The sequence below is a fragment of the Pseudescherichia sp. genome, assembly GCF_031987975.1.
In the GTDB taxonomy this organism is placed as follows: domain Bacteria; phylum Pseudomonadota; class Gammaproteobacteria; order Enterobacterales; family Enterobacteriaceae; genus Pseudescherichia.
Genome location: NZ_DALZYX010000013.1, coordinates 1 through 57,671, shown reverse-complemented (window position 1 = coordinate 57,671; position 57,671 = coordinate 1). Strand labels below are relative to the sequence as shown.

General features: G+C 58.4%; 49 protein-coding genes and 1 pseudogene (1 of these 50 running past the window's edge). 34 read left to right on the top strand and 16 right to left on the bottom strand.

The genetic code is table 11. From position 1 onward, the window contains the following. The 6 genes from hrpB to fhuB all read left to right on the top strand — a co-directional run. Positions 1–2,209 carry the 3' portion of an ATP-dependent helicase HrpB gene (gene hrpB, locus RTN40_RS19135; protein ID WP_312229839.1) on the top strand. Its footprint begins 221 nt before the window's first position, so 2,209 of the gene's 2,430 nt are visible here — the last part of the coding sequence; the start codon falls outside the window, past its left edge; the stop codon is at positions 2,207–2,209. Between the two features lie 100 nt (positions 2,210–2,309). Next, positions 2,310–4,859: a bifunctional glycosyl transferase/transpeptidase gene (mrcB, locus tag RTN40_RS19130; RefSeq protein ID WP_312212193.1), complete on the top strand. Its 2,550-nt coding sequence runs from the start codon at positions 2,310–2,312 to the stop codon at positions 4,857–4,859. Between the two features lie 223 nt (positions 4,860–5,082). Next, complete coding sequence (fhuA, locus tag RTN40_RS19125) at positions 5,083–7,272, top strand: ferrichrome porin FhuA (protein ID WP_312229838.1); 2,190 nt, start codon at positions 5,083–5,085, stop codon at positions 7,270–7,272. Positions 7,273–7,328: 56 nt separating this feature from the next. Then, positions 7,329–8,126 carry a Fe3+-hydroxamate ABC transporter ATP-binding protein FhuC gene (gene fhuC, locus RTN40_RS19120; protein ID WP_312229837.1) on the top strand — a complete coding sequence of 266 codons (798 nt, stop codon included), beginning with the start codon at positions 7,329–7,331 and terminating at the stop codon, positions 8,124–8,126. Then, on the top strand, positions 8,126–9,016 hold the full coding sequence (gene fhuD / locus RTN40_RS19115; RefSeq protein ID WP_312229836.1) for a Fe(3+)-hydroxamate ABC transporter substrate-binding protein FhuD: 891 nt from the start codon (positions 8,126–8,128) through the stop codon (positions 9,014–9,016). The genes fhuC and fhuD overlap by 1 nt, the downstream gene beginning before the upstream one ends. Next, a complete protein-coding gene (gene fhuB, locus RTN40_RS19110; protein ID WP_312229835.1) occupies positions 9,013–10,995 on the top strand; it encodes a Fe(3+)-hydroxamate ABC transporter permease FhuB in 1,983 nt (660 codons plus the stop codon). Before fhuD ends, fhuB begins: the two co-directional genes overlap by 4 nt. A 41-nt stretch (positions 10,996–11,036) precedes the next feature. On the opposite strand, the gene hemL is transcribed toward fhuB, so the two are convergent. Beyond that, on the bottom strand, positions 11,037–12,317 hold the full coding sequence (hemL, locus tag RTN40_RS19105) for a glutamate-1-semialdehyde 2,1-aminomutase (protein WP_312229834.1): 1,281 nt from the start codon (positions 12,315–12,317) through the stop codon (positions 11,037–11,039). A 100-nt stretch (positions 12,318–12,417) separates the two neighbouring features. Between hemL and clcA the strand changes: the two genes are divergently transcribed. Both clcA and erpA read left to right on the top strand, forming a co-directional pair. Then, positions 12,418–13,824: a H(+)/Cl(-) exchange transporter ClcA gene (gene clcA, locus RTN40_RS19100; RefSeq protein ID WP_409418542.1), complete on the top strand. Its 1,407-nt coding sequence runs from the start codon at positions 12,418–12,420 to the stop codon at positions 13,822–13,824. 81 nt (positions 13,825–13,905) lie between these two features. Then, on the top strand, positions 13,906–14,250 hold the full coding sequence (erpA, locus tag RTN40_RS19095) for an iron-sulfur cluster insertion protein ErpA (RefSeq protein WP_042390590.1): 345 nt from the start codon (positions 13,906–13,908) through the stop codon (positions 14,248–14,250). A 41-nt stretch (positions 14,251–14,291) separates the two neighbouring features. Here the strand turns inward: erpA and RTN40_RS19090 are convergent, their stop codons facing one another. From RTN40_RS19090 to mtnN, 3 genes are read right to left on the bottom strand one after another with little or no spacing between them, the layout of a single operon-like run. Beyond that, entirely contained in the window at positions 14,292–14,915 is a 624-nt protein-coding gene (locus RTN40_RS19090; RefSeq protein WP_312229832.1) for a TRIC cation channel family protein, read from the bottom strand. 13 nt (positions 14,916–14,928) lie between these two features. Beyond that, complete coding sequence (gene btuF / locus RTN40_RS19085; RefSeq protein WP_312229831.1) at positions 14,929–15,729, bottom strand: vitamin B12 ABC transporter substrate-binding protein BtuF; 801 nt, start codon at positions 15,727–15,729, stop codon at positions 14,929–14,931. After that, the gene (gene mtnN, locus RTN40_RS19080; protein WP_312229830.1) at positions 15,722–16,420 is read right to left on the bottom strand and encodes a 5'-methylthioadenosine/S-adenosylhomocysteine nucleosidase; all 699 of its coding nucleotides are present in this window, start codon (positions 16,418–16,420) and stop codon (positions 15,722–15,724) included. The genes btuF and mtnN overlap by 8 nt, the downstream gene beginning before the upstream one ends. Before the next feature lie 83 nt (positions 16,421–16,503). On the opposite strand from mtnN, the gene dgt reads away from it, so the two are divergent. The 3 genes from dgt (at position 16,504) to cdaR (ending at position 20,900) form a co-directional block, all read left to right on the top strand. Beyond that, positions 16,504–18,018 (top strand): dGTPase, encoded by a 1,515-nt coding sequence (dgt, locus tag RTN40_RS19075; protein ID WP_312229829.1) that lies wholly within the window; start codon positions 16,504–16,506, stop codon positions 18,016–18,018. Between the two features lie 136 nt (positions 18,019–18,154). After that, a complete protein-coding gene (gene degP, locus RTN40_RS19070; RefSeq protein WP_312229828.1) occupies positions 18,155–19,585 on the top strand; it encodes a serine endoprotease DegP in 1,431 nt (476 codons plus the stop codon). Between the two features lie 157 nt (positions 19,586–19,742). Further along, positions 19,743–20,900 carry a DNA-binding transcriptional regulator CdaR gene (gene cdaR, locus RTN40_RS19065; protein WP_042390603.1) on the top strand — a complete coding sequence of 386 codons (1,158 nt, stop codon included), beginning with the start codon at positions 19,743–19,745 and terminating at the stop codon, positions 20,898–20,900. 42 nt (positions 20,901–20,942) lie between these two features. Here the strand turns inward: cdaR and RTN40_RS19060 are convergent, their stop codons facing one another. The 4 genes from RTN40_RS19060 to map all read right to left on the bottom strand — a co-directional run bounded on the left by RTN40_RS19060 (position 20,943) and on the right by map (position 25,838). Beyond that, a complete protein-coding gene (locus RTN40_RS19060; protein WP_103820651.1) occupies positions 20,943–21,332 on the bottom strand; it encodes a DUF3461 family protein in 390 nt (129 codons plus the stop codon). Positions 21,333–21,443: 111 nt separating this feature from the next. Then, positions 21,444–22,268 carry a 2,3,4,5-tetrahydropyridine-2,6-dicarboxylate N-succinyltransferase gene (dapD, locus tag RTN40_RS19055; protein ID WP_042390607.1) on the bottom strand — a complete coding sequence of 275 codons (825 nt, stop codon included), beginning with the start codon at positions 22,266–22,268 and terminating at the stop codon, positions 21,444–21,446. A 30-nt stretch (positions 22,269–22,298) separates the two neighbouring features. Next, positions 22,299–24,971: a bifunctional uridylyltransferase/uridylyl-removing protein GlnD gene (gene glnD, locus RTN40_RS19050; protein ID WP_312229827.1), complete on the bottom strand. Its 2,673-nt coding sequence runs from the start codon at positions 24,969–24,971 to the stop codon at positions 22,299–22,301. Between the two features lie 72 nt (positions 24,972–25,043). Further along, positions 25,044–25,838 (bottom strand): type I methionyl aminopeptidase, encoded by a 795-nt coding sequence (gene map, locus RTN40_RS19045; RefSeq protein ID WP_222889636.1) that lies wholly within the window; start codon positions 25,836–25,838, stop codon positions 25,044–25,046. Positions 25,839–26,161: 323 nt separating this feature from the next. Here map and rpsB point away from each other — a divergent pair, with 323 nt between their 5' ends. The 20 genes and pseudogenes from rpsB to tilS all read left to right on the top strand — a co-directional run bounded on the left by rpsB (position 26,162) and on the right by tilS (position 49,577). After that, a complete protein-coding gene (gene rpsB, locus RTN40_RS19040) occupies positions 26,162–26,887 on the top strand; it encodes a 30S ribosomal protein S2 (protein ID WP_312212207.1) in 726 nt (241 codons plus the stop codon). A 137-nt stretch (positions 26,888–27,024) separates the two neighbouring features. Continuing rightward, the gene (gene tsf / locus RTN40_RS19035) at positions 27,025–27,876 is read left to right on the top strand and encodes a translation elongation factor Ts (protein WP_312212208.1); all 852 of its coding nucleotides are present in this window, start codon (positions 27,025–27,027) and stop codon (positions 27,874–27,876) included. A 119-nt stretch (positions 27,877–27,995) separates the two neighbouring features. Continuing rightward, positions 27,996–28,721: a UMP kinase gene (pyrH, locus tag RTN40_RS19030; RefSeq protein WP_042390616.1), complete on the top strand. Its 726-nt coding sequence runs from the start codon at positions 27,996–27,998 to the stop codon at positions 28,719–28,721. A 163-nt stretch (positions 28,722–28,884) separates the two neighbouring features. Further along, complete coding sequence (gene frr / locus RTN40_RS19025; protein WP_312212209.1) at positions 28,885–29,442, top strand: ribosome recycling factor; 558 nt, start codon at positions 28,885–28,887, stop codon at positions 29,440–29,442. Between the two features lie 111 nt (positions 29,443–29,553). Beyond that, a complete protein-coding gene (gene ispC, locus RTN40_RS19020) occupies positions 29,554–30,753 on the top strand; it encodes a 1-deoxy-D-xylulose-5-phosphate reductoisomerase (RefSeq protein ID WP_312229826.1) in 1,200 nt (399 codons plus the stop codon). 186 nt (positions 30,754–30,939) lie between these two features. Beyond that, complete coding sequence (gene ispU / locus RTN40_RS19015) at positions 30,940–31,698, top strand: (2E,6E)-farnesyl-diphosphate-specific ditrans,polycis-undecaprenyl-diphosphate synthase (protein WP_312229825.1); 759 nt, start codon at positions 30,940–30,942, stop codon at positions 31,696–31,698. Between the two features lie 12 nt (positions 31,699–31,710). Beyond that, the gene (cdsA, locus tag RTN40_RS19010) at positions 31,711–32,568 is read left to right on the top strand and encodes a phosphatidate cytidylyltransferase (protein ID WP_103820644.1); all 858 of its coding nucleotides are present in this window, start codon (positions 31,711–31,713) and stop codon (positions 32,566–32,568) included. An 11-nt stretch (positions 32,569–32,579) separates the two neighbouring features. Continuing rightward, positions 32,580–33,932 (top strand): sigma E protease regulator RseP, encoded by a 1,353-nt coding sequence (gene rseP, locus RTN40_RS19005; RefSeq protein ID WP_312229824.1) that lies wholly within the window; start codon positions 32,580–32,582, stop codon positions 33,930–33,932. Between the two features lie 29 nt (positions 33,933–33,961). Further along, entirely contained in the window at positions 33,962–36,379 is a 2,418-nt protein-coding gene (gene bamA, locus RTN40_RS19000) for an outer membrane protein assembly factor BamA (protein WP_312229823.1), read from the top strand. Between the two features lie 116 nt (positions 36,380–36,495). After that, positions 36,496–36,990 (top strand): molecular chaperone Skp, encoded by a 495-nt coding sequence (gene skp, locus RTN40_RS18995; protein WP_312214350.1) that lies wholly within the window; start codon positions 36,496–36,498, stop codon positions 36,988–36,990. A 3-nt stretch (positions 36,991–36,993) separates the two neighbouring features. Then, on the top strand, positions 36,994–38,022 hold the full coding sequence (gene lpxD, locus RTN40_RS18990) for a UDP-3-O-(3-hydroxymyristoyl)glucosamine N-acyltransferase (RefSeq protein WP_312229822.1): 1,029 nt from the start codon (positions 36,994–36,996) through the stop codon (positions 38,020–38,022). 99 nt (positions 38,023–38,121) lie between these two features. Next, positions 38,122–38,577: a 3-hydroxyacyl-ACP dehydratase FabZ gene (gene fabZ, locus RTN40_RS18985; protein ID WP_006173598.1), complete on the top strand. Its 456-nt coding sequence runs from the start codon at positions 38,122–38,124 to the stop codon at positions 38,575–38,577. A gap of 3 nt (positions 38,578–38,580) precedes the next feature. Then, the gene (lpxA, locus tag RTN40_RS18980) at positions 38,581–39,369 is read left to right on the top strand and encodes an acyl-ACP--UDP-N-acetylglucosamine O-acyltransferase (RefSeq protein ID WP_312229821.1); all 789 of its coding nucleotides are present in this window, start codon (positions 38,581–38,583) and stop codon (positions 39,367–39,369) included. Further along, a complete protein-coding gene (gene lpxB / locus RTN40_RS18975) occupies positions 39,369–40,517 on the top strand; it encodes a lipid-A-disaccharide synthase (protein WP_312229820.1) in 1,149 nt (382 codons plus the stop codon). Before lpxA ends, lpxB begins: the two co-directional genes overlap by 1 nt. Then, positions 40,514–41,110 carry a ribonuclease HII gene (gene rnhB, locus RTN40_RS18970; RefSeq protein ID WP_103820637.1) on the top strand — a complete coding sequence of 199 codons (597 nt, stop codon included), beginning with the start codon at positions 40,514–40,516 and terminating at the stop codon, positions 41,108–41,110. Before lpxB ends, rnhB begins: the two co-directional genes overlap by 4 nt. A 40-nt stretch (positions 41,111–41,150) precedes the next feature. Beyond that, on the top strand, positions 41,151–44,633 hold the full coding sequence (dnaE, locus tag RTN40_RS18965; RefSeq protein WP_312229819.1) for a DNA polymerase III subunit alpha: 3,483 nt from the start codon (positions 41,151–41,153) through the stop codon (positions 44,631–44,633). Between the two features lie 12 nt (positions 44,634–44,645). Continuing rightward, positions 44,646–45,605, top strand: coding sequence for an acetyl-CoA carboxylase carboxyl transferase subunit alpha (gene accA, locus RTN40_RS18960; protein WP_312229818.1), 960 nt, complete (start codon positions 44,646–44,648; stop codon positions 45,603–45,605). Positions 45,606–45,700: 95 nt separating this feature from the next. Further along, positions 45,701–47,839, top strand: a pseudogene (locus tag RTN40_RS18955) (lysine decarboxylase LdcC). Positions 47,840–47,895: 56 nt separating this feature from the next. Further along, entirely contained in the window at positions 47,896–48,285 is a 390-nt protein-coding gene (locus RTN40_RS18950; RefSeq protein ID WP_312229817.1) for a VOC family protein, read from the top strand. Then, positions 48,285–49,577, top strand: coding sequence for a tRNA lysidine(34) synthetase TilS (gene tilS, locus RTN40_RS18945; RefSeq protein ID WP_312229816.1), 1,293 nt, complete (start codon positions 48,285–48,287; stop codon positions 49,575–49,577). The genes RTN40_RS18950 and tilS overlap by 1 nt, the downstream gene beginning before the upstream one ends. Positions 49,578–49,606: 29 nt before the next feature. Here tilS and rof read toward each other — a convergent pair whose 3' ends face one another. Then, complete coding sequence (gene rof, locus RTN40_RS18940) at positions 49,607–49,867, bottom strand: Rho-binding antiterminator (RefSeq protein WP_312214369.1); 261 nt, start codon at positions 49,865–49,867, stop codon at positions 49,607–49,609. Further along, complete coding sequence (locus RTN40_RS18935) at positions 49,854–50,054, bottom strand: YaeP family protein (RefSeq protein ID WP_312214371.1); 201 nt, start codon at positions 50,052–50,054, stop codon at positions 49,854–49,856. Before RTN40_RS18935 ends, rof begins: the two co-directional genes overlap by 14 nt. Before the next feature lie 159 nt (positions 50,055–50,213). On the opposite strand from RTN40_RS18935, the gene RTN40_RS18930 reads away from it, so the two are divergent. Then, positions 50,214–50,759 (top strand): YaeQ family protein, encoded by a 546-nt coding sequence (locus tag RTN40_RS18930; RefSeq protein ID WP_312214373.1) that lies wholly within the window; start codon positions 50,214–50,216, stop codon positions 50,757–50,759. Next, entirely contained in the window at positions 50,756–51,175 is a 420-nt protein-coding gene (arfB, locus tag RTN40_RS18925; protein WP_042390657.1) for an alternative ribosome rescue aminoacyl-tRNA hydrolase ArfB, read from the top strand. Before RTN40_RS18930 ends, arfB begins: the two co-directional genes overlap by 4 nt. Positions 51,176–51,210: 35 nt before the next feature. Here the strand turns inward: arfB and proS are convergent, their stop codons facing one another. The 6 genes from proS to metN all read right to left on the bottom strand — a co-directional run bounded on the left by proS (position 51,211) and on the right by metN (position 56,796). Then, positions 51,211–52,929 carry a proline--tRNA ligase gene (proS, locus tag RTN40_RS18920; RefSeq protein ID WP_312229815.1) on the bottom strand — a complete coding sequence of 573 codons (1,719 nt, stop codon included), beginning with the start codon at positions 52,927–52,929 and terminating at the stop codon, positions 51,211–51,213. 111 nt (positions 52,930–53,040) lie between these two features. Continuing rightward, positions 53,041–53,748, bottom strand: coding sequence for a tRNA (N6-threonylcarbamoyladenosine(37)-N6)-methyltransferase TrmO (gene tsaA, locus RTN40_RS18915; RefSeq protein WP_312229814.1), 708 nt, complete (start codon positions 53,746–53,748; stop codon positions 53,041–53,043). After that, positions 53,745–54,152 (bottom strand): Rcs stress response system protein RcsF, encoded by a 408-nt coding sequence (gene rcsF, locus RTN40_RS18910; protein ID WP_312229813.1) that lies wholly within the window; start codon positions 54,150–54,152, stop codon positions 53,745–53,747. Before rcsF ends, tsaA begins: the two co-directional genes overlap by 4 nt. Before the next feature lie 107 nt (positions 54,153–54,259). Continuing rightward, complete coding sequence (locus RTN40_RS18905) at positions 54,260–55,075, bottom strand: MetQ/NlpA family lipoprotein (RefSeq protein WP_312229812.1); 816 nt, start codon at positions 55,073–55,075, stop codon at positions 54,260–54,262. Positions 55,076–55,118: 43 nt separating this feature from the next. Next, the gene (locus tag RTN40_RS18900) at positions 55,119–55,772 is read right to left on the bottom strand and encodes a methionine ABC transporter permease MetI (protein WP_042390667.1); all 654 of its coding nucleotides are present in this window, start codon (positions 55,770–55,772) and stop codon (positions 55,119–55,121) included. Continuing rightward, positions 55,765–56,796 (bottom strand): methionine ABC transporter ATP-binding protein MetN, encoded by a 1,032-nt coding sequence (metN, locus tag RTN40_RS18895; RefSeq protein WP_312229811.1) that lies wholly within the window; start codon positions 56,794–56,796, stop codon positions 55,765–55,767. Before metN ends, RTN40_RS18900 begins: the two co-directional genes overlap by 8 nt. Positions 56,797–56,982: 186 nt before the next feature. Here metN and gmhB point away from each other — a divergent pair, with 186 nt between their 5' ends. After that, the gene (gene gmhB, locus RTN40_RS18890) at positions 56,983–57,549 is read left to right on the top strand and encodes a D-glycero-beta-D-manno-heptose 1,7-bisphosphate 7-phosphatase (RefSeq protein ID WP_312229810.1); all 567 of its coding nucleotides are present in this window, start codon (positions 56,983–56,985) and stop codon (positions 57,547–57,549) included. The last annotated feature ends 122 nt before the right edge of the window (positions 57,550–57,671 follow it).

Here is a 57,671-nt window from a genome sequence, read left to right as displayed (position 1 = left end):
GAAGCCCGGTGAGACGGTGGGCTACCGGATGCGCGGTGAAACCTGCATCGGCACGGCGACGCGCCTGGAGGTGGTCACCGAGGGGATCCTGACCCGCATGATCCAGCGCGATCCCGAGCTGACCGGTGTTGGGCTGGTGATCCTCGATGAGTTCCACGAGCGCAGCCTGGAGGCCGATCTGGCCCTGGCCCTGCTGCTGGACGTGCAGCAGGGGCTGCGCGACGATCTCAGGCTCCTTATTATGTCGGCGACGCTCGATAACGATCGTCTCCAGCGCCTGCTGCCGGACGCGCCGGTTATCGCCTCGGAGGGGCGCGCGTTCCCTGTCGATCGCCGCTACCAGCCGTTAGCCAACCACGTTCGTTTTGACGAGGCCATGGCCGCGGCAACCGCCGAGCTGCTGCGCACCGAGCGCGGCTCGCTGCTGCTGTTTCTGCCCGGCGTCGGTGAGATCCAGCGCGTGCAGGAGCAGCTGGCCCAGCGCGTCGGCAGCGACGTGCTGCTCTGTCCGCTCTATGGTGCGCTCCCCCTGAGCGAGCAGCGCAAGGCCATCCTGCCCGCACCGGAGGGGCTGCGCAAAGTGGTGCTGGCGACCAACATCGCCGAAACCAGCTTAACTATCGAGGGGATCCGGCTGGTGGTCGATAGCGCCCAGGAGCGGGTAGCCCGCTTCGACGCCCGCACCGGGCTGACGCGGCTGGTGACCCAGCGGGTGAGCCAGGCCTCGATGACCCAGCGTGCCGGACGCGCCGGACGGCTGGAGCCAGGCATCTGCCTGCACCTGCTGGCGAAAGAGCAGGCGGAACGGGCGGCGGCCCAGAGCGAGCCGGAGATCCTGCAAAGCGATCTCAGCGCCATGCTGCTGGAGCTGGTGCAGTGGGGCTGTCGCGATCCGGCCCAGCTCTGCTGGCTGGACATGCCCCCGGCGGTGAACCTGGCGGCGGCAGAAACCCTGCTGGGGCAGCTCGGTGCGCTGGAAAACCAGCAGCTGACGGCGCGCGGGCAGAAGATGGCGAGGCTGGGCGTGACGCCGCGACTCTCGGCTATGCTAGTCAGTGCGCAGAATAGTGACGAGGCGGCAACCGCGGCGAAGCTTGCCGCCATTCTGGAGGAGCCTCTGCGTGGCGGCAGCACCGATCTCGGCGCGGCCTTCTCCCGTAGCCAGCCGCACTGGCAGCGACGCAGCCGCCAGCTGCTCAAGCGGCTCAACAGTACAGAGGGCAGGGAAGATAGCGATCTGATCCCCATTCTGCTGGCGCGTGGCTTTGCCGATCGCATTGCCCGTCGGCGCGGTCAGGAGGGGCGTTACCAGCTGGCGAACGGCATGGGGGCGATGCTCGACGTAGACGACGCGATGGGCCGCCACGAGTGGCTGATTGCCCCCCTGCTGTTGCAGGGCAGCCAGCAGCCGGACGCGCGCATTTTACAGGCGGTGCCAGTCAACATTGAGACGCTTATCGCCGCCGCGCCGTGGCTGGTGCGTCACTCCGATACCGTTGAGTGGGACGATGCCCAGGGCACGCTGAAAGCGCTGCGCCGCAGCCAGATCGGCCAGCTGACGGTAAGCGTCAGGCCGTTGGCGAAGCCATCGGAGACGGAGCTGCACCGGGCGATGCTGAACGGCATTCGCGATAAGGGACTACAGGTGCTGAACTGGACCCCGGCGGCGGAGCAGCTGCGCCTGCGCCTGCACTGTGCGGCGAAGTGGCTACCAGAATATGATTGGCCTGCGGTGGATGACGCCTCGCTTTTAGCCTCGCTTGAGCTATGGTTACTTCCCGACATGCAGGGAGTACACTCTCTGCGGGCGCTAAAAGCGCTGGATTTGATCCATGCGCTCAACCATTTACTGGCCTGGCCGCTGCGTCAACGGCTGGATAGTGCGTTGCCTGGGCATTACACTGTGCCGACGGGAAGTCAGATCGCGATCCGCTATCATGATGAAAATCCGCCGGTGCTGGCGGTGCGGATGCAGGAGATGTTTGGCGAGGCTGCTACGCCGGTTATTGCCGAGGGGCGGGTGCCGCTGGTGCTGGAGCTGCTTTCGCCGGCACAGCGCCCGCTACAGATTACGCGCGATCTCAGCGCGTTCTGGGCAGGTGCCTACCGCGAGGTGCAAAAAGAGATGAAGGGACGCTACCCGAAGCATGTCTGGCCGGACGATCCGGCTAATACCGCGCCAACAAGGCGGGTTAAAAAATATTCGTAAGATTAGCGAAAGCGAAATTGAGAGATTTCTTCTTCTGCCCTTCGGTAGAAGAAAAGAGAATCGGGCCCTTGCGCCTGAAATAATGTAGCGGAGAGTAAGCATGGCGGGGAATGACCGCGAACCTATTGGACGTAAAGGCAGACCTGCGCGTCCGGTAAAAGAGAAGGTAAGCCGTCGTCGTCTCAGAGATGAAGAGATCGACGATGAGTATGAAGACGATGCACCCGCACCGCGCCGCAGTAAAGGCAACGGCGGCGGCAGTGGCAAAGGAAAAGGCGGCAAGCGCAAGCGCGGCTGGTTCTGGCTGCTGCTGAAGATCTTTATCGTTCTGGTGGTGCTGTTTGCGATTTACGGTCTCTATCTCGATCAGAAGATCCGCAGCCGCATCGACGGCAAAGTCTGGCAGCTGCCGGCAGCGGTGTATGGCCGGATGGTTAACCTCGAACCCGAGATGCCGATCAGCAAAAACGAGATGGTGAAGCTGCTGGAGGCTACCCAGTACCGCAAGGTGACGGCGATGACCCGTCCCGGCGAGTTTACCGTGCAGGCCAACAGCATCGAGATGATCCGCCGTCCGTTTGACTTCCCCGACAGTAAAGAGGGGCAGGTCCGCGCCCGGCTGACGTTCAGCGATAACCACTTGGATACCATCGAGAACATGGAGAACAACCGCCAGTTCGGTTTCTTCCGTCTCGATCCGCGCCTGATCACCATGCTCTCCTCGCCGAACGGCGAGCAGCGTCTGTTCGTCGCGCGTAACGGCTTCCCGGATCTGCTGGTGGATACCCTGCTGGCGACCGAGGACCGTCACTTCTATGAGCATGACGGGATCAGCTTCTTCTCTATCGGGCGTGCGGTGCTGGCGAACCTGACGGCGGGCCGCACGGTGCAGGGGGCGAGTACCCTGACCCAGCAGCTGGTGAAGAACCTGTTCCTCTCCAGCGAGCGCTCCTACTGGCGTAAAGCGAACGAAGCCTATATGGCGCTGATCGTCGACGCGCGCTACAGCAAGGATCGTATTCTTGAGCTGTATATGAACGAGGTCTACCTCGGTCAGAGCGGCGATAATGAAATCCGCGGCTTCCCGCTGGCGAGCCTCTACTACTTTGGCCGTCCGGTCGAGGAGCTGAGCCTTGACCAGCAGGCGCTGCTGGTGGGCATGGTGAAAGGCGCTTCCATCTATAACCCGTGGCGCAATCCGAAGCTGGCGCTGGAGCGACGTAACCTGGTGCTGCGACTGCTGCAGGAGCAGAAGGTTATCGACCAGGAGCTGTACGATATGCTCAGCGCCCGGCCGCTCGGGGTGCAGAAGCGCGGCGGGGTGATCTCACCGCAGCCGGCGTTTATGCAGATGGTACGTCAGGAGCTGCAGGCGAAGCTGGGGGATAAGGTCAAAGATCTCTCCGGCGTGAAGATCTTTACCACCTTTGACTCGGTGGCGCAGGACGCAGCAGAGAAGGCCGCCGTGGAAGGTATTCCGGCCCTGATCAAACAGCGCAAGCTGAGCGATCTGGAGACGGCGATGGTGGTCGTTGACCGCTTCAGCGGCGAAGTCCGCGCGATGGTCGGCGGAGCGACGCCGCAGTTTGCGGGCTATAACCGAGCCATGCAGGCGCGACGCTCTATCGGCTCGCTGGCAAAACCGGCCACCTACCTGACCGCGTTGAGCCAGCCGAACCAGTATCGTCTGAACACGTGGATTGCCGATGCGCCGATATCTCTGCCTCAGCCTAACGGCAAGGTATGGTCTCCGCAGAACGATGACCACCGCTTTAGCGGCCAGGTGATGCTGGCGGATGCGCTGACCCGCTCAATGAACGTGCCGACCGTGAACCTCGGGATGGCGCTGGGTCTGCCAGCGGTAACCGATACCTGGACCAAACTGGGCGTGCCGAAGGATCAGCTGCATCCGGTTCCGGCGATGCTGCTGGGTGCGCTGAACCTGACCCCGGTTGAGGTGGCGCAGGCGTTCCAGACTATCGCCAGCGGCGGTAACCGAGCAACGCTTTCGGCGCTGCGTTCGGTGATTGCCGAAGACGGGACGGTGCTCTACCAGAGCTTCCCGCAGGCAGAGCGTGCGGTGCCTGCTCAGGCGGCGTACATGACCCTGTGGACCATGCAGCAGGTTATCCAGCGCGGCACCGGCCGTCAGCTGGGGGCGAAGTATCCGGGCCTGCATCTGGCGGGTAAAACCGGGACCACCAACAACAACGTTGATACCTGGTTCGCCGGGATCGACGGTCGTGAGGTGACCATTACCTGGGTAGGACGCGATAACAACCAGCCGACCAAGCTCTACGGGGCCAGCGGGGCGATGGCAATCTACCAGCGCTATCTGGCGAACCAGTCGCCGATCCCGCTGGATCTGACCCCGCCGGAGGATATCGTTAACATGGGCGTGGACGAAGGCGGTAACTTCCTCTGCGGCGGTGGGGTGCGCTCGCTGCCGGTGTGGACATCCAATCCGGATGCCCTGTGCCAGCAGAGCGAGATGCTGCTCCAGCAGCAACAGCAGCAGCAGAGCGGTAACCCGTTTGAGCAGTCGTCACCGCAGCCGCAACAGCAGCCTCAGCAGCAGCAACAACAGCCGCAGCAGCAGGAGAAGAGCGACGGCGTCGCGGGCTGGATCAAAGACATGTTCGGCAACTAAGCCGTAATTAAACGCCGGGCGGCGCGATGCTCGCCCGGCGTCTGGTTTTAACGCTATTTAACCCTCCTGTAACACCCTGTTATCCGTCTGGTTATTCCTTAATCCCTTAATTGTCGTAGGGGCGCATACTTCTTGCTATCTCTGACAGGCCTGGCATATTATGCTGCGGTCATAATAATAATTATCGTTTACGTTATCATTCCATTATCCAGAGAGAAGCACCATGGCGCGTTCTGAAACTGCTCAGCCGGTCAACCTTTCGCTGCGTAAAATTGCCGTGGTGGTTGCCACTGCGGTAGGCAGCATCTCCTTTGCCGCACATGCAGCCCCTGAAGATACCATCACCGTTACCACCGCTGCCGCTGAGCAGGAGAGTGCCTGGGGCCCGGCACCGACCATCGCCGCCAAACGCACGGCGACGGCGACCAAAACCGATACCCCAATCGAGAAAACGCCGCAGTCTATCTCCGTGGTCACCCGCGAAGAGATGGATATGAAAGATCCCTCCACGGTGAAAGAGGCCCTGAACTATACGCCGGGCGTATTCGCCACCCGCGGCAGCTCTGAAACCCTCGACGTGATCTCCATCCGCGGCTTTACCGCCTCGACCGGCGCGAACACCAACCAGTATCTCGACGGTTTAAAGCTTCAGGGTGATAACTACTCTGAATCCTCAATGGATCCCTATTTCCTTGAGCGCATCGAGCTGATGCGTGGCCCGACCTCGGTGCTCTATGGTAAGAGCAACCCTGGCGGCATCGTCTCGATGGTCAGCAAGCGTCCGACCACCGAGCCGCTGAAAGAGGTGCAGTTCCAGATGGGGACCGATAACCTCTACCAGACCGGCTTCGACTTCAGCGATGCCATCGACGACGACGGCGTGTTCTCCTACCGCCTCACCGGCCTCGGCCGCAGTGAAGACGCCCAGCAGACCATGGTTAAATCGACCCGCTACGCCATCGCGCCCGCCTTTAGCTGGCGTCCGGATGACAAAACCGATTTCACCTTCCTGAGCAATTTCCAGAGCGACCCGGATGCAGGCTACTACGGCTGGCTGCCGCGCGTGGGCACCGTGGTGCCGTATACCGACGCCAACGGTAACTCTCATAAACTGGATACCGACTTCAACGAAGGCGAGCAGGACAACCGCATGTCCCGCCGCCAGCAGCAGATTGGCTACAGCTTCGCGCACGCCTTCGATGACACCTTCACGGTGCGCCAGAACCTGCGCTATACCCGTCTGCACACGCTCTACACCTCGGTCTACGGCAATGGCTTCACTGCCCCGACGCAGATTAACCGCGCCTTTGTGCGCTCCGATGAAGATCTGAACTCCTTCACCGTGGACACCCAACTGCAATCTACCTTTGCGACCGGCGCGGTGGATCACACCCTGTTGACCGGCGTTGACTACCTGCGCATGCGCAACGACATCAACGCAGACTACGGCTCGGCCAATCCGCTGGACATGGTCAATCCGCAGTACGGCAACGCCAACGTCAACGTTAACTTCCCGTATGCGGTGATCAACCGTCAGGAGCAGACCGGGCTGTACGCGCAGGACCAGGCCGAGTGGAACCACTGGGTGCTGACCCTTGGCGGTCGCTACGACTTTGCGAAGACCTCAACCTACACCCGCTCTACCAGCTCGCTGAGCGAGATCAACGACCAGCAGTTCACCTGGCGCGGCGGGTTAAACTATGTGTTTGATAACGGCATCGCCCCGTACTTCAGCTATAGCGAATCCTTCGAGCCGGTCTCCGGTTCAACCAAGCCGGGCAAACCGTTCGATCCGTCACGGGGCAAGCAGTATGAAGCGGGCGTGAAGTATGTGCCGAAGGATCTGCCGGTTACCGTCACGGCGGCAGTATTCCAGCTGACCAAAGACAAAAACCTGACGGCGGATCCGTCTGATAGCGCCTTCAGCGTGCAGGGCGGGGAGATCCGCTCCCGCGGCCTTGAGCTGGAAGCGAAAGCGGCCCTGACCAGCAATATCAACCTGACCGCGGCCTACAGCTACACCGACGCCGAGTACACCGACGATACTCTGTACGAGGGGAAACGTCCGGTTGAGGTGCCACGTAATATGGCCTCCCTGTGGGCGGACTACACCTTCCACGAGACGGCGCTGAGCGGCCTGACGCTGGGCGCGGGCGCACGCTACGTGGGCGACACCTCCAGCTTCTACACCACCGGGGATAACGTCAACGGCACCTTCAACGTCGGCAGCTACACGCTGGTGGATGCTACGGTGAAATACGATCTGGCGCGCGTCGGCATGGCTGGCTCCTCCATTGGCGTGAAGGTTAATAACCTGTTCAATCGTGAATATGTCTCCAGCTGCTATCGCGATTACGCGTGCTACTGGGGCGCGGATCGCCAGGTGGTTGCCACCGCGAACTTCAGCTTCTAATTTCCTCCTTTTCAGGGCACGGCTTACCGTGCCCTTTTTATTGATAAGTTGGTCCCATGCAGGAAAACAATACGCTTCCCGATACCACCTTTCAGCTTTCTGACGTCTCCTTTCATGTGCCCGGACGCACGCTGCTGCATCCGCTGTCGCTCACCTTCCCGGTTGGTAAGGTCACCGGTCTTATCGGCCACAACGGCTCGGGTAAATCCACGCTGCTGAAGATGCTGGGCCGTCACCAGCCGCCGTCTGAAGGCGATATCCTGCTAGACGGCCAGCCGCTGGCGAGCTGGAACAGCAAAGCTTTTGCCCGCCGGGTCGCCTATCTGCCGCAGCAGCTGCCGCAGGCGGAGGGAATGACGGTGCGCGAGCTGGTGGCGATTGGGCGCTACCCGTGGCACGGGGCGCTAGGGCGTTTTGGCGTGGCCGACCGGGAGAAAGTGGAGGAGGCGATTAGTCTTGTGGGACTGAAACCGCTGGCGCACCGGCTGGTAGACAGCCTCTCCGGCGGCGAGCGGCAGCGGGCGTGGATCGCCATGCTGGTGGCGCAGGATAGCCGCTGCCTGCTGCTGGATGAGCCAACCTCGGCGCTGGACATCGCCCATCAGGTTGACGTCCTGGCGCTGATCCATCGCCTGAGCCAGCAGCGCGGGCTGACGGTGATCGCCGTTCTGCACGACATCAATATGGCGGCGCGCTACTGCGACTATCTGGTGGCGCTGCGCGGCGGCGAGAAAATTGCAGAAGGAACGCCGGAGTCGCTGATGCAGGCCCAGACCCTGGAGCAGATCTACGGTATCCCGATGGGCATCTTGCCCCACCCGGCAGGGGCGGCACCGGTGAGCTTTGTCTACTGATGGCGGGCTTACCTATGATTAGCCGCCGCCGCTTGCTGACCGCGATGGCCCTCTCGCCGCTGCTGTGGCAGGCGGGAACCGCGCGGGCGGCGGCCCTCGATATCAACCGCATCGTGGCGCTGGAGTGGCTGCCGGTGGAGCTGCTGCTGGCGATGGGCGTGGCCCCTTACGGCGTTGCCGACGTGAATAGTTACAACACCTGGGTCAACGAACCCAAGCTGCCAGCCTCGACAATCGACGTCGGGCTGCGGACCGAACCTAATCTTGAGCTGCTCACCCAGATGCAGCCTTCGTATCTGGTCTGGTCGGCAGGCTACGGTCCCTCGGCAGAAGTGCTGGCGCGAATTGCCCCTGGCCGTGGCTTTAACTTCAGCGACGGCAAGAAGCCGCTGACCATGGCGCGCAACTCGATGAATGAGATGGCCCAGCTGCTCAATCTGGAGTCGGCGGCCCGGACACACCTCGATAGCTTCGATGCCTTTATCGCTGCGATGAAACCTCGCTTTGCCCGGCGCGGCGACAGGCCGCTGCTGATGGTCACCCTGCTTGATGCTCAGCATATGCTGGTCTTTGCCTCGAACTGCTTGTTCCAGGAGACGCTGGATGAGTTTGGTATTCGCAATGCCTGGCAGGGGGAGACGACCTTTTGGGGCAGTACGACGGTGAGCATTGACCGGCTGGCGGTCTATAAGGACGCGGATGTGATCTGCTTCGATCATGGCAACGAACAGGATATGCAGCGCCTGATGGCGACCCCGCTGTGGCAGGCGATGCCGTTTGTGCGGGCGGGGCGCTTCCAGCGCGTACCGGCGGTGTGGTTCTACGGCGCAACGCTGTCGGTGATGCACTTTGTCCGCGTTCTGGATAACGCCCTGGGAGGGAAAGCATGAGCAAGCGTATCGCGCCGCTGCCCGCCCTGTTGCTGCTGATCCTGTTTATCGCCGCCGCCTGGCTGACCTGGGGAAACCTCTCCCAGGCGCTGCCGCGTGACCAGTGGTCGCAGGCGATCTGGCACCCGGACGTGGATGCCATCAGCCAGATGATTTTCCACTACAGCCTGCTTCCCCGGCTGGCAATCTCCCTGCTGGTGGGAGCCGGACTGGGACTGGTGGGCGTTCTGTTCCAGCAGGTGCTGCGTAACCCGCTGGCGGAACCGACCACCCTGGGCGTCTCCACCGGCGCGCAACTGGGCATTACCGTCACCACCCTGTGGGCGATCCCCGGCGTGGCGGCCTCGCAGTTTGCCGCCCTGATCGGAGCCTGCGTCGTTGGGGCGCTGGTCTTTGGCGTCGCCTGGGGTAAACGTCTTTCGCCGGTGACGCTGATCCTCGCTGGACTGGTGGTGAGCCTCTACTGCGGGGCGGTGAACCAGCTGCTGGTGCTGTTCCATCACGAGCAGCTGCAAAGCATGTTTATGTGGAGCACCGGCACTCTGACTCAGACCGACTGGAGCGGGGTAGAGCGTCTCTGGCCCCAGCTGCTGGGTGGGGCGATGCTGACTCTCTTGCTGCTGCGCCCGCTGACCCTGATGGGGCTGGACGACGGCGTAGCGCGTAACCTGGGCCTGGCGCTGTCGCTGGCCCGGCTGGGGGCGCTGCTGCTGGCGATTGTCCTCAGCGCGCTGCTGGTCAACGCGGTGGGGATCATCGGCTTTATCGGCCTGTTCGCGCCCCTGCTGGCGAAGATGCTGGGGGCGCGTCGGCTGCTCTCCCGCCTGCTGCTGGCTCCGCTGATCGGGGCGCTGATCCTCTGGCTGTCGGACCAGGTGATCCTCTGGCTGACCCGCGTCTGGATGGAGGTCTCTACCGGCTCGGTGACGGCGCTGATTGGCGCGCCGCTGCTACTGTGGCTGCTGCCGCGTCTGAAAAGCATGAGCGCTCCGGAGATGAACGCCGGGGACAATGTTCCCACTGAGCGTCAGCACCTGCCGCGCTGGGCGCTGGGCGGCCTCGTCGTGCTGCTGCTGGTAACAATTGCTGCCCTGGCGCTGGGCCGTGATGCCCAGGGCTGGCACTGGGCTAGCGGCGAGATGCTGGACGCCCTGGCGCAGTGGCGCTGGCCGCGCATCACGGCGGCGCTGGTCGCAGGCGTGATGCTGGCGGTGGCGGGCTGCATTATTCAGCGCCTGACCGGTAACCCGATGGCCAGCCCGGAAGTGCTGGGGATCAGCTCTGGCGCGGCCTTTGGCATCGTGCTGATGCTCTTCTTTGTGCCGGGGAACGCCTTTGGCTGGCTGCTGCCTGCCGGAAGCCTCGGGGCGGCGGTGACCCTGCTGATTATCCTGATCGCGGCAGGGCGGGGCGGCTTCTCCCCGCACCGGATGCTGCTGGCCGGGATGGCGCTCAGCACCGCGTTTACCATGCTGCTGATGATGTTGCAGGCAAGCGGCGATCCGCGCATGGCGCAGATCCTCACCTGGATCTCCGGCTCGACCTATAACGCTACCGGCGAGCAGGTGGTTCGCTCGGCCATTGTGATGGTGCTGCTGCTGGCTCTCGTGCCGCTCTGCCGCCGCTGGCTGACTATTCTGCCGCTGGGAGGCGATACCGCCCGTTCGGTGGGGATGGCCCTGACGCCGTCGCGCATCGGGCTGCTGCTGCTGGCTGCCTGCCTGACCGCTACTGCCACGATGACCATTGGTCCGCTGAGCTTTATCGGCCTGATGGCCCCGCACATTGCGCGGATGATGGGCTTCCGGCGGACGGTGCCGCACATGGTGATCTCGGGGTTAATCGGTGGGGTGATGCTGGTGTTTGCCGACTGGTGCGGACGGATGGTGATGTTCCCTTATCAGATCCCCGCCGGACTGCTGTCGACCTTTATCGGTGCGCCGTACTTTATCTATCTGTTGAGAAAACAGAGCCGATAAAAAAATGCCGGGTGAGCACAGATCCACCCGGCAATCAACAACTACAGCTGAGCAAACGCCTTGCGCGCGGCGTCGAGGGTCTTATTGATATCCTCGTCGCTGTGGGCAATGGACATAAAGCCCGCTTCGAACGCCGACGGGGCCAGATAGACGCCCTCGTCCAACATCAGGTGGAAGAAGCGCTTGAAGCGTTCCACGTCGCACTTCACCACGTCCTGGTAGCAGGTTACGCTCTCGGCATCAGTAAAGAAGATCCCGAACATGCCGCCGACGTGGTTCACTACCAGCGGGATCCCGGCTTCCTGGGCCGCGTCCAGCAGGCCGTTGGCCAGGCGCGTGGTCAGATCGGTCAGGGTCTCATGCACGCCCGGCTGGGATACTTCAGTTAAGCAGGCGTAGCCCGCTGCCATCGCAATCGGGTTGCCGGAAAGGGTACCCGCCTGGTAGACCGGACCGGTAGGAGCCAGCGCGTCCATCACCTCGCGACGGCCACCGAACGCGCCGACCGGCATCCCGCCGCCGATGATTTTGCCAAGGCAGGTCAGGTCCGGGACCACGTTGTAATGAGCCTGGGCACCTGCCAGCGCGACGCGGAAGCCGGTCATGACCTCATCGATAATCAGCAGTGCGCCAAACTCATCGCACAGCGTACGCAGACCCGGCAGGAAATCCGGCTCAGGCGGAATGCAGTTCATGTTGCCCGCCACCGGCTCGACGATGATGCAGGCGATCTCTTCTGGATACAGCTCAAAGGCTTCACGCACCGAGGCGAGATCGTTATAGGTACAGGTCAGGGTATGTTTAGCGAAATCTGCCGGGACGCCCGGCGAGTTTGGCTGGCCAAGGGTGAGTGCACCGGAACCCGCTTTCACCAGCAGGCAGTCGGCGTGGCCGTGGTAGCAGCCCTCGAACTTAATGATTTTGTCACGGCCGGTAAAGCCACGCGCCAGGCGAATGGCGCTCATGGTCGCCTCGGTACCGGAGTTCACCATCCGCACCATATCCATGGTCGGGACCAGTTCGGTCACCAGCGCCGCCATCTTCACTTCCATCTCGGTGGGCGCGCCGAAGCTCAGGCCGCGCTCCGCCGCTTCGATCACCGCGTTGCGGATCGCCGGGTGGTTGTGGCCCAACACCATCGGACCCCAGGAGCCAACGTAGTCAACATAGGCTTTACCGTCCGCATCGTAGAGGTAAGCTCCGTCAGCGCGCTCGATAAACAGCGGCGTGCCGCCGACGCCGCTAAAGGCGCGGACCGGCGAGTTGACACCGCCGGGGATAAGCTTGCGTGCCGCGCTGTAGAGGTTTTCTGACTTACTCATGGATTCGTTCCTGGTTGGTAGAGAAGGTAAGAGGACTATTCTAAGGTATTCCACGTTTGTTATAAAAGGATCCCCCAGGTAAACTGTCGCTCCTAATTGTATGATTAATTCATTTTCGGCTATGAAAATAAAAACCAATGCGATGCGAACGCGGCGGATACTCCGTTTGCTACAGCGAGATAAAACACCGCTGGCGATTTTGCTGATGGCTGCGCTGGTGGGCACCCTCGCAGGCGGGGTCGGAGTCGCCTTTGAAAAAGCGGTTAACGCGGTCAGCCTCTGGCGGATCGGCACGGTGGCGCAGTTCGCTGATGATGCCGCGTGGCTGATGTGGCCCCTGGTCTTTGTGTTGTCGGCGCTGCTGGCGATGGTGGGCTACTTCCTGGTGCGCCGTTTTGCGCCAGAGGCGGGCGGTTCAGGAATACCCGAGATCGAGGGCGCGCTGGAGGAGCTGCGCCCGGTACGCTGGTGGCGCGTCCTGCCCGTAAAGTTTATTGGCGGGATGGGCACGCTGGGGGCGGGCATGGTGCTCGGGCGCGAAGGGCCGACGGTGCAGCTCGGCGGCAACGTGGGCCGCATGGTGCTGGATATCTTCCGCATGCGCGGCACCGAGGCGCGGCACACCCTGCTGGCTACCGGCGCGGCGGCGGGGCTGTCGGCGGCCTTTAACGCGCCGCTGGCCGGGATCCTGTTTATCATTGAGGAGATGCGCCCGCAGTTTCGCTACAATCTCATCTCGATCAAGGCAGTTTTTACCGGGGTGATCATGTCGAGCATCGTGTTTCGCTACTTTAACGGCGAGGCGGCGGTGATCGACGTGGGTAAACTCACTAATGCACCTATCAACACGCTCTGGCTCTACCTGGTGCTGGGGATGATCTTCGGCTGCGTCGGCCCGCTGTTTAACACGTTAATCCTGCGCACTCAGGATCTCTTTGGGCGCCTGCACGGCGGGCAGATTGGCAAATGGGTGCTGATTGGCGGAGCTATTGGCGGCCTGTGCGGCGTGCTGGGGCTGATGGTGCCGGAGATCTCCGGCGGCGGCTTTACGCTGATCCCCATTGCAGCAGCGGGCAACTACACCGCCGGAATGCTGCTGTTTATCTTCGTGGCGCGGGTGATCACCACGCTGCTCTGCTTCTCATCCGGCGCGCCGGGGGGCATCTTCGCCCCGATGCTGGCGCTGGGCACGCTGCTGGGCACGGCGTTTGGCATGGCCTGTGCAGAGATTTTTCCACTCTATCATCTTGAGGCAGGCACCTTTGCCATTGCCGGGATGGGGGCGCTGCTGGCCGCCTCGGTGCGTGCACCGTTGACCGGTATCGTGCTGGTTTTGGAAATGACTGACAATTATCAGCTCATTTTGCCAATGATTATTACCTGCCTGGGTGCCACGCTACTGGCACAGTTTTTAGGCGGTAAGCCGCTCTACTCCACGATCCTGGCCCGCACGCTGGCGAGGCAGGGAGGCGATCCTGACGGCAAGCCTCCCCAGGAGAATACTTGAACGATTTACCAGGGTAATGGATAATATTCATAAAGATCGGGCGGTTTAACGTCCGTATCGCCGTATCAATGGGAGTTTAAAATGAGTGATGACGTAGCGCTGCCACTGCAATTTACTGAAGCAGCAGCGATTAAAGTAAAAAGCCTGATTGCGGATGAAGAGAATCCGAACCTGAAACTGCGCGTCTACATTACCGGCGGCGGCTGCAGCGGCTTCCAGTACGGTTTTACCTTTGACGATCAGATCAACGATGGTGACATGACCATTGAGAAGCAGGGCGTTGGGCTGGTGGTTGACCCGATGAGCCTGCAGTATCTGGTTGGCGGCGCGGTGGACTACACCGAAGGGCTGGAAGGATCCCGCTTTGTGGTAACCAACCCGAACGCCAAAAGCACCTGCGGGTGTGGCTCCTCGTTCAGCATCTAATGCTAAGCCCGGTAAGCGCAGCGCCACCGGGCAAAACCCCTCTACCGTCCCGGCTCATCCAGCGCAAAGGTGGGTAGCTTCAGGTGCCAGCGGATCGCCGCCAGGCGAATGGCGAGCGTGACCACCATCCCCAGCATACTGGCGCTCTCCAGCGGTACGCCAAAGGTATAGAACGCCGTAGCGTGGACGATGCCGCCGATAATACAGGCGGTGGCATAGATTTCAGTCCGCAGGATCATGGGTATCTCTCGCGCCAGCACGTCGCGAATAATTCCGCCGCCGACGCCGGTCAGCACGCCCATACAGATCGCTACCATCGGCCCGGTCTCTGCCAAAAATGCCTTGTTAACGCCGATGCCGACAAACACCGCCAGTCCGACGGCATCCAGCACCGGCAGAACCCATTTCGGCAGCCTGCGCGGCTGACGCACCAGCAGGATGGTAAGCAGACAGGTGACCATCGCCACCACCAGATCGGTGGGATCTTTAACCCAGAACACTGGGCCGTGGGCAAGCGCCATGTCGCGGATGGTACCGCCGCCGATGGCGGTCACTACCCCTAGTACCAGCACGCCGAAGGGATCCATCCGTAGCTTTCCGGCCAGCAGAACGCCAGAGATGGCGAAAACGGCCGTGCCGATGATATCCAGCCAGTAGACGAGCATCGCTTATCCTCGATTATTTCACCGCCGCCAGCGCGGTACAGAGTTGTTTTGCGGCGAGGATAATACGCGGGCTTGCGCGTTCAAACCAGTCGCTATTGAGGGGAATAAGCGGAATTTTGAGCTGTTTATCCCAGAAATGCGTAACCTCTGCAGCCTGAAGCGCATTTCCTGCAAAAACAATCGCCTCGGGATGGCGGGCCAGCACCTGCTCACGGCTTACCTGCGGCCAGGGTACGCGGCTGTCGGCGAAGATATTTTCACCGCCACACAGCTCCAGCACCTCGTTCTGAATCGAGCCTTTGGCGCTGGTAAAGAGCGGGGTGCCGCCAAACTGCATAAACACCCGCTTTGGTGTGGTGCTGGCGTAGCGGGCCTTTAGCTCAGCGTAGTTGGTCAGCAGCGTGTCGGCAGCCTGGTTGGCCTGCTCAGGAGCAGGGCTGTAAGGGGCCAGCTGGCGCAGCGCCGCCGCGATCTGCTCCACGGTCTGGGCGTCGATCCACAGCACCTTAATGCCGAGGCCCGTCAGCTGATTAACCTGCCGCTCGGCGTTGCCGCCACGCCACGCCAGCACCAGATCCGGCTTGAGCGCGACGATGCGCTCAAGGTTGATCCCCTGCCAGCTGGCAACCTGCTCAATTTTTTCCGCTGCGGGCGGATAGTCCGAGAAGCTGCTCACCCCTACCGGCGTGATGCCTGCCGCGAAGGCAAGCTCGGTATTGGCAGGGGAGAGGGTGACTATGCGGGGAGCGGCAAGCGCTGACCCCGCCGCCAGCAGCAGGAGGGCGGCCAGCGCCCTTAAGCGGACCTTAGCCACGCGCCAGCTTCTGTACAAGGGTTTCGACCATTAGGCTGGACTGCTTCGCCGCCACCGTCAGGAACTCGTCGAAGCTCAGGTGCGATTCGCGGTCGGCTACGTCGGAGATGGCGCGAACCACGACGAATGGCACGCCGAAGCTATGGCAGACATGGGCGATAGCGGTGGCTTCCATCTCCACGGCCACGGCCTGCGGGAAGTGGCTGCGGATCTTCTCCAGACCGGCTGCGCCGTTGATAAAGGCGTCGCCGCTGACGATCAGTCCGCTGGCGGCGTTAAGGTTATGTTCTGCAATACAGGCTTTGGCGACGGCAATCAGCTTCTCATCGGCCTTGAAGCCCGCCGGGCAACCGGGTAGCTGACCGTACTCGTAGCCGAACGCGGTGACGTCGGCGTCGTGATAGCGCGCTTCGTCGGAGACCACGATGTCGCCCACGTTCAGCGTCGGGGCCAGGCCGCCGGCAGAGCCGGTATTAATGATGGCATCCGGCTGGCAGCGCTCCAGCAGCAGGGCCGCGCCCATCGCCGCCGCCACTTTACCAATGCCCGACTTCAGCAGCGCAACCTCAACGCCGTGCAGCTGGCCGGTGTAAATTTCGCTGCCGCCCACGCTATGGGTCTGACGGTTTTCGATTTTGTCGCGCAGGAGCGCAACTTCTTCTTCCATTGCACCAATGATGCCGATTTTCATAGATTTACTCGCGATAAGCCAGATTTGAGGGCATAGTCTATCATGCGCTTAAGGGGAAGCGCATTGCTCAGGGGAGAGAGGATATGGCACAGATCGATTTCCGCAATAAGATTAACTGGCATCGCCGCTACCGTTCACCCCAGGGCGTGAAAACCGAGCGCGAAATTTTGCGTATCTTCGAGAGCGATCGCGGGCGGATCGTCAACTCCGCCGCCATCCGTCGTCTGCAGCAGAAAACCCAGGTCTTTCCGCTGGAGCGCAACGCGGCGGTACGCACCCGTCTGACCCACTCCCTGGAGGTGCAGCAGGTAGGGCGCTATATTGCCAGGGAGATCCTCAGCCGCCTGAAAGAGATGCGCCTGCTGGAGAGTTACGGCTTGGATGAGCTGACCGGCCCGTTTGAGAGCATCGTTGAGATGGCCTGCCTGATGCACGACATCGGCAACCCACCGTTCGGCCACTTTGGCGAGGCGGCTATTAACGACTGGTTCCGCCAGCGCCTGCACCCGCAGGACGCCGCCAGCCAGCCGCTGACCAGCGATCGCTGCGAGGTGGTCTCCCTGCGCCTGCGCGATGGCGAGGAGGCAGCCAACGCGCTACGGCGTAAGGTGCGCCAGGATCTCTGTCACTTTGAGGGCAACGCCCAGGGGATCCGCCTGGTCCACTCCCTGATGCGCATGAACCTTACCTGGGCGCAGGTAGGCTGCATTCTGAAGTATACCCGCCCGGCATGGTGGCGGGGCGAGCCGCCCGCCAGCCACAGCTACTTAATGAAAAAGCCCGGCTATTACCTCTCCGAGGAGGAGTATGTAGCCCGGCTGCGTAAAGAGCTGGACCTCGATACCTGGAGCCGTTTTCCGCTGACGTGGGTGATGGAGGCGGCGGACGATATCTCCTACTGCGTCGCCGACCTGGAGGACGCGGTAGAGAAAAATATCTTTACCGTCGAGCAGCTCTACCAGCATCTCTATAACGCCTGGGGCACGCATGAGAAAGGGTCGCTATTCTCCCAGGTGGTAGAGAACGCCTGGGATAAATCCCGCGCTAATTCCCTCAGCCGCAGCGCAGAAGATCAGTTCTTTATGTACCTGCGAGTCAATACCTTAAATAAGCTGGTGCCCTATGCTGCCCAGCGTTTTATCGACAATTTACCGCAGATTTTCTCTGGCGAGTTTAACCATGCCCTGTTGGAAGATGAGAGCAGCTACAGTCAACTGCTTGAATTGTATAAGAGCGTGGCGGTTGAAAATGTCTTCTGCCACCCCGATGTTGAACAGCTGGAGCTGCAAGGCTATCGCGTGATCAGCGGGCTGCTGGATATTTATCGCCCGCTGCTGCAGATGACGCTGGCAGACTTTACCGAGCTGGTGGAAAAAGATCGGATCAAGCGTTTCCCGATTGAGACCCGTCTGTTTCACAAGCTCTCTGAACGCCATCGTCTGGCCTATGTTGAAGCTGTAGGTAAATTAGCGCGCGACGAAGTGGACTTTCCGGTGCTGGAATATTATTACCGCTGTCGCCTGATTCAGGACTATATCAGCGGGATGACCGATCTCTATGCCTGGGATGAGTACCGGCGGCTGATGGCCGTTGAGTAATATCTGAGCGTTTGTAAAGGCGATCAATAAATTTTTACTTTTAACAACACGTTATGCCGGAACTTCGCGCTATAAATTGACTCTTATCGATACTTACACCGCTGTTTTGCGTTATCAGTAAATGAGATTAAGCGACATGAAAAAAACCACGTTAGCAATGAGTGCACTGGCTCTGAGTTTAGGTTTGGCCCTGTCCCCGCTGTCGGTATCAGCGGCCGAGACTGCCTCAGCGACACCTCCATCACAGCAGATGCCAAGCTTGGCCCCGATGCTGGAAAAGGTGATGCCGTCGGTGGTGAGCATTAACGTTGAAGGCAGTACCACGGTAAACACCCCGCGTATGGGGCGTAACTTCCAGCAATTCTTTGGTGAAAACTCGCCGTTCTGCCAGGAGGGTTCACCGTTCCAGAGTTCCCCATTCTGCCAGGGTGGACAGGGTGGCGCTGACGACGGCGGGCAGCAGCAGAAATTTATGGCGCTCGGCTCCGGCGTCATTATTGATGCAGCGAAAGGCTATGTGGTGACCAACAACCACGTGGTTGATAACGCCAGTACCATCAAGGTCCAGCTGGGCGACGGGCGTAAGTTCGACGCCAAAGTAGTAGGCAAAGATCCGCGCTCCGATCTGGCGCTGATCCAGATTCAGGATCCGAAAAACCTGACCGCTATTGCGCTGGCGGACTCTGACGCCCTGCGCGTGGGTGACTACACGGTGGCGATCGGTAACCCGTTTGGCCTGGGCGAGACGGTCACCTCGGGCATCGTCTCGGCGCTGGGCCGCAGCGGCCTGAATGCCGAGAACTACGAGAACTTTATCCAGACCGATGCGGCGATCAACCGTGGTAACTCCGGCGGCGCGCTGGTGAACCTCAACGGTGAGCTGATCGGTATCAATACCGCGATCCTTGCGCCGGACGGCGGCAACATCGGTATCGGCTTTGCCATCCCGAGCAATATGGTGAAAAACCTCACCGCGCAGATGGTGCAGTATGGCCAGGTGCGCCGCGGCGAATTGGGCATTCTCGGTACCGAGCTGAACTCTGAGCTGGCGAAAGCGATGAAGGTTGACGCCCAGCGCGGAGCCTTTGTTAGCCAGGTAATGCCGAACTCGTCAGCCGCCAAAGCCGGTATCAAGGCCGGGGATGTGATCACCTCCCTGAACGGTAAACCAGTCAGCAGCTTTGCCGCTCTCCGGGCACAGGTAGGTTCAATGCCGATCGGCAGCAAGGTCTCGCTGGGGCTGCTGCGCGAAGGCAAACCGGTGACCGTAAGCCTTGAACTGCAGCAGAGTAGCCAGAATCAGGTTGACTCCAGCACCATCTTCAGCGGCATTGAAGGCGCAGAGATGAGCAACAAGGGTAACAACCAGGGCGTTACCGTCAGCAACGTGAAGGCGAACAGCCCGGCGGCACGTATCGGCCTGAAAAAAGGCGATGTGATTATCGGCGCGAACCAGCAGCCGGTGAAGAACATTGCCGAACTGCGTAAAATTCTCGACAGCAAGCCGTCAGTGCTGGCGCTGAACATCCAGCGTGGTGATACCTCCCTTTATCTGCTGATGCAGTAACCGCATTACCCCCTTCTCCGCCTGGGGAAGGGGTCTCTTCACAGAATCTGTGAGGCCTTCCACAACTCCACACTTCCGTATGCTGCTTTGTGCTTTTGCACAATGCAGAGCGCTGCCAACTCCCTTATTCTTGTGATCTGCTCAGGGGAGGGATTACATGGCTGGCTGGCATCTTGATACCAAAATGGCGCAGGATATCGTTGCGCGTACCATGCGCATTATCGATACCAACATCAACGTGATGGATGCGCGCGGGCGCATTATTGGCAGCGGCGATCGGGAGCGTATTGGGGAATTGCACGAAGGTGCGCTGCTGGTGCTCTCTCAGGGACGCGTAGTGGATATCGACGACGCGGTTGCCCGCCACCTGCACGGCGTACGTCAGGGCATCAACCTGCCGCTGCGTCTGGAGGGGGAGATTGTCGGGGTCATCGGCCTGACCGGCGAGCCGGAGACGCTGCGTAAGTATGGCGAGCTGGTGTGCATGACCGCCGAAATGATGCTGGAGCAGTCCCGGCTGATGCATCTCCTGGCTCAGGACAGCCGTCTGCGCGAGGAGCTGGTGATGAACCTCATCCAGGCCGAGGAGCACACGCCCGCCCTGACCGAGTGGGCGCAGCGTCTGGGGATTGATTTGAATCAGCCGCGCGTGGTGGCGGTGGTGGAGGTCGACAGCGGCCAGCTGGGAGTAGACAGCGCCATGGCCGAGCTACAGCAGCTGCAAAACGCCCTCACGACGCCGGAGCGCAACAACCTGATTGCCATCGTCTCCCTAACTGAGATGGTGGTGCTGAAACCCGCCCTGAACCCGTTTGGCCGTTGGGACGCCGAAGATCACCGCAAGCGCGTCGAGCAGTTGATCGCCCGCATGAAAGAGAATGGCCAGCTGCGCTTTCGCGTCGCACTGGGTAACTATTTCACCGGACCGGGCAGCATTGCGCGCTCCTACCGCACGGCGCGCACCACCATGATGGTGGGCAAGCAGCGTATGCCGGAGAGCCGCAGCTACTTTTATCAGGATCTGATGCTGCCGGTGCTGCTGGACAGCCTGCGCGGCGGCTGGCAGGCCAACGAGCTGGCACGTCCACTCACTCGCCTGAAGGCAATGGATAACAACGGCCTGCTTCGGCGGACGTTGGCGGCATGGTTTCGTCACAACGTGCAGCCGCTGGCGACCTCGAAGGCGCTCTTTATTCACCGTAATACGCTGGAGTACCGCCTGAACCGTATTTCGGAGCTGACCGGGCTGGATCTGGGGAATTTCGACGACAGGCTGCTGCTTTATGTGGCGTTGCAGCTGGATGAGCAGCGATGATTTTTTTGCCCGGTAAGCGAAGCGCCACCGGGCGTAATGCACTTACTTATTGCGAGTCAGTTTCTCAAGGTCGGATTCGATCTCGTTGATCTTGTTGGTCACCACGCTCTCGAGGTGGCGCAGGTCATCGAGGATCTTGCGCTTCAGGTCGATCTCACTGCGATCGCGCTGGCAGATCTGATCCAGCTCGTCGATCACGTAGCGCAGGTTCGGACTGATCTCCTGCACCTCTTTATAGCCCTGGCCGACGCCGTCGGCGACGACAGTTTTACGCTGGCGTGGGTACTTAAACTTCACGCTTTTGGCAAAAAACTCGCCCTTGTCCTTATGAAAATAGATTTTCAGAATATCGTTATTGGCCTCCTGGCGAAGACTATAGCGATCGATTTCATCCGGATTGGTGATGCCTAAACTTTTCAGATTATCGTACATGGCGGTACCCTTAAGCTTAACATAACCTATGAATAATTAACGAAAAATCCTGTTTTGGCTACTTGCCAATATAAAAAAAGCGGGGTAGCCCCCGCTTTTTGTTATCGCTTATTAGTCGATGGTACGCAACAGTTCATTGATGCCAACTTTGCCGCGGGTCTTGGCATCGACCTTCTTCACGATAACCGCACAGTAAAGGCTGTACTTGCCATCTTTTGACGGCAGGTTGCCGGAAACCACTACCGAGCCAGCCGGTACGCGACCGTAGTGCACTTCACCGGTTTCACGATCGTAGATGCGGGTGCTCTGGCCAATGTAGACGCCCATGGAGATCACGGAACCCTCTTCAACGATCACACCCTCAACGACTTCAGAGCGCGCGCCGATGAAGCAGTTGTCTTCGATGATGGTTGGGTTAGCCTGCAGCGGCTCAAGAACGCCGCCGATGCCCACGCCGCCGGAGAGGTGAACGTTTTTACCGATCTGCGCACAGGAGCCAACGGTGGCCCAGGTATCAACCATGGTGCCTTCGTCAACGTAGGCACCGATGTTAACGTAGGAGGGCATCAGCACGGTGTTGCGGGCGATAAACGCGCCCTGACGCACGGCTGCCGGTGGCACCACGCGGAAGCCCTCTTTCTGGAAGCGCGCTTCGTCATAGTTAGCGAACTTCATGGGCACCTTATCGAAGTAGCGGCTCTCGGCTCCGTCGATAACCTGGTTATCGTTGATACGGAAAGAGAGCAGCACCGCTTTCTTCAGCCATTGATGAGTAACCCACTGACCGTCGATCTTCTCTGCGACGCGCAGTGCGCCGGAATCCAGCAGGGAAATCACCTGGTTTACCGCTTCACGGGTCACGGTATCCACATTCGCCGGGGTGATCTCGGCGCGACGCTCAAAAGCGGACTCAATAACGTTCTGTAACTGCTGCATTGTTAAACTCTTTCCATATAAATAAACACACTACCCTTTATCGTTTGGATTGAGGGCCTCTGTCAACCGTTGTTGCACTTCCTTCTGCAGCACATTATTAAGACCACGCCGGTCGGCAGTAGCGATTATAAATAAATCTTCTACTCGCTCACCAATTGTCGAAATTCTCGCCCCGTGAAGCGAGATCCCCAGGTCGGCAAAGACCTGGCCGACGCGGGCAAGCAGGCCCGGCTGATCGAGAGCGATAAGCTCGAGAAAACTCTTTCTGTCGGTGTGGGTCGGCAGGAAGTTGACCTCAGTATCAACGGTAAAATGGCGCAGCTTTGCCGGCTGGCGGCGCGGCTGCGGTGGCTGCCAGCTCCGCTGGGTGATGGCCTGGATTAGCCCCTGCTGAATTGCTGCGTGGCGATCCGGGGAGAGCGGGCTGCCGTCCGGCTCCAGTACGATAAAGGTATCCATCGCCATGCCGTCACGGGTGGTAAAGATCTGCGCGTCGTGAACGCTCAGGTTACGCCGATCCAGCTCGGCGCAGACGGCGGCGAAGAGGTAAGGGCGATCCGGACTCCAGATGAAGATCTCGGTGCCGCCGCGCGTCGCCTGCGGGCTAAGCAGGATCATCGGCTGGCTGAGATCGTGCCGCAGCAGATGCCGGGCGTGCCAGGCCAGCTGGTTTGGACTGTGGCGGACAAAGTAGTTCGCCCGACACCGCGCCCAGATATGGTGTAATGCCTCTTCGTTGATATTGTCCATCCGCAGCAGAGCCAGGGCCTGCAGCTGATGGTGACGCACGCGCTCGCGCATATCCGGCGTGCTCTGCACGCCACGGCGCAGCTGTTTTTCAGTGGCAAAGTACAGCTCGCGCAGCAGGCTCTGCTTCCAGCTGTTCCACAGGGTTTCGTTGGTGGCACAGATATCCGCCACCGTCAGGCAGACCAGGAAGCGCAGGCGGTTTTCGGTCTGCACCTCTTCAGCAAACTGCTTAATCACCTCGGGATCCTGAATATCGCGGCGCTGGGCAGTGACGGACATCAGCAGGTGCTGACGCACCAGCCAGGCGACCAGCTGCGTCTCCCGTGAGTTGAGACCATGTAGCTCGGCAAATTTCAGCACGTCCTGCGCGCCAAGCACCGAGTGATCGCCTCCGCGCCCCTTGGCAATATCATGGAACAGGGCGGCAATCAAAATCAGTTCCGGATGAGTGAGACGCGGCCAGAGATCGACGCAGAGAGGATGCTTCTGCCGCGTCTCCTCAAGGGCGAAGCTCTCCAGCTTCAGCAGCACGCGAATGGTGTGCTCATCCACCGTGTAGGCATGGAAGAGGTCAAACTGCATCTGGCCGACAATATGCGACCACTGGGGCATATAGGCCCACAGCACGCTGTGCCGGTGCATCGGCAGCAGGCCACGGCTCACCGCGCCGGGGTGGCGCAGCATGCTGAGGAACAGCGTTCGCGCCTCCGGGATGTAGCACAGCGGCTGGGTCAAATGGCGGCGGGCATGGCGCAGGTGGCGCAGGGTGGTGGAGTAGATCCCGGTGATGTTGCTGTTACGCACCATCATATAGAACATGCGCAGGATCGCCTGCGGCTCGCGGATAAACAGCGTCTCGTCGCGCAGATCGATCAGCGTGCCGCGTAGCTGAAACTCATCGTCAATAGGCCGGGGCTTCTCGTCGGTGGTCAAGGCAAGGATCGCCTCATCAAAGAGCTGGAGCAGCATCTGGTTCAGCTCAGAGACGCGACGGGTGACGCGATAGAAATCCTTCATCATCTGCTCAACCGGCTCGTTGCCTTCGCCGACGTAGTTGAGCCGCTGGGCCACGCTAAGCTGACGGTCGAACAGCAGACGGTTGTCGTAGCGGTTGATCTCCAGATGCAGGGCAAAGCGGATGCGCCACAGCAGGTGCAGACACTCGTTAAGCTCGTTACGCTCGGCCTGGGTTAAGAAGCCGAAGCCCACCATCTCGCTCAGGGAGGTGGCCCCGAAATGGCGGCGTGCCACCCACTGTAGGGTATGGATATCGCGCAGGCCGCCGGGGCTGCTCTTAATGTCCGGCTCGAGATTATAGCTGGTGCCGTGGTAGCGCTGGTGGCGCTCGCTCTGCTCGGCCACCTTGGCGGCAAAAAAGGTCTCAGACGGCCAGAACCCGTCGCTAAAGATGTGCTTCTGTAGCTCAAGAAAGAGGGCGACGTCGCCAATCAGCAGGCGGGACTCAATCAGGTTAGTGGCCACGGTGAGATCCGCCAGCCCCTCCAGCAGGCACTCCTCCAGAGTGCGCACGCTGTGGCCCACCTCCAGCTTTACGTCCCACAGCAGGGTCAGCAGCTGGCCGATCTTCTGTGCCTGCTCGTCGGGGAGCTTTTTACGGCTGAGGATCAGCAGGTCAACATCCGAGAGCGGATGCAGCTCGCCGCGACCGTAGCCGCCCACCGCCACCAGCGCCGCGTCGCTGTAGTCGGCGAAACCGTACTCCACCCACAGGCGCTGCAGAAGCTGGTCGATAAATTCGGTTCGGGCTTCAATAAGCTGCTCTGCGGAGAGACCCTGATCAAAGACGTGCCCCAACCACTGCTGGAAGGTATCGATATTGGCTTTGATATCCGCACAGTTGAGGCTGCTCTGCGGCCAGGAGGAGGGATTCGCGGGCTGGCCGGGGAGAGAGGGCGCCGTGTGGCTAAACTGTTCTGAAAGGGTGTGGCTCATATCGCGTTACGCTGCCCCCGTTATAAGTAAAAGCTATTGCCATAAAAAAAGCCGGCAATCGCCGGCTTCTTATCATTCGTTGTGCGAGAGTATCGCCGGGATGGTGTCATCCTTGCGGAGCGTCATAATTTCGCAGCCGTTCTCCGTCACCACAATAGTATGCTCATACTGCGCCGACAAGCTCCGGTCTTTGGTTTTTACCGTCCAGCCATCTTTCATGGTGCGGATACGGTAGTCGCCCGCGTTGACCATCGGCTCGATGGTGAAGGCCATACCGGCCTGCAGCACCACGCCGCCATCGTCCGCATCATAGTGCAGCACCTGCGGCTCTTCGTGGAAGCCACGACCGATGCCGTGCCCGCAGTACTCGCGCACCACGGAGAAGCCTTCCGCTTCGACAAACTTCTGGATCGCTGCGCCGAGGGTGCGCAGGCGGATGCCCGGCTTCACCATCTTCAGCGCCAGGTAGAGGCTCTCCTGGGTCACACGGCAGAGGCGCTCGCCCAGAATGGTCGGCTTGCCAACGATAAACATTTTTGAGGTATCGCCGTGGAAGCCATCTTTAATCACGGTCACGTCGATGTTGACGATGTCGCCATCTTTCAGGCGTTTCTCGTCGTCCGGAATACCGTGGCACACCACTTCGTTAATGGAGATGCAGACGGATTTCGGGAAGCCGTGATAGCCAAGGCTGGCGGAGACCGCGTGCTGTTCATTAACGATGTGGTCGTTGCAGATGCGGTCCAGCTCGCCGGTGCTTACGCCCGGTTTAATGTGCGCTTCGATCATCTCCAGCACTTCCGCCGCGAGGCGGCCGGCCACGCGCATTTTTTCGATATCTTCCGGGGTCTTAATTGGGATAGCCATGAATTCTGTCCATCAGCGTCGATGTCATTGACAATAAACGTCATCAACAATAATTGTGTAAGTGCTGTCAATGTTACCAGTCCGGGACATAACCTGCCAAATTGAGAATTGCGGGCAGCACGCTTCACTAACAACTATTGGAGTCCGCGCCGTTTTTATGGTATAAAGCGCGCCGGACTTCCGTTCCATCTGGAGCGAGAGCCACAAATCTCACTTTGTGTAATAACACACACGTATCGGCACATATTCCGGGGTGCCCTTTGGGGTCGGTGATATGGGATACGTGGAGGCATAACCCCAACTTTTATATAGAGGTTTTAATCATGGCAACTGTTTCCATGCGCGACATGCTCAAGGCTGGTGTTCACTTCGGTCACCAGACCCGTTACTGGAACCCGAAAATGAAGCCGTTCATCTTCGGTGCACGTAACAAGGTTCACATCATCAACCTTGAGAAAACTGTACCAATGTTCAACGAAGCTCTGGCTGAGCTGAGCAAGATCTCTTCCCGTAAAGGTAAGATCCTGTTTGTTGGTACTAAGCGCGCTGCGAGCGAAGCGGTGAAAGAAGCGGCTAACAGCTGCGATCAGTTCTTCGTGAACCATCGCTGGCTGGGCGGTATGCTGACTAACTGGAAAACCGTTCGTCAGTCTATCAAACGTCTGAAAGACCTGGAAACTCAGTCTCAGGACGGTACCTTCGACAAGCTGACCAAGAAAGAAGCGCTGATGCGCACCCGTGAGCTGGAGAAGCTGGAAAACAGCCTGGGCGGTATCAAAGACATGGGCGGCCTGCCGGACGCACTGTTTGTTATCGACGCTGACCACGAGCACATCGCAATCAAAGAAGCAAACAACCTGGGTATCCCGGTATTTGCTATCGTTGATACCAACTCCGATCCGGACGGCGTTGACTTCGTTATCCCGGGTAACGACGACGCAATCCGTGCAGTTAGCCTGTACCTGAGCGCTGTTGCTGCTACCGTTCGTGAAGGCCGTTCTCAGGATCTGGCTTCCCAGGCGGAAGAGAGCTTCGTAGAAGCTGAATAATAAGGCACGCTCTCTGAGCCCCTTATTGAGCAGGTAGTACCGAGTTTGGTTAGGGGGCCTGTTTATGGCCCCCTTTTTCACTTTTAAGGCTGTTTGGTTTTACGACCAGGCAGGTCAAATCTTCCGAGGATTTTAGAATGGCTGAAATTACCGCATCCCTGGTAAAAGAGCTGCGCGAGCGTACTGGCGCTGGCATGATGGATTGCAAAAAAGCGCTGACCGAAGCGAACGGCGACATCGAGCTGGCAATCGAGAACATGCGTAAGTCTGGCGCGATCAAAGCGGCGAAAAAAGCAGGCAACGTGGCTGCTGACGGCGTGATCATCACCAAGATCGATGGCAACTACGGCGTGATTCTGGAAGTTAACTGCCAGACTGACTTCGTTGCTAAAGACGCTGGTTTCCAGGCGTTCGCTAACAAGGTTCTGGATGCCGCAACTGCTGGCAAAGTTACCGATGTTGAAGTGCTGAAAGCACAGTTCGAAGAAGAGCGCGTAGCGCTGGTTGCGAAAATTGGTGAGAACATCAACATTCGCCGCGTTGCTACCCTCGAAGGCGACGTGCTGGGCTCCTACCTGCACGGCGCGCGCATCGGCGTTCTGATCGCTGCGACCGGCGCTGACGAAGAGCTGGTAAAACAGCTGGCAATGCACGTTGCTGCAAGCAAGCCTGAGTTCGTTAAGCCGGAAGACGTGTCTGCTGAAGTGGTAGAGAAAGAGTACCAGGTTCAGCTGGACATCGCCATGCAGTCCGGTAAGCCGAAAGAGATCGCAGAGAAGATGGTTGAAGGCCGCATGAAGAAATTCACCGGCGAAGTCTCTCTGACCGGCCAGCCGTTCGTTATGGACCCGAGCAAAACCGTTGCTCAGCTGCTGAAAGAGCACAACGCTGACGTAACTAACTTCATCCGTTTCGAAGTGGGTGAAGGCATCGAGAAAGTTGAGACTGACTTTGCAGCAGAAGTTGCTGCGATGTCCAAGCAGTCTTAAGTGGTCTGAAAGAAGCCGCCTGAGGGCGGCTTCTTTTTGTATCCAGCGTAAGCTGTATACTACATAAGTTGTACCCGGAATTAACCCCTCTCAATCGTTGAACGTCTCAGGAAAGAATCATGGCTACCAATGCAAAACCCGTCTATAAACGCATCCTGCTTAAGCTCAGCGGCGAAGCGTTACAGGGCACCGAAGGCTTCGGTATCGACGCAAGCATCCTCGACCGTATGGCTCAGGAGATCAAAGAGCTGGTAGAGTTGGGCATTCAGGTAGGCGTCGTCATTGGTGGTGGTAACCTTTTCCGTGGCGCGGGTCTGGCGAAAGCGGGGATGAACCGCGTAGTGGGCGACCACATGGGTATGCTGGCAACGGTCATGAACGGCCTGGCAATGCGTGATGCGCTCCACCGCGCCTATGTGAACGCCCGCCTGATGTCCGCTATTCCGCTGAATGGCGTATGTGATAACTACAGCTGGGCTGAGGCCATTAGCCTGCTGCGTAACAACCGGGTGGTGATCCTCTCCGCCGGTACCGGTAACCCGTTCTTTACCACCGACTCCGCAGCCTGCCTGCGCGGGATCGAGATTGAAGCGGACGTGGTGCTGAAGGCGACCAAGGTCGATGGCGTGTTTACTGCCGATCCGGCAAAAGATCCGGCTGCGACCATGTACGATCAGCTGAGCTACAGCGAAGTACTGGATAAAGAGCTGAAGGTGATGGATCTGGCGGCCTTTACCCTCGCCCGTGACCACAAACTGCCGATTCGTGTGTTCAACATGAACAAGCCTGGCGCGCTGCGCCGTGTGGTAATGGGTGAAAAAGAGGGCACTTTGATCACGGAGTAATTTCCGTCGTCAACAAATAGAGGTAAGATTCCGCCTTAACAGTAAAGCGGTTCTTATCAGACACCTTTTACGGTGTCAGAGATTAAACGGGGCTATACTTAGCACTCCTTTACGGCGTGCTGGCGTATGGTCTGCCTGAGACAAGTTTTCAAGGATTCGTAACGTGATTAACGATATCAGAAAAGATGCCGAAGTCCGCATGGAAAAGTGCGTTGAAGCATTCAAAACCCAAATCAGCAAAGTGCGCACCGGCCGCGCTTCCCCAAGCCTGCTGGACGGCATCGTTGTTGAGTACTACGGTACTCCGACACCGCTGCGCCAGCTGGCTAACGTCACCGTTGAAGACTCCCGCACGCTGAAAATCAACGTGTTCGATCGCTCTCTCAGCCCGGCGGTTGAGAAGGCAATCATGGCGTCCGACCTCGGTCTGAACCCAAGCTCTGCCGGTACCGACATCCGTGTTCCGCTGCCGCCGCTGACTGAAGAGCGTCGTAAAGACCTGATCAAAGTGGTGCGTGGCGAAGCCGAAGGCGCACGCGTGGCGGTACGTAACGTTCGCCGTGATGCTAACGACAAGGTGAAAACGCTGCTGAAAGACAAAGCGATCAGCGAAGATGAAGATCGTCGTTCCCAGGATGACGTGCAGAAGCTGACCGACGCCGCCATCAAGAAAGTCGATGCGGCTCTGGCGGAAAAAGAAGCGGAACTGATGCAGTTCTGATCCCGCGCACGTGATTAAACAAAACGCCGTTCAGAGAAGCCCCACCGGGTTTCTGCTGGCGGCGTTTTGCTATGTTGCTCTTCACCAGTCACTTTTGGACACCTCTCTCTCATGAAGCAGCTCACCCTCCTTGGCTCAACCGGCTCTATCGGTTGCAGTACCCTCGATGTGGTTCGCCACAATCCCCATCGCTTTGCCGTCACGGCGCTGGTTGCCGGTAAAAACGTGGCCCGCATGGCGGAGCAGTGCCTGGAGTTCACGCCGCGCTATGCGGTGATGGACGACGCCGCCTGCGCCCGCGAACTCGACGCGATATTGACCCAGCACGGCAGCCGTACCGAGGTGTTGAGCGGCCAACAGGCGGCCTGTGACATGGCCGCGCTGGACGAAGTCGATCAGGTGATGGCCGCTATCGTAGGGGCGGCGGGCCTGCTGCCGACGCTGGCAGCGATCCGCGCCGGTAAAAGGGTACTGCTGGCCAATAAGGAGTCGCTGGTCACCTGCGGCCGCCTGTTTATGGAGGCGGTTAAAGAGAGCGGAGCGCAGCTTCTGCCGGTGGATAGCGAGCATAACGCCATTTTTCAGAGTTTACCGCAACCCTTCCAGCGCAACCTGGGGTACGCTGATCTCGAGCAAAATGGCGTAGCATCCATTCTGCTTACCGGGTCTGGTGGTCCCTTTCGCGAGACGCCGCTGGCTGAACTGGCTGCAATGACGCCGGATCAGGCCTGCCGCCATCCGAACTGGTCAATGGGACGTAAAATCTCCGTTGATTCTGCCACCATGATGAACAAAGGTCTGGAATATATTGAAGCGCGCTGGCTGTTTAACGCCTCTGCCCGCCAGATGGAAGTGCTGATCCACCCCCAGTCGGTGATCCACTCTATGGTCCGCTACCAGGATGGCAGCGTGTTAGCACAGCTGGGTGAGCCGGATATGCGTACGCCTATCGCCCACACGATGGCCTGGCCGGATCGCGTTAACTCCGGGGTGAAGGCCCTTGATTTTTGCCAGCTCGGCACGTTGAGCTTTGCCGCCCCGGATTATGAGCGCTATCCCTGCCTGAAGCTGGCCATGGAGGCGTTTGAACAGGGACAGGCGGCGACAACGGCGCTGAATGCCGCAAATGAGGTGACGGTGGCCGCATTCCTGGATTCGCGTATTCGCTTTATCGATATCGCTGCCCTTAATCTATCCGTACTAGAACGTATGGATCTGCGCGAACCGCAGAGCATCGATGATGTGCTGGCTGTGGATGCGCTGGCCCGTGAGACGGCACAGAAACAGGTGAGCCATCTCGCAAGCCGGTGATATTGCAGCCGTGAATGGCCGTGATATTTGTTAGCGTTCGGCTTCAGTGATATAGTCTGCGCCACCCGATCGCTGGTCTCAGGGCCGGAGCGCTCAGGTAAGCCGTGGTTTGACACGGCTTTTTTACGTAAAGGCTTCAGTATTTCTGAGTACCGCTAAATCCTTTTCAGGGACTTAAAACGCGTTATGTTGTCAATGAACCTTCCTTTAAGCGAGAATTTGCCAGCGCATGGCTGCCGCCATGTGGCGATAATTATGGATGGCAATGGTCGCTGGGCAAAAAGACAAGGGAAGATACGAGCCTTTGGACATAAAGCCGGAGCGAAGTCCGTCCGCCGCGCAGTCTCCTTTGCTGCGAACAACGGCATTGATGCGCTAACGCTGTATGCTTTTAGTAGCGAAAACTGGAACCGTCCGGCGCAGGAGGTCACTGCGCTGATGGAGCTGTTTGTGTGGGCGCTGGATAGCGAAGTTAAAAGCCTGCACCGTCACAATGTGCGCCTGCGCGTCATCGGTGACACCAGCCGTTTTAACTCACGTCTGCAGGAGCGCATTCGCAAAGCGGAGGCGTTAACCGCGCAAAATAGCGGGCTGACGCTAAATATCGCCGCGAATTATGGCGGACGTTGGGATATTATTCAGGGAGTACAGCAGTTAGCGGTACAGGTACAAGAAGGGCTGTTACGCCCGGACCAAATTGATGAAGATGCGCTAAGTAAGCAAATCTGCATGCATGAACTGGCTCCAGTGGATTTAGTGATAAGGACAGGGGGGGAGCACCGCATCAGTAACTTTTTGCTGTGGCAAATTGCCTATGCTGAACTTTACTTCACGGATGTTCTTTGGCCTGATTTCGATGAACAAGACTTTGAAGGTGCGCTGCATGCCTTTGCCAATCGAGAGCGTCGTTTCGGCGGCACCGAGCCTGGTGGCGACAAAGCCTGATGGGGGTAGCTTTTGCTGAAGTATCGCCTGATTTCTGCTTTTGTATTAATACCCGTCGTCATTGCGGCGCTATTTTTACTTCCCCCGGTGGGGTTTGCTCTGGTCACGCTCGCGGTCTGTATGCTGGCCGCCTGGGAGTGGGGCCAGCTTAGCGGCTTTACTTCACGCACGCAGCGGGTGTGGCTGGCCGTACTCTGCGGCCTGCTGCTGGCGGTCATGCTCTTTACGATCCCGGAGTATCACCACAACGTTCATCAACCGCTGGTTGAGGGCTCGCTGTGGGCCTCGCTGGGCTGGTGGATTGCCGCGCTGCTGCTGGTGCTGTTCTATCCCGCCTCGGCGGCGCTGTGGCGTCACTCAAAGGCGTTGCGCCTGCTGTTTGGCATTCTGACTATCGTACCCTTTTTCTGGGGCATGCTGGCGCTGCGCGCCTGGCACTATGATGATAACCACTACAGCGGCGCGCTGTGGCTGCTCTACGTCATGATCCTCGTCTGGGGCGCGGACTCCGGCGCGTACATGTTTGGCAAGCTGTTTGGCAAGCACAAGCTGGCTCCGAAGGTATCGCCGGGCAAAACCTGGCAGGGCTTTATCGGCGGCCTGTTTACCGCAGCGGTGATCTCCTGGGGCTACGGCGTCTGGGCCAACCTGGAGGTGACGCTCTCCACGCTGCTGATCTGCTCCGTGGTAGCGGCGCTGGCCTCGGTGCTGGGCGACCTGACCGAGAGTATGTTTAAACGTGAAGCCGGTATCAAAGATAGCGGACACCTTATTCCAGGCCACGGCGGTATTCTCGATCGCATCGACAGCCTGACGGCGGCGGTACCGGTGTTTGCCTGCCTGCTGCTGCTGGTCTTTGGGACGATTTAACGGATGGGTTTATGCTGAGCATTCTCTGGAATCTGGCAGCGTTTATTGTTGCGCTAGGCGTGCTGATCACCGTGCACGAATTTGGCCATTTCTGGGTTGCTCGCCGCTGCGGCGTCCGGGTTGAGCGCTTTTCCATCGGTTTTGGTAAAGCGCTCTGGCGTCGCACCGACAAGCAGGGCACCGAGTTTGTCATCGCCCTTATCCCGCTTGGCGGCTATGTCAAAATGCTCGACGAACGCGTTGAGCCGGTGATCCCCGAACTGCGCCACACCGCGTTTAATAATAAAACCATCGGTCAGCGCGCCGCGGTTATCGCCGCAGGTCCCGTGGCTAACTTCCTCTTTGCTATCTTCGCCTACTGGCTGGTGTTCATCATCGGTGTCCCTGGCGTTCGTCCGGTTGTTGGTGAAATTACGCCCAACTCCATTGCGGCAAGCGCACAAATTGCCCCAGGGATGGAACTTAAAGCCGTTGACGGTATCGAAACGCCAGACTGGGATGCCGTGCGTCTGCAGTTGGTTGATAAAATTGGCGATGAGCAGACCACTCTCAGCGTAGCCCCTTTTGGCAGCGACAGCCGCCAGCAGAAGACGCTGGATCTACGCGACTGGGCTTTTGAACCGGACAAGCAGGATCCGGTGGCGTCGCTGGGCATCCAGCCGCGCGGCGCACAGATTGAATCGGTGCTGGCTGAAGTGCAGTCCGGGTCGGCGGCAAGTAAAGCGGGTTTGCAAGCTGGCGACAGGATCGTTAAAGTCGATGGGCAGGAAATCACACAGTGGATGACGTTTGTTACCCTGGTTCGCGATAATCCGGGTACGCCGTTAGCGCTGGAGATAGAAAGGCAGGGAACTCCCTTGTCTTTAACGCTGATACCAGATACAAAACCGGGTAGCAGCAAGGATGAAGGGTTTGCGGGCGTAGTGCCAAAAGTTATCCCGCTGCCGGACGAGTATAAGACAGTACGCCAGTATGGGCCGTTTGATGCCGTTGTCGAAGCCACGGGTAAAACCTGGCAGCTGATGAAGCTCACGGTCAGTATGCTGGGTAAATTGATAACCGGCGACGTCAAGCTGAACAACCTCAGCGGGCCGATTTCGATCGCCCAGGGGGCTGGGATGTCAGCGGAGTTTGGGTTGATCTACTACCTGATGTTTCTCGCCTTAATCAGCGTGAACCTGGGCATTATCAACCTGTTCCCTCTACCGGTTTTAGATGGGGGACACCTGCTGTTTTTAGCGATAGAGAAGCTAAAAGGCGGGCCGGTATCCGAGCGGGTTCAAGACTTTAGTTATCGCATTGGCTCAATTTTGCTGGTGCTGTTAATGGGGCTTGCACTTTTCAATGATTTCTCTCGGTTATGAGAGTTAGTTAGGAAGAACGCATAATAACGATGGCGATGAAAAAGTTGCTTATAGCGTCGCTGCTGTTTAGCAGCGCGACCGTATACGGTGCTGAAGGGTTCGTAGTGAAAGATATTCATTTCGAAGGCTTACAGCGTGTCGCCGTTGGTGCGGCCCTCCTCAGTATGCCAGTACGTCAGGGTGACACGGTGACTGATGAAGACATCAGTAATATTATCCGTGCGCTGTTTGCCACCGGCAACTTCGAGGACGTTCGCGTCCTGCGCGATGGTGATACGCTCCTCGTGCAGGTTAAAGAGCGTCCTACCATTGCCAGCATCACCTTCTCGGGCAACAAGTCCGTGAAAGATGACATGCTGAAGCAGAACCTCGAAGCCTCCGGCGTGCGCGTGGGTGAATCACTCGATCGCACCACTCTGGCCGATATCGAAAAAGGTCTGGAAGATTTCTACTACAGCGTCGGTAAGTACAGCGCCAGCGTGAAAGCGGTTGTTACGCCGCTGCCGCGTAACCGCGTCGATCTGAAGCTAGTCTTCCAGGAGGGCGTCTCCGCCAAAATCCAGCAGATCAACATCGTCGGTAACCATGCGTTCAGTACCGAAGAACTGATCTCAACCTTCCAGCTGCGCGACGAAGTGCCGTGGTGGAACGTCGTAGGCGATCGCAAATACCAGAAACAGAAGCTGGCAGGCGATCTGGAGACGTTACGTAGCTACTACCTCGACCGTGGCTACGCGCGTTTCAACATCGACTCCACCCAGGTCAGCCTGACGCCGGATAAAAAAGGCATCTACATTACCGTTAACGTTACCGAAGGCGATCAGTACAAGCTCTCCGGCGTTGAGGTTAGCGGTAACCTGGCCGGTCACTCCGCCGAAATTGAGAGCCTGACGAAAATTCAGCCGGGCGAGCTTTATAACGGCACCAAAGTGACCAAAATGGAAGATAACATTAAGAAGCTTCTGGGTCGCTATGGCTACGCCTATCCGCGCGTGCAGTCTCAGCCTGAGATCAACGATGCGGATAAGACCGTGAAGCTGCACGTCAACGTTGACGCGGGCAACCGCTACTACGTGCGTAAGATCCGCTTTGAGGGTAACGATACCTCCAAAGATGCCGTGCTGCGCCGTGAAATGCGCCAGATGGAAGGCGCGTGGCTGGGCAGCGATCTGGTCGATCAGGGTAAAGAGCGTCTGAATCGTCTCGGCTATTTCGAAACGGTGGATACTGATACCCAGCGCGTTGCTGGCAGCCCGGACCAGGTTGACGTGGTCTACAAGGTCAAAGAGCGTAACACCGGTAGCTTCAACTTTGGCGTTGGCTACGGCACCGAGAGCGGCGTCAGCTTCCAGGTCGGCGTTCAGCAGGATAACTGGCTGGGTACCGGTTACTCAGTGGGGATCAACGGTACTAAGAACGACTACCAGACCTACTCTGAGCTATCCGTCACCAACCCGTACTTCACCGTTGACGGTGTGAGCCTCGGCGGTCGTATCTTCTATAACGACTTCGAAGCTGATGACGCGGACCTCTCTTCGTACACCAACAAGAGTTACGGTCTCGACGGTACGCTGGGCTTCCCGGTTAACGAGTACAATACCCTGCGCCTTGGCTTAGGTTACGTACACAACGACCTGTCCAACATGGAGCCGCAGGTGGCCATGTGGCGTTATCTCGACTCGGTAGGGCAGAGCGCCAACACCCAGAACACCGATAACGGCTACAGCGCAGACGACTTCACCTTTAACTACGGCTGGACCTACAACCACCTTGACCGCGGCTACTTCCCAACGGATGGCTCGCGCGTCAACCTGAATGGTAAGGTTACCGTACCTGGCTCGGATAACGAGTTCTACAAGGTTACGCTGGATACCGCATCCTACTTCCCACTTGATGACGATCATAAGTGGGTGGTGCTGGGCCGTACCCGTTGGGGCTACGGCGACGGCTTAGGCGGTAAAGAGATGCCGTTCTATGAGAACTTCTACGCCGGCGGTTCGAGCACCGTGCGTGGCTTCCAGTCCAACAACATCGGTCCGAAAGCGGTCTACTACGGTGGTAATTACCAGGAGAACTGCGAGACTAACGTCGCAGGTACCCTCTGTAAGTCTGATGATGCGGTAGGCGGTAACGCCATGGGCGTCGCCAGCCTGGAAGTGATCACTCCGACGCCGTTTGTCAGCGAGAAGTATGCTAACTCGATCCGTACCTCAGTCTTCTGGGATGCGGGTACGGTGTGGGATACTAACTGGGAAGATACCGCTGCAACACGCGCTGCTGGCGTACCGGACTATAGCGATCCGAGCAATATCCGTATGTCTGCGGGTATTGCACTACAATGGATGTCTCCGCTGGGACCGTTGGTCTTCTCCTACGCCCAGCCGTTTAAGAAATACGAAGGGGACAAAGCAGAGCAGTTCCAGTTTAACATTGGTAAAACCTGGTAACTGTTCTGCGCAACGGAATGCACAGGTAGTGTAGCGCTGGTGCAGGCGATCGTCAGGTCGCCTCGCCACGCAAAGAACGGTATCTTCGGATACATTGGGATGGTAAGGAGTTTATTGTGAAAAAGTGGTTATTAGCTGCAGGTCTCGGTTTAGCGATGGTTACCTCTGCTCAGGCAGCAGATAAAATTGCGATCGTTAACATGAACACCCTGTTCCAGCAGGTCGCTCAGACTACCGGTGTTTCTAAAACGCTGGAAAACGAGTTCAAAGGCCGCGCCAGCGAACTACAGAGCCAGGAAAACGATCTGCAGGGCAAAATGCAGCGCCTGCAGCGTGACGGCTCAACGATGAAAGCTTCCGATCGTAGCAAGCTGGAAAAAGACGTCATGTCTCAGCGCCAGGCTTTCTCCCAGAAAGCGCAGGCTTTTGAGCAGGATCGCGCACGTCGTTCCAACGAAGAGCGTGGCAAGCTGGTTACCCGTATCCAGACTGCAGTCAAGAAAGTGGCAGCCGACGACGGTATCGATCTGGTTGTTGACGCAAATACCGTTGCTTACAACAGCAGTGACGTAAAAGACATCACTGCTGATGTGCTGAAACAGGTTAAATAAGTAATGTCTACAATTCGACTGTCTGATTTAGCTCAACAGTTGGATGCAGAGTTACACGGTGATGGCGATATTGCCATCACCGGCGTTGCGTCCATGCAGTCCGCTAAAGCAGGTCAAATCACCTTCATGGTAAATCCAAAATACCGTGAACATCTGGCGGCTTGCCAGGCCTCTGCTGTCGTGATGACGCAGGACGACCTTCCCTTTGCCCACGGCCCCGCGCTGGTAGTGAAAAACCCCTACCTGACGTATGCCCGGATGGCACAAATTCTTGATACCACGCCGCAGCCGGCACAGGATATCGCCCCCAGTGCGGTAATTGATCCCACGGCAAAGCTGGGTAACAACGTCTCTATTGGCGCAAACGCCGTTATCGAATCCGACGTTGAGCTAGGCGATAACGTCGTGATTGGCGCAGGCTGCTTCGTGGGTAAAAAGACGAAAATTGGTGCAGGCTCGCGTTTATGGGCCAACGTGACCATTTACCACGAGATTGAGATCGGTGAAAATTGCCTCATTCAGTCCAGCACCGTGATCGGTGCGGATGGCTTTGGCTATGCCAACGATCGCGGCAACTGGGTGAAGATCCCCCAGCTTGGCCGGGTGATCGTCGGCGATCGTGTCGAGATCGGCGCATGTACCACTATCGACCGTGGCGCGCTGGACGATACCATCATTGGCAACGGTGTTATCATTGATAACCAGTGCCAGATTGCACATAACGTCGTGATTGGCGACAATACCGCAGTTGCTGGCGGTGTCATCATGGCGGGCAGTTTAAAAATTGGCCGCTACTGCATGATTGGCGGTGCGAGCGTGATCAACGGTCACATGGAAATCTGCGATAAGGTCACCGTAACGGGCATGGGTATGGTGATGCGTCCCATTACTGAACCGGGCGTCTACTCATCGGGTATCCCGCTGCAACCCAATAAAACCTGGCGAAAAACAGCAGCGCTGGTGATGAATATTGATGACATGAGCAAGCGACTCAAGGCTCTTGAGCGCAAGGTCGTGCAGCAAGACGAATAATTCACCCGTTTTACGCCCAAACTTCTCGGCCTGACGGCATTAGATTGCCGCGGGCCGTGTTATTATTGCCATTCAGTATTTTTTGACAGGAAGAGTATTTTGACTACTGACACTCATACTCTGCACATTGAAGAGATTTTAGAGCTTCTGCCGCACCGCTACCCGTTTTTGCTGGTTGACCGCGTGCTGGATTTCGAAGAAGGTCGTTTTCTGCGCGCAGTAAAAAATGTTTCGGTTAATGAACCCTTTTTCCAGGGCCATTTCCCTGGTAAACCGATTTTTCCGGGCGTTTTGATTCTGGAAGCCATGGCCCAGGCCACCGGCATTCTGGCGTTTAAAAGCGTAGGAAAACTGGAACCTGGCGAGCTGTATTACTTTGCCGGTATCGATGAAGCCCGCTTCAAGCGTCCGGTGGTGCCAGGCGATCAGATGATCATGGAAGTGACGTTCGAAAAAACGCGCCGTGGCCTGACCCGCTTTAAGGGCGTGGCAACGGTAGACGGTAAAGTTGTTTGTGAAGCTACTATGATGTGTGCACGTAGCCGGGAGGCCTGATACGTGATTGATAAAACTGCCTTTGTTCATCCTACCGCCATTGTGGAAGAGGGCGCCGTTATTGGCGCTAACGTTCACGTTGGCCCGTTCTGTATTGTTGGACCCCATGTTGAAATTGGTGAGGGTACCGTACTGAAGTCTCACGTTGTTGTTAACGGCCACACCAAAATTGGCCGCGACAACGAGATCTATCAGTTCGCCTCCATCGGTGAAGTGAACCAGGATCTGAAATATGCTGGCGAACCGACCCGGGTGGAAATTGGCGATCGTAACCGCATTCGCGAAAGCGTAACCATTCACCGTGGTACCGAACAGGGCGGTGGTTTGACGAAGGTGGGCAGCGGTAACCTGCTGATGATCAACGCACACGTTGCGCATGATTGTACGGTAGGGAACAACTGTATCCTCGCTAACAACGCCACGTTAGCGGGCCACGTCTCGGTAGACGATCATGCCATTATCGGCGGCATGACGGCGGTTCACCAGTTCTGCATCATCGGCGCGCACGTCATGGTTGGCGGCTGCTCCGGCGTTGCTCAGGACGTGCCGCCGTACGTGATTGCTCAGGGTAACCACGCCACGCCGTTCGGGGTTAACATCGAAGGGCTGAAACGTCGCGGCTTTAGCCGTGAAGCGCTGATTGCTATTCGCAACGCCTACAAGCTGCTCTACCGCAGCGGTAAGACGCTGGAAGAGGTTAAGCCTGAGATCGCTGAACTGGCTGAAGCGCATCCGGAGGTACGGGCGTTCAGCGAGTTCTTTGCGCGCTCGACGCGGGGCCTGATCCGTTAATGATTGACGATCGTCCGCTTACGATTGCCCTGGTCGCCGGAGAAACCTCCGGCGATATTCTTGGTGCCGGTCTCATCCGTGCGCTCAAGCAGCGTGTGCCCAACGCCCGCTTTGTCGGCGTGGCCGGCCCGCTGATGCAGGCCGAGGGCTGCGAAGCCTGGTATGAGATGGAAGAGCTGGCCGTGATGGGGATCGTGGAGGTGCTGGGCCGCCTGCGTCGCCTGCTGCATATCCGCGCCGACCTGACGCGCCGCTTCACCGAGCTTAAGCCGGACGTTTTTGTTGGTATCGACGCCCCGGATTTCAATATTACCCTTGAGGGCAACCTCAAACGGCAGGGTATTAAAACGATTCACTACGTCAGTCCCTCCGTCTGGGCCTGGCGACAGAAACGCGTTTTCAAAATAGGCAGATCCACCGATCTGGTGCTGGCTTTTCTGCCTTTCGAAAAAGCGTTTTATGACCGCTTCAACGTGCCGTGCCGCTTTATCGGCCATACCATGGCGGATGCCATGCCGCTGGATCCCGATAAAAACGCCGCGCGCGATGCTCTCGGACTGTCACATGACGCCCACTGTCTGGCGCTGCTGCCGGGCAGCCGTGGCGCGGAAGTGGAGATGCTCAGCGCTGACTTCCTGCGCACCGCACAGATCCTGCGCCAGCACTATCCCGATTTAGAGGTGGTGGTGCCGCTGGTCAACGCGAAGCGCCGGGAGCAATTTGAGCGTATCAAAGCTGAGGTCGCACCGGATCTGGTGGTTCACCTGCTGGACGGTAAAGGCCGCGAGGCGATGGTCGCCAGCGACGCCGCGCTGCTGGCATCTGGCACCGCCGCGCTGGAGTGCATGCTGGCAAAATGCCCGATGGTGGTGGGTTATCGCATGAAGCCGTTCACCTTCTGGCTGGCTAAGCGGCTGGTGAAGACCGACTACGTCTCGCTGCCTAATCTGCTGGCCGGGCGCGAGCTGGTGAAAGAGCTGCTGCAGGACGAGTGCCAGCCGCAGCTGCTGGCGGATGCGCTGCTGCCCCTGTTGGCCCGGGGTAACACCAGCCACGCCATGCATGACACTTTCCGTGAACTGCATCAGCAGATCCGCTGCAACGCTGATGAACAGGCGGCGGATGCTGTGCTGGAGCTAGCAAAATGAATGAATTTATTTATCCGCACCACCACTTAGTGGCGGGTGTGGATGAAGTGGGCCGTGGCCCGCTGGTCGGCGCGGTCGTTACCGCCGCGGTGATCCTTGACCCCGCCCGTCCCATCATTGGCCTCAACGACTCCAAAAAGCTGAGCGAAAAACGCCGCCTGGCGCTGTTTGCTGAGATCCAGGAAAAAGCGCTATGCTGGAGCCTGGGGCGCGCCGAGCCGCATGAAATTGACGAGCTGAATATTCTGCACGCAACCATGCTGGCGATGCAGCGCGCCGTGGCCGGGCTATCCGTTGTTCCCGAGTATGTGCTGATTGACGGCAACCGCTGTCCGGCTCTGCCTATGCCTTCGATGGCGGTGGTGAAAGGGGATAGCCGGGTCGCGGAGATTAGCGCGGCCTCCATTATTGCTAAAGTCACGCGCGACGCCGAGATGGCCGCGCTTGACCTGACGTTCCCTCAATATGGCTTTGCGCAGCATAAAGGGTATCCGACCGCTTTCCACCTGGAAAGACTGGCGGAGCACGGCGCGACAGAGCATCACCGGCGTAGCTTTGCGCCTGTAAAACGCGCGCTGGGGCTGGTCTCCTGATTGCTGCAGCAAACTAAGTAAAGCGGAAGCTAAAGATAAGATGGCTGAACCACGTTTTGTTCACCTGCGGGTGCACAGCGACTACTCCATGATCGATGGGCTGGCTAAGACCGGACCGCTGGTAAAAAAGGCGGCCGCGTTGGGTCAGCCTGCACTGGCGATCACCGATTTTACCAACCTCTGCGGTCTGGTTAAGTTCTACGGAACGGGCCACGGAGCAGGGTTGAAGCCGATCGTCGGGGCGGATTTTCACGTCCAGAGCGATATCATGGGCGACGAGTTTACCCAAATTACGGTGCTCGCCGCCAACAACACCGGCTACCAGAATCTGACCCTGCTTATCTCCCGTGCCTACCAGCGTGGCTACGGCGCGCTGGGGCCGTGGATCGACCGGGAGTGGCTGGCGGAGCTGAACGAGGGGCTGATCCTGCTCTCCGGCGGACGCATGGGCGACGTGGGCAAAAGCCTGCTGCGCGGCAACGCGGCGCTGGTCGATCAGTGCGTGAGCTTTTACGAGACCCACTTCCCGGATCGCTTCTACCTGGAGCTGATCCGTACCGGCCGTCCTGACGAAGAGAGCTATCTGCACGCGGCGGTTGAGCTGGCCCAGGCGCGTGGTCTGCCGGTCGTGGCGACCAACGACGTCCGCTTTATCGACAGCGGTGACTTTGACGCCCACGAAATTCGCGTGGCTATTCACGACGGCTTTACCCTTGACGATCCCAAGCGCCCGCGCCTCTATTCGCCGCAGCAGTATATGCGCAGCGAAGAGGAGATGTGCGAGCTGTTCTCCGACATCCCGGAAGCGCTGGAAAACAGCGTAGAGATTGCCAAGCGCTGCAACGTTACCGTACGCCTCGGCGAATACTTCCTGCCGCAGTTCCCTACCGGCGAGATGACCACCGAAGATTTCCTGGTGCTGAAGTCGAAAGAGGGGCTGGAGGAGCGTCTGGAGTTTCTCTTCCCGGACCCGGCAGTGCGCGCTGAAAAACGCCCGGCGTATGACGAGCGCCTCGACGTTGAGCTGAAGGTCATCAACCAGATGGGCTTCCCGGGCTACTTCCTGATCGTGATGGAGTTTATTCAGTGGTCGAAGGATAACGGCGTCCCGGTAGGGCCAGGCCGTGGGTCTGGCGCAGGGTCGCTGGTGGCCTACGCGCTGAAGATCACCGACCTCGATCCGCTGGAGTTTGACCTGCTGTTTGAACGCTTCCTGAACCCGGAACGTGTCTCCATGCCTGACTTCGACGTTGACTTCTGCATGGAGAAACGCGATCAGGTGATCGACCACGTAGCGGAGATGTACGGTCGCGAAGCGGTATCGCAGATTATCACCTTCGGTACGATGGCAGCGAAAGCGGTGATCCGCGATGTGGGCCGCGTGCTGGGCCACCCCTACGGTTTTGTGGATCGTATCTCTAAGCTGGTGCCGCCGGATCCGGGTATGACCCTGGCGAAAGCCTTTGAGGCCGAGCCGCAGCTGCCGGAGATCTACGAGGCCGATGAAGAGGTGAAGGCCCTCATCGACATGGCGCGCAAGCTGGAAGGGGTAACGCGTAACGCCGGTAAGCACGCCGGTGGGGTAGTGATCGCGCCGACCAAAATTACCGATTTTGCACCGCTTTACTGCGACGAAGCCGGGCAGCATCCGGTAACCCAGTTCGATAAGAACGACGTCGAGTATGCGGGTCTCGTGAAGTTCGACTTCCTCGGCCTGCGTACGCTGACGATCATCGACTGGGCGCTGAAGATGATTAACCCGCGTCGGGCGAAGCAGGGGCTGGAGCCGATTGATATTGCTGCGATCCCCCTCGACGACAAGAAAAGTTTTGATATGCTGCAGCGCTCGGAAACCACCGCGGTCTTCCAGCTTGAATCCCGCGGCATGAAGGATCTGATCAAACGCCTGCAGCCTGACTGTTTCGAAGATATGATCGCCCTGGTGGCGCTGTTCCGCCCTGGCCCGTTGCAGTCCGGGATGGTGGATAACTTTATCGACCGTAAGCACGGCCGGGAAGAGATCTCTTACCCTGACGTACAGTGGCAGCACGAGTGCCTGAAGCCGGTACTGGAGCCAACCTACGGCATTATCCTCTATCAGGAACAGGTGATGCAGATTGCCCAGGAGCTTTCCGGCTATACGCTGGGCGGCGCGGACATGCTGCGTCGTGCGATGGGTAAGAAGAAGCCGGAAGAGATGGCCAAGCAGCGCTCGGTCTTTGAAGACGGAGCGAGAAAGAACGGCATTGACGGTGAGCTGGCGATCAAAATCTTTGACCTGGTAGAGAAATTCGCCGGCTACGGATTTAACAAATCGCACTCCGCTGCCTATGCTTTGGTGTCGTACCAGACGCTGTGGCTAAAGGCCCACTATCCCGCTGAGTTTATGGCGGCGGTCATGACGGCGGATATGGACAACACCGAGAAGGTGGTCGGGCTGGTGGATGAGTGCTGGCGGATGGGGTTAAAGATCCTGCCGCCGGATATCAACTCTGGGCTGTACCATTTTCACGTTAACGACGACGGCGAGATTGTCTACGGGATTGGCGCAATTAAGGGCGTGGGTGAAGGCCCGATCGAAGCCATTCTGGAAGCACGTAATAAAGATGGCTACTTCCGCGAGCTGTTCGACCTCTGCGCCCGCACCGATACCAAAAAGCTTAACCGTCGGGTGCTGGAAAAACTGATTATGTCCGGGGCGTTTGACCGCCTCGGGCCGCACCGCGCCGCGCTGATGAACTCGCTGAACGATGCGCTAAAAGCCGCCGATCAGCATGCCAAAGCCGAGGCGATTGGCCAGGCGGATATGTTCGGCGTGCTGGCGGAAGAGCCGGCCCAGATCGAGCAGTCCTACGCTAACTGCCAGCGCTGGCCGGAGCAGGTGGTGCTGGACGGGGAACGTGAGACGTTGGGACTCTACCTGACGGGTCACCCGATTACCCAGTATTTAAAAGAGATTGAGCGCTATGTCGGCGGGCTTCGGCTCAAAGACATGCACCCGACAGAGCGTGGTAAGATCACCACCGCTGCGGGGCTCGTCATTGCTGCGCGGGTTATGGTCACCAAGCGCGGCAATCGTATCGGTATCTGTACGCTGGATGACCGTTCTGGCCGTCTGGAGGTGATGTTATTCACCGACGCGCTGGATAAATACCAGCAATTGCTGGAAAAAGACCGCATACTCATCGTCAGCGGACAGGTCAGCTTTGATGACTTCAGCGGGGGGCTTAAAATGACCGCCCGCGAAGTGATGGACATTGACGAAGCCCGGGAAAAATATGCTCGCGGGCTTGCTATCTCGCTGACGGACAGGCAAATTGATGACCAGCTTTTAAACCGACTCCGTCAGTCTCTGGAACCCCACCGTTCGGGAACTATTCCAGTGCATCTCTACTACCAGAGAGCGGATGCGCGCGCCCGGTTGCGCTTTGGTGCAACATGGCGTGTCTCTCCGAGCGATCGTTTACTTAACGATCTGCGTGGCCTGGTTGGCCCGGAGCAGGTGGAACTGGAGTTTGACTAATACAGGAATACTATGAGTCTGAATTTCCTTGATTTCGAACAGCCGATCGCCGAGCTGGAAGCGAAAATCGATTCCCTGACGGCCGTGAGCCGCCAGGATGAAAAACTGGATATTAACATCGACGAAGAGGTGCATCGTCTGCGCGAAAAAAGCGTAGAGCTGACGCGCAAAATCTTTGCCGATCTCGGCGCATGGCAGGTGGCGCAACTGGCGCGCCATCCACAGCGTCCGTACACCCTGGATTATGTCCGCCTGGCGTTTGATGAGTTCGACGAGCTGGCCGGTGACCGCGCCTTCGCTGACGACAAAGCTATCGTTGGCGGTATCGCACGTCTGGATGGACGTCCGGTGATGATCATTGGTCATCAGAAAGGGCGTGAAACAAAAGAGAAGATCCGCCGTAACTTTGGTATGCCGGCACCGGAAGGCTATCGCAAAGCGCTGCGCCTGATGGAGATGGCCGAGCGTTTTAACATGCCGATCATCACCTTTATCGACACCCCGGGCGCTTACCCAGGCGTGGGCGCAGAAGAGCGCGGCCAGTCCGAGGCAATCGCCCGCAACCTGCGTGAGATGTCGCGTCTGAACGTGCCGGTGATCTGCACCGTTATCGGTGAAGGCGGCTCCGGCGGCGCGCTGGCTATCGGCGTGGGCGACAAAGTCAACATGCTGCAGTACAGCACCTACTCGGTGATCTCCCCGGAAGGCTGTGCTTCCATCCTGTGGAAGAGCGCTGATAAAGCGCCGCTGGCTGCGGATGCGATGGGCATTATCGCTCCGCGCCTGAAAGAGCTGAAGCTGATCGACTCCATTATTCCGGAGCCGCTGGGTGGCGCGCACCGCAACCCGGAAGCCATTGCCGCGTCGCTGAAGGCGCAGCTGCTGGAAGATCTGGCCGATCTGGACGTGCTGAACAAAGAGGAGCTGCGTGACCGCCGTTACCAGCGCCTGATGAGCTACGGCTACGCCTGATCCGGGTAAAATGCCGGGCGGCGCTCGCGCTTGCCCGGCCTACCAAACCCACTCTCCTCAACTATGCTTATCTGTGAATTCGCACGGAGGAAGCATTGAATATCATCGCCATCATGGGACAGCAGGGCGTTTTTTATAAAGACGAACCGCTTAAAGAGCTTCACCTTGCGCTGGAGCAGCAGGGTTTCCAGCTCATCTACCCCACCAGCAGCAACGACCTGTTAAAACTCATCGAACACAACCCGCGCATCTGCGGCGTCATCTTTGACTGGGACCAGCACGGCCTGGATCTGTGTAGCGACATTAACCAGCTTAATGAGTATCTGCCGCTCTACGCCTTTATCAATACGCACTCAACGATGGACGTCAGCGCCCACGAAATGCGTATGGCGCTGTGGTTTTTTGAGTACGCGCTGGGCGTGGCAGACAGCATCTCGACGCGTATCCGCCAGTATACCAACGAGTATCTTGAGCATATTACGCCACCCTTTACCCGCTCGCTCTTCACTTATGTGAAAGAGGGCAAGTACACCTTCTGTACCCCCGGACACATGGCCGGTACCGCTTACCAGAAAAGCCCGGTGGGCTGCCTGTTCTATGACTTTTTCGGCGGCAATACCCTGAAGGCCGACGTCTCGATCTCCGTAACCGAGCTGGGATCCCTGCTCGATCACACCGGCCCGCACCTGGAGGCCGAAGAGTATATCGCCCGTACCTTTGGCGCCGAGCAGAGCTATATGGTGACCAACGGCACCTCGACCTCCAACAAGATCGTTGGCATGTACGCCGCGCCCGACGGCAGCACGCTACTTATCGATCGCAATTGCCACAAGTCGCTGGCCCATCTGCTGATGATGAGCGACGTGGTGCCGATCTGGCTCAAGCCGGGACGCAACGCGCTGGGTATTTTAGGCGGCATTCCCCGCCGCGAGTTCAGCCACGACAGCATTACAGAGAAGGTGGCGGCAACGCACGGCGCCAGCTGGCCGGTTCACGCGGTGATCACCAACTCTACCTATGACGGGCTGCTCTACAACACCAACTGGATCAAGGAGACCCTGGACGTGCCGTCGATTCACTTTGACTCGGCATGGGTTCCCTACACCAACTTCCACCCAATTTATGCGGGCAAGAGCGGCATGAGCGGTGACCGCGTGGCGGGCAAAGTCTTCTTTGAAACCCAGTCAACGCACAAAATGCTGGCTGCCTTCTCCCAGGCGTCGCTGATCCACGTTAAAGGCGAATATGACGAAGAGACCTTTAACGAAGCCTACATGATGCATACCACCACCTCGCCAAGCTATCCGCTGGTGGCCTCTATTGAAACGGCAGCCGCGATGTTGCGGGGCAATCCCGGTAAGCGGCTGATCAACCGCTCCGTCGAACGTGCGCTCCACTTCCGCAAAGAGGTGCAGCGGCTGAAAGATGAGGCGGAGGGCTGGTTCTTCGATATCTGGCAGCCGGAAGACATTGACCAGGCCGACTGCTGGCCGGTTGCGCCGGGCGAGGCGTGGCACGGCTTCCGCGAGGCGGATGCCGACCATATGTTCCTTGATCCGGTTAAGGTTACTATTCTGACCCCCGGCATGGATGAGCAGGGAAATATGGGCGAGGAGGGCATTCCCGCCGCGCTGGTAGCGAAATTCCTTGATGAGCGCGGCGTAGTGGTAGAGAAAACCGGTCCCTAAAACCTGCTGTTCCTGTTTAGCATCGGCATCGATAAAACCCGGGCGATGGGGCTGCTGCGTGGCCTGATGGAGTTTAAGCGCGCCTACGATCTCAACCTGCGGGTGAAAAACATGCTGCCGGATCTCTATGCTGAAGATCCAGATTTCTACCGCAACATGCGTATCCAGGATCTGGCTCAGGGGATCCACAAGCTGATCTGCCAGCACGAGCTACCGCGCCTGATGCTCCAGGCCTTCGACGTGCTGCCGCATATGATCATGACTCCGCACCAGGCGTGGCAGCTACAGGTCAAGGGCGAGGTGGAGACCGTCGAGCTGGAGGCGCTGGTAGGACGCGTCTCCGCCAATATGATCCTGCCGTATCCGCCAGGTGTCCCGCTGCTGATGCCCGGAGAGATGATCACCGAGCGGAGCCGGGCGGTGCTCGATTTTCTGCTGATGCTCTGCGCTATCGGCCGCCACTATCCCGGTTTTGAAACGGATATCCACGGTGCGAAGCGCGATGAGGATGGCGTTTACCGGGTAAGGGTCTTAAAACAGACGTGACCCTCTTGCGCAGGGATGCGCAGCGTCGTAACGTTGGCATGAAAAAAGGAGGGGTTATGCTTGGTTTAAAAAAGGTTCACCACATCGCGATCATTGCGACGGATTATGCAAAGAGCAAAGCGTTTTACTGCGACATCTTAGGCTTTACGCTGCAAAGCGAAGCGTATCGTGAAGAGCGGGACTCATGGAAGGGCGATCTGGCGCTGAACGGCGAGTATGTGATTGAGCTTTTCTCCTTTCCTTTCCCGCCCGCGCGGCCCAGCCGTCCCGAGGCCTGCGGCCTGCGTCATCTGGCCTTCAGCGTGGATGACGTCGAGCGGGCCATTACCCACCTGCAACAGCACGGCGTAGAGTGCGAGCCGGTGCGTATCGATCCCTTTACCGGTAAGCGCTTCACCTTCTTTACCGATCCCGACGGTCTGCCGCTGGAGCTATACCAGCAGTAATGACACCTCTACCTATTATGCAAAGCCTGCACGCCCGCCGCCGGTTTCTGGTGGCGTTTAGCGGCGGGCTGGACTCCACCGTTCTGCTGCACCAGCTGGTGCAGTGGCGCATCCAGCAGCCCGACGTTTCCCTGCGGGCGATCCACGTTCATCATGGGCTAAGCCCAAACGCCGACGCATGGGTAGCCCACTGTCAGCAGGTATGCAGCCGCTGGGATGTGCCCCTGAGCATCGTCCGCGTGACGCTGGCGGAGGAGGGGCTGGGCCTTGAAGCTCAGGCGCGCAAGGCGCGCTATCAGGCCTTTGCCGACGCGCTGCGGGCGGGGGAGGTGCTGGTCACCGCCCAGCATCAGGATGACCAGTGCGAGACGCTGCTGCTGGCGCTGAAACGGGGCAGCGGCCCGGCGGGGCTGGCAGCCATGCCTGCCGAGCTGCCTTTCCACGGCACCCTGCTGCTGCGCCCGCTGCTCAATGAAACCCGCGAGGCGCTGGAGCAGTGGGCCTGCGCCCATCGGCTAAGCTGGATCGAAGATGAGAGTAATCAGGACGCCAGCTACGATCGCAATTTTATCCGTCTTGAGGTTCTCCCCTTGCTGAAGCAGCGCTGGCCGCACTTTGCCAACGCGGCGGCGCGCAGCGCAGCACTGTGTGGTGAGCAGGAGCAGCTTCTGGATGAGCTGCTGGCGGAGGAGCTGGCGAGTTTAGTCAGCGCAGAGGGGGCGTTAACCCTCGCCCCACTGATGACCCTGAGCGCCAATCGCCGGGCGGCACTTCTGCGCCGCTGGCTAAGCGGGCTGGGTGCGCCGATGCCGTCGCGGGATCTGCTGTCCCGCATCTGGCAGGAGGCGATCCTTGCCCGGGAAGATGCGTCCCCGCGTCTGGTGCTGGGATCCCATGAGATCCGTCGCTTTCAGGGCCAGCTCTGGTGGGTGAAAAGCACGGCAGGCCAGCGGCAGACGGTTATTCCATGGCCTGGGCCTCTGGAGCCGCTGACGCTGCCCGCTGGGTTAGGGAAGCTAACGCTGGTGCCGGGGGGCGATATTCGCCCGCCGCGTGCCGACGAACCGGTATCGGTCCGTTTTCATGCCTCAGGGATGCTCTACGTGGCCGGACGCCAGGGAGGACGTAAGCTGAAAAAGATCTGGCAGGAGCTGGGGGTGGCTCCCTGGCTGCGGGATACTACGCCAATACTGTTTTACGGCGAAACGCCGATCGCGGCGGCAGGGCAGTTTGTGACGCAGGCAGGGCTGGCGGATAGCGCTGAGGGGTTACGGCTGACGTGGCGGAAATGACGGGCAGCATGCTGCCCGCTGGAACAGGTTCAGGATTCGCTCACCACAACGGTGCCGATATCCGGGTGGCTAAAGCTGGCAATTTTGTCGAGACGGAGTTCACGCGTTTCACCTGCTGCATCGACGAGCAGATACTCAACGTTCTTTCGCGAGACTAAATCGCTGGCTTTGGCCTTTAGCTCTTCGCCATCTTTCAGCGTCAGCGTCAGTAACAGATGATGCTGGCAGGCGAGTTCAAGGTTGTCATAGTCATCGCAGTTGATGGGTTGATACGTTTCATTCATTGACATAATCGCTCACCAGTAAGTTCGCGGCAGCATAGGCTGCCTTTTCCCTGACGGGCTCAGGAAGCAGATCGTCCGACGCTACTTCATTGAGCGCTTTTAATACGCAGCTCAGCGCATCCGGGATAAACCCTAAGTCTCCGCTGGCAATTTCCGCATACCGCTTGCGTATTAACTCACAATAATTATCCACATACCCTCCTGTCAGCGTATTGACTTCACCGTGGGATGTAAGTTTAAGCCTACGAAGATTAACTCTGTTTAGCAAGGTGACTATACCATACTCATCCCGGCAATATCAGCGGACCGAATGTTTGCTACAATGGGCGCTATTTTGCGAAGGAGCGATGACATGGCATTGAAAGCAACCATTTATAAAGCGACGGTGAACGTGGCCGATCTGGACCGCAACCAGTTTCTTGATGCCACCCTGACCCTGGCGCGCCACCCTTCTGAGACCCAGGAGCGCATGATGCTGCGCCTGCTGGCGTGGATCAAATTTGCCAACGAACGGCTGCAGTTTACCCGCGGCCTCAGCGCCGAGGATGAGCCGGAAGCCTGGCTGCGCAACGATCATCTGGGGATCGACCTGTGGATTGAGCTGGGGCTGCCGGAGGAGCGGCGCATCAAGAAAGCCTGCACCCAGTCAAAAGAGGTTGCACTCTTCACCTACAACAGCCGGGCGGCACAGGTCTGGTGGCAGCAGAATCAGAACAAGCTGGCTGGATTCAGTAACCTGAGCATCTGGTATCTTGACGATGAGCAGCTGGCCCAGCTGAGCGCCTTTGCCTCCCGCACCATGGCGCTACAGGCGACCATCCAGGATGGCGCAATCTGGCTTTCTGATGCGGAGAATAACCTGGAGATCCACCTGACAACCTGGCAGAGCGCGGCATGATCGAGATTTCACGCAGCGTTGCCATTCCCGACAGCGAGATCGAGCTGACCGCCATTCGTGCCCAGGGGGCGGGTGGTCAGCACGTCAATAAAACCTCCACGGCGATCCACCTGCGCTTCGATATCAAGGCCTCCAGCCTGCCGGATGCGTATAAAGAGCGCCTGCTGGCGGCGAGCCACCATCTGATCACCAGCGATGGAATGGTGGTGATCAAGGCTCAGGAGTACCGCAGCCAGGAGATGAACCGTGAAGCGGCGCTGGCCCGACTGGTGTCGTTGATTCAGGAGCTGATGGTAGAGCAAAAAAGCCGCCGTCCTACGCGGCCAACCCGGGCGTCGAAAGAGCGACGTCTGGCGACCAAGTCGCAAAAGTCATCGGTAAAGGCGATGCGCGGTAAGGTGCGCGGCGGGGAGTAGAATCTGCCCGGCAGGCTTGCCGGGCAGAGAAGAGGTTAGCCTTTGATGACTTTAACCAGATAGTCGAGGATGTCGCCGGTTTTAATCAGCTGCTTCTCGCCGTTGCGGCGGTATTTGTATTCGATATCGTCGCTGTCGAGGTTGCGATCGCCGATCACGATGGTGTGCGGAATACCAATCAGCTCCATATCAGCAAACATCACGCCCGGACGCTCTTTACGATCGTCCATCAGCACCTCAATTCCCTGCGCGTTCAGCTCAGCGTAGAGCTTCTCAGCCAGCTCCTGCACGCGGAAGGATTTGTGCATGTTCATCGGCAGAATGGCAACCTGGAACGGCGCAATCGCGTCCGGCCAGACGATACCGCGCTCGTCGTGGTTCTGCTCAATGGCCGCAGCCACCACGCGCGTTACGCCGATGCCGTAGCAGCCCATGGTCAGCGTCTGGTTACGACCATCTTCACCCTGGACTGACGCTTTCAATGCTTCAGAGTACTTGGTGCCCAGCTGGAAGATGTGACCCACTTCGATGCCACGCTTGATCAGCAGGGTACCCTGGCCGTCCGGGCTTGGGTCGCCTGCAACAACGTTACGGATGTCAGCGACTTCCGGGGTCGCCACATCGCGATCCCAGTTAATGCCGAAGTAGTGCTTGCCGTCAACGTTCGCGCCGGCAGAGAAATCGCTCATGACAGCAACGGTACGGTCAATAACCACTGGGATCGGCATATTCACCGGGCCGAGGGAGCCTGGGCCGGCGTTGACGATAGCGCGGATCTCAGCTTCGGTCGCGAAGGTCAGCGGGCTGGCAACCTGCGGCAGCTTCTCTGCTTTCACTTCGTTCAGCTCGTGATCGCCACGTACCAGCAGAGCGACCAGCGGGTAAGCGCCACCCTCTACCGCTTTCACCAGCAGGGTCTTAACGGTTTTTTCAATCGGCAGGTTAAACTGCTCAACCAGCTCGGCGATGGTTTTCGCGTTCGGCGTATCGACCAGAGTCATCTCCTGGGTTGCCGCCGCGCGCGCTTCTTTCGGCGCAAGCGCTTCAGCAAACTCAATGTTGGCCGCGTAGTCAGAGGTATCGGAGAAGATCACATCGTCTTCACCGCTCTTAGCCAGCACCTGGAACTCGTGGGAGGCGCTGCCGCCGATAGAGCCGGTATCCGCCTGCACGGCACGGAAGTCGAGATCCATACGGCTGAAGATTTTGCTGTAGGCGGCATACATCGCGTCGTAGGTCAGCTGTAAGGATTCCTGCGAGGTATGGAAAGAGTAGGCGTCTTTCATCAGGAACTCACGGGAGCGCATCACGCCAAAGCGCGGACGCACTTCGTCACGGAATTTGGTCTGGATCTGATAGAAGTTCAGCGGCAGCTGCTTGTAGGAGCTGAGTTCGTTACGGATCAGATCGGTGATGACCTCTTCATGCGTCGGGCCGAGAACAAACGGACGCTCGCCGCGATCGGCAATACGCAGCAGCTCCGGACCGTACTGCTCCCAGCGACCGCTCTCCTGCCACAGGTCAGCGGGCTGAACCACCGGCATTAACACCTCGATCGCACCGGCGTTGTTCATCTCTTCACGCACGATGTTTTCGACTTTTTTCAGAACGCGCACGCCGGTCGGCAGCCAGGTGTATAACCCGGAGGCCAGCTTGCGGATCAACCCGGCGCGCAGCATCAGCTGGTGGCTGATCACTTCGGCGTCGGCAGGTGTCTCCTTCAGGGTGGAGAGCAGATATTGGCTAGTACGCATGTTATTACGATTCCATTTGGACGATGGGCACAGGCCCAACGCGGGCCTGACACAAAAAAAGTGATTCAGTTTACCAGCGAGACAGCTATGTCAAAAGAGAGCGGGCAGAATTTACCGCGCTTCCAGCGCAAAGACCTCAAAGCCCGCCTCGGTCACCCGCCAGCGGACGTTAAAATCGAGCAGCCAGACGGCATATTCCTTGCCTGCTTCCTCCTGCTGGCGATAGGCCGGGCGCGGATCCTGGGCCAGCACCTCGACAATAAACTGCCGAAGATGCGGATAGCGTTTTTCCAGTTGCGGCAGGCGCTCGGCAAGCTCAAGGGTAAAGTTCACCGGCATGGTGGCTTGGGGGGCCTGCTGGGCGTAGCTGGCTTTCGCGTCCGGCAGCGCCTCGGCAAAGGGCAGGTAGGGTTTGATATCCACTACCGGCGTGCCGTCCACCAGATCGAGACTGCCCAGATCGAGGATCACCTGCTCACCCTGGCAACGGATGCCCTTTAGCTCAACCAGAGACATGCCGATGGGATTCGGACGAAAGGTCGAGCGGGTGGCAAATACCCCCATTCTGGCGTTGCCGCCGAGCCGGGGAGGGCGCACGGTTGGCCGCCAGCCACCCTCCATCGTTTGATGGAAAATAAACAGCAGCCAGAGATGGCTAAACGCCTCCAGCCCGCGCACCGCATCGGCCTGGTTATAGGGGGCGATGAGATGAAGCTCACCGCCGCCGCTTTTCACCAGCCCCGGCTGGCGCGGAACGGCAAACTTCTCTTTATAGGGGGAGCGAATAACGCCTATCTGCGCAAACTGAAAGGTGCTCATTTCGCCGAAACGTTAAGCGCCGATCCGATGCACACGGCCTGGCGGTAGCAGCCCGGCGTGCCGCTGGTCACTTCGCAGCTGTGCTGAAGGACGGCGTTGGCTTTCATTTTGGCCGCATTGATCTGCATACGTTTGCGGGCGGTTGGGATGTTCGGAGGTGAGTCCTGGTTGCTCGCCTGGCAGGAATCACCGGAGACCTCGCCCAAATCGCGGAACGTCTTGCCGATCAGCTCTTCCGGGTTGGTGATGACTCTGACCGGAGCCGGAGGGGACACTTTCGCTTTAGCTGGCTCCGCTTTCGGCGGCGTTGCTGCGTTGCTTTGTACGGGTTCGACGGGAGATCTGCTTAGCATGGAGCAGCCGCTGAGCATGAGTGCCAGTAAACAGATCGGTAAAGCACGCATAGTATTTCCTCAATGAGTGATCAAATTGTCAGTTATTGAACCAGTTGCCTGCATAAATGACAAGGCGGGCTTGCGCCCGCCCTGAATGATATTACACCGAGGAGAGATTACCAGCCTTTAACTGCGCCGCCGTTAAAGACCTTGTTCGCCGCCTGGTCAACTTCGTCAGACTGGTAGGCCTGAACGAATTTCTTCACGTTTTCCGCGTCTTTATTGTCTTCGCGGGTTACGATCATGTTCACATACGGGGAATCTTTATCTTCAACAAAGATACCGTCTTTCGCCGGAGTCAGGTTGATCTGGCTGGCATAGGTGGTATTAATGACCGCCAGGGCAATCTGTGCGTCGTCCAGCGAGCGCGGCAGCTGCGGTGCTTCCAGCTCAACAATTTTGAGGTTTTTCGGGTTCTCGGTCACGTCCAGAACGGTCGGCAGCAGGCCAACACCCTCTTTCAGCTTAATCAGACCCTGTTTTTGCAGCAGCAGCAGAGTGCGGCCCAGGTTGGTCGGATCGTTCGGAACCGCAATCTGCGCGCCATCCTGCAGCTCGCTCAGCGATTTAATCTTCTTGGAATAGCCAGCGATCGGGTAGACAAAGGTATTACCGGCGGAAACCAGCTTGTAGCCGCGATCTTTGATCTGCTGATCCAGGTACGGTTTGTGCTGGAAGGCGTTAGCATCAATATCGCCTTTGCTCAGCGCTTCGTTTGGTAGCACGTAGTCGTTGAAAGTTACCAGTTCAACGTCGAGACCGTACTTGTCTTTAGCCACTTTTGCTGCCACTTCTGCAACCTGCTGCTCGGCACCGACGATAACGCCCACTTTAATGTGGTTCGGATCTTTCTCGTCCTGGCCGCAGCCTACCAATGCCAGAGCACCAATCAGCGCACCCGCCGCCGCAAAGGTCTTAAATTTGAACACCATGTTATTTCCTTAACTCACTGAGTCGATTGTGTTGTGTACAACGCTATTTATGCGTCACTGCCCGGACGATACGATCGCCAGAGAACTGAATCAGATAAACCAGCACGACTAATAATATCAGTACCGTGTTCATTACGGTGGCGTTATAGCCGATATAACCATACTGATAGCCAATCTGGCCCAGCCCGCCTGCGCCGACCGCACCGCCCATGGCGGAGTAGCCCACCAGAGTAATCAGCGTGATGGTGGCCGCGTTGACCAGTCCCGGCATCGCTTCAGGCAGCAGAACCTTGCGGACGATCTGCATCGGCGTGGCGCCCATAGCGCGGGAGGCCTCAATCAGGCCGGTCGGGATCTCCAGCAGCGCGTTCTCTACCATACGGGCAATAAAGGGTGCAGCGCCAACGGTCAGCGGCACAATCGCCGCCTGCAGGCCAATGGAGGTGCCGACAATCACGCGGGTGAACGGGATCATCCAGACCAGCAGGATAATAAACGGAATTGAACGGAAGATATTCACCAGCGCGGAGAGGGTGCGGTAGAGCTTCGCGTTCTCAACGATCTGCCCCGGACGGGTAACGTACAGCAGCACACCCACCGGCAGGCCAATCACGAATCCAAAGAAGCCGGAGACAAAGGTCATCGCCAGCGTCTCCCAGACGCCACGCGCCAGTAACCACATCATTGGCTCAGACATAACCCAGTACCTCTACTTTTACATGATGTTCCTGCAGCCAGGCGATGGCGGCCTGGGTATCCTGCTGCGAGCCGTGCATTTCGGTCAGCATAATGCCGAACTTCACGCCACCGGCGTAATCCATCTGCGCACTGATAATGTTGTTGTTAACGTTGAACCGACGGGCTGTCTCAGAGAGCAGCGGCGCGTCCACGGACTGGCCGGTGAACTCCATGCGCAGCATCGGCACGCTGTCAGCTTCGGGTTCCGCCTTCAGACGCTGCTGGTAATCTTCCGGAATATCGAGATGCAGCGTGGACTGAATAAACTGCTGGGCCAGCGGCGTCTTCGGATGGGAGAACACTTCGCTAACCGTGTCCTGCTCAATCAGCTCGCCATTGCTGATCACCGCCACGCAGTCACAGATACGCTTCACAACATCCATCTCATGCGTAATAAGAAGAATGGTTAAGCCGAGACGACGGTTAATGTCTTTCAGCAGCTCGAGAATAGAGCGGGTCGTGGCCGGATCCAGCGCGCTGGTGGCCTCATCGCACAGCAGAACTTTAGGATTGCTGGCCAGCGCACGAGCAATCGCCACGCGCTGCTTCTGGCCGCCGGAGAGGTTAGCCGGATAGCTGTCATGCTTATCGCCCAGGCCTACCAGGTCCAGCAGCTCGGTCACGCGACGCTTGATTTCGGCCGCCGGGGTGTTATCCAGCTCTAGCGGCAGCGCCACGTTGCCGTAGACGGTACGGGAAGCCAGCAGGTTAAAGTGCTGGAAAATCATGCCAATCTGGCGGCGTGCGCGGGTAAGCTGCGCTTCCGATAAGGTGGTCAGCTCTTCACCGCCAACCTGAACGCTGCCCTGCGTCGGACGCTCAAGCAGGTTAACGCAGCGAATCAGCGTACTTTTACCGGCACCCGATGCGCCGATGACGCCATAAATTTGTCCGGCAGGGACATGCAGGCTGACATTATTCAATGCCTGAATGGTGCGGTTCCCCTGCTGGAACACTTTGGTGATATTCGAAAGTTTAATCATTAGAATATTTTTGTCGTATGAGTTAGCCGTGGCATTTTGTTCTGCCAGATACGGGCAGTGACCGTAAACAGAGCGGATGGTAAGGCATCCAGACGTCTAATTCAATGTAACTCGCTATGATGAGCACTTTCTTGCCGCGTGAAACATGAGATACTAGCGCGACATGCCTTTTTCAGGAGTAAGCCGGTGGCACAATCAGTACCCGCAATTTTTCTCGATCGTGATGGCACGATTAATGTCGATCATGGTTATGTCCACGAGATTGACGACTTTGAGTTTATCGATGGCGTCATTGACGCTATGCGTGAGTTAAAAGCGATGGGCTTCGCGCTGGTGCTGGTGACCAATCAGTCCGGCATTGCCCGCGGCAAGTTTACCGAAGCCCAGTTTGAGACCCTGACCGAGTGGATGGACTGGTCGCTGGCGGATCGTGGCGTTGACCTGGACGGCATCTATTACTGTCCTCACCATCCCCAGGGTGCAGTGGAAGAGTTCCGCCAGGTGTGCGACTGCCGTAAGCCGCATCCGGGGATGCTGAACTCCGCGCGCGACTTCCTGCACATTGATATGGCCGCCTCCTATATGATCGGCGATAAATTAGAAGATATGCAGGCAGCGGCAGCGGCTGGCGTCGGCCATAAAGTCTTAGTGCGTACCGGCAAACCGGTGACGCCAGAGGCGGAAAATGCAGCGGATTGGGTGCTGAATAGCCTTGCAGAGCTGCCCGCAACGATTAAAAAGCAGCAAAAATAGCCGTTATGACGAAAAGATGAGCGGTTGAAATAAAATTGTGTTTTTCCGCTTGTCAGCTCTGAATAACTCCCTATAATGCGCCTCCATCGAAACGGCAAACGTGAATCACTTCACGGAAACAG

Bases quoted from the DNA above. Each gene is read 5' to 3' on its own strand.
- RTN40_RS18905 (WP_312229812.1), bottom strand. From the start codon at position 55,075: ATGGTGTTCAAATTTAAGACCTTTGCGGCGGCGGGTGCGCTGATTGGT.
- rof (WP_312214369.1), bottom strand. From the start codon at position 49,867: ATGTCAATGAATGAAACGTATCAACCCATCAACTGCGATGACTATGAC.
- RTN40_RS18930 (WP_312214373.1), top strand. From the start codon at position 50,214: ATGGCATTGAAAGCAACCATTTATAAAGCGACGGTGAACGTGGCCGAT.
- dgt (WP_312229829.1), top strand. From the start codon at position 16,504: ATGGCACAGATCGATTTCCGCAATAAGATTAACTGGCATCGCCGCTAC.
- clcA (WP_409418542.1), top strand. From the start codon at position 12,418: ATGATTAATTCATTTTCGGCTATGAAAATAAAAACCAATGCGATGCGA.
- cdaR (WP_042390603.1), top strand. From the start codon at position 19,743: ATGGCTGGCTGGCATCTTGATACCAAAATGGCGCAGGATATCGTTGCG.
- rpsB (WP_312212207.1), top strand. From the start codon at position 26,162: ATGGCAACTGTTTCCATGCGCGACATGCTCAAGGCTGGTGTTCACTTC.
- lpxD (WP_312229822.1), top strand. From the start codon at position 36,994: ATGTCTACAATTCGACTGTCTGATTTAGCTCAACAGTTGGATGCAGAG.
- map (WP_222889636.1), bottom strand. From the start codon at position 25,838: ATGGCTATCCCAATTAAGACCCCGGAAGATATCGAAAAAATGCGCGTG.
- rcsF (WP_312229813.1), bottom strand. From the start codon at position 54,152: ATGCGTGCTTTACCGATCTGTTTACTGGCACTCATGCTCAGCGGCTGC.
- bamA (WP_312229823.1), top strand. From the start codon at position 33,962: ATGGCGATGAAAAAGTTGCTTATAGCGTCGCTGCTGTTTAGCAGCGCG.
- RTN40_RS19060 (WP_103820651.1), bottom strand. From the start codon at position 21,332: ATGTACGATAATCTGAAAAGTTTAGGCATCACCAATCCGGATGAAATC.
- mtnN (WP_312229830.1), bottom strand. From the start codon at position 16,420: ATGAAAATCGGCATCATTGGTGCAATGGAAGAAGAAGTTGCGCTCCTG.
- mrcB (WP_312212193.1), top strand. From the start codon at position 2,310: ATGGCGGGGAATGACCGCGAACCTATTGGACGTAAAGGCAGACCTGCG.
- tsf (WP_312212208.1), top strand. From the start codon at position 27,025: ATGGCTGAAATTACCGCATCCCTGGTAAAAGAGCTGCGCGAGCGTACT.
- dnaE (WP_312229819.1), top strand. From the start codon at position 41,151: ATGGCTGAACCACGTTTTGTTCACCTGCGGGTGCACAGCGACTACTCC.
- hemL (WP_312229834.1), bottom strand. From the start codon at position 12,317: ATGAGTAAGTCAGAAAACCTCTACAGCGCGGCACGCAAGCTTATCCCC.
- RTN40_RS18950 (WP_312229817.1), top strand. From the start codon at position 47,896: ATGCTTGGTTTAAAAAAGGTTCACCACATCGCGATCATTGCGACGGAT.
- tilS (WP_312229816.1), top strand. From the start codon at position 48,285: ATGACACCTCTACCTATTATGCAAAGCCTGCACGCCCGCCGCCGGTTT.
- rnhB (WP_103820637.1), top strand. From the start codon at position 40,514: ATGAATGAATTTATTTATCCGCACCACCACTTAGTGGCGGGTGTGGAT.
- erpA (WP_042390590.1), top strand. From the start codon at position 13,906: ATGAGTGATGACGTAGCGCTGCCACTGCAATTTACTGAAGCAGCAGCG.
- fhuB (WP_312229835.1), top strand. From the start codon at position 9,013: ATGAGCAAGCGTATCGCGCCGCTGCCCGCCCTGTTGCTGCTGATCCTG.
- arfB (WP_042390657.1), top strand. From the start codon at position 50,756: ATGATCGAGATTTCACGCAGCGTTGCCATTCCCGACAGCGAGATCGAG.
- RTN40_RS18900 (WP_042390667.1), bottom strand. From the start codon at position 55,772: ATGTCTGAGCCAATGATGTGGTTACTGGCGCGTGGCGTCTGGGAGACG.
- lpxB (WP_312229820.1), top strand. From the start codon at position 39,369: ATGATTGACGATCGTCCGCTTACGATTGCCCTGGTCGCCGGAGAAACC.
- rseP (WP_312229824.1), top strand. From the start codon at position 32,580: ATGCTGAGCATTCTCTGGAATCTGGCAGCGTTTATTGTTGCGCTAGGC.
- ispC (WP_312229826.1), top strand. From the start codon at position 29,554: ATGAAGCAGCTCACCCTCCTTGGCTCAACCGGCTCTATCGGTTGCAGT.
- fhuA (WP_312229838.1), top strand. From the start codon at position 5,083: ATGGCGCGTTCTGAAACTGCTCAGCCGGTCAACCTTTCGCTGCGTAAA.
- tsaA (WP_312229814.1), bottom strand. From the start codon at position 53,748: ATGAGCACCTTTCAGTTTGCGCAGATAGGCGTTATTCGCTCCCCCTAT.
- accA (WP_312229818.1), top strand. From the start codon at position 44,646: ATGAGTCTGAATTTCCTTGATTTCGAACAGCCGATCGCCGAGCTGGAA.
- dapD (WP_042390607.1), bottom strand. From the start codon at position 22,268: ATGCAGCAGTTACAGAACGTTATTGAGTCCGCTTTTGAGCGTCGCGCC.
- pyrH (WP_042390616.1), top strand. From the start codon at position 27,996: ATGGCTACCAATGCAAAACCCGTCTATAAACGCATCCTGCTTAAGCTC.
- RTN40_RS19090 (WP_312229832.1), bottom strand. From the start codon at position 14,915: ATGCTCGTCTACTGGCTGGATATCATCGGCACGGCCGTTTTCGCCATC.
- fhuC (WP_312229837.1), top strand. From the start codon at position 7,329: ATGCAGGAAAACAATACGCTTCCCGATACCACCTTTCAGCTTTCTGAC.
- fhuD (WP_312229836.1), top strand. From the start codon at position 8,126: ATGGCGGGCTTACCTATGATTAGCCGCCGCCGCTTGCTGACCGCGATG.
- metN (WP_312229811.1), bottom strand. From the start codon at position 56,796: ATGATTAAACTTTCGAATATCACCAAAGTGTTCCAGCAGGGGAACCGC.
- proS (WP_312229815.1), bottom strand. From the start codon at position 52,929: ATGCGTACTAGCCAATATCTGCTCTCCACCCTGAAGGAGACACCTGCC.
- degP (WP_312229828.1), top strand. From the start codon at position 18,155: ATGAAAAAAACCACGTTAGCAATGAGTGCACTGGCTCTGAGTTTAGGT.
- ispU (WP_312229825.1), top strand. From the start codon at position 30,940: ATGTTGTCAATGAACCTTCCTTTAAGCGAGAATTTGCCAGCGCATGGC.
- glnD (WP_312229827.1), bottom strand. From the start codon at position 24,971: ATGAGCCACACCCTTTCAGAACAGTTTAGCCACACGGCGCCCTCTCTC.